Source organism: Micromonospora sp. NPDC023644 (assembly GCF_040640115.1).
Classification (GTDB): domain Bacteria; phylum Actinomycetota; class Actinomycetes; order Mycobacteriales; family Micromonosporaceae; genus Micromonospora.
The window spans coordinates 1-55,339 of the sequence record NZ_JBFABA010000028.1 but is presented as its reverse complement, the minus strand read 5'-3'; the positions used below and the strand labels follow the sequence as shown (position 1 = coordinate 55,339).

General features: G+C 75.4%; 53 protein-coding genes and 2 pseudogenes. 29 read left to right on the top strand and 26 right to left on the bottom strand.

The annotated features are described in order from the left end of the window. The first annotated feature begins 106 nt into the window (after positions 1-106). Complete coding sequence (locus AB0G08_RS19845; RefSeq protein ID WP_358089827.1) at positions 107-1,144, top strand: helix-turn-helix domain-containing protein; 1,038 nt, start codon at positions 107-109, stop codon at positions 1,142-1,144. Between the two features lie 148 nt (positions 1,145-1,292). Here the strand turns inward: AB0G08_RS19845 and AB0G08_RS19840 are convergent, their stop codons facing one another. From AB0G08_RS19840 to AB0G08_RS19805, 8 genes and pseudogenes are all read right to left on the bottom strand, one after another. Continuing rightward, the gene (locus tag AB0G08_RS19840; RefSeq protein WP_358089824.1) at positions 1,293-2,276 is read right to left on the bottom strand and encodes a DNA topoisomerase IB; all 984 of its coding nucleotides are present in this window, start codon (positions 2,274-2,276) and stop codon (positions 1,293-1,295) included. Next, positions 2,260-3,213: a glycosyltransferase family 9 protein gene (locus AB0G08_RS19835; protein WP_358089821.1), complete on the bottom strand. Its 954-nt coding sequence runs from the start codon at positions 3,211-3,213 to the stop codon at positions 2,260-2,262. Before AB0G08_RS19835 ends, AB0G08_RS19840 begins: the two co-directional genes overlap by 17 nt. Further along, positions 3,210-3,911 carry an SDR family oxidoreductase gene (locus tag AB0G08_RS19830; RefSeq protein ID WP_358089819.1) on the bottom strand — a complete coding sequence of 234 codons (702 nt, stop codon included), beginning with the start codon at positions 3,909-3,911 and terminating at the stop codon, positions 3,210-3,212. The genes AB0G08_RS19835 and AB0G08_RS19830 overlap by 4 nt, the downstream gene beginning before the upstream one ends. A 212-nt stretch (positions 3,912-4,123) precedes the next feature. Further along, positions 4,124-5,521, bottom strand: a pseudogene (locus tag AB0G08_RS19825) (PfkB family carbohydrate kinase); the annotation flags it as partial. A 13-nt stretch (positions 5,522-5,534) separates the two neighbouring features. Beyond that, complete coding sequence (locus AB0G08_RS19820) at positions 5,535-6,182, bottom strand: SIS domain-containing protein (RefSeq protein WP_358089865.1); 648 nt, start codon at positions 6,180-6,182, stop codon at positions 5,535-5,537. Next, the gene (locus AB0G08_RS19815) at positions 6,179-7,396 is read right to left on the bottom strand and encodes a glycosyltransferase (protein WP_358089816.1); all 1,218 of its coding nucleotides are present in this window, start codon (positions 7,394-7,396) and stop codon (positions 6,179-6,181) included. The genes AB0G08_RS19820 and AB0G08_RS19815 overlap by 4 nt, the downstream gene beginning before the upstream one ends. Beyond that, on the bottom strand, positions 7,381-8,358 hold the full coding sequence (locus AB0G08_RS19810; RefSeq protein ID WP_358089813.1) for a glycosyltransferase: 978 nt from the start codon (positions 8,356-8,358) through the stop codon (positions 7,381-7,383). Before AB0G08_RS19810 ends, AB0G08_RS19815 begins: the two co-directional genes overlap by 16 nt. Then, positions 8,358-9,986, bottom strand: coding sequence for an HAD-IIIA family hydrolase (locus tag AB0G08_RS19805; RefSeq protein WP_358089810.1), 1,629 nt, complete (start codon positions 9,984-9,986; stop codon positions 8,358-8,360). The genes AB0G08_RS19810 and AB0G08_RS19805 overlap by 1 nt, the downstream gene beginning before the upstream one ends. Positions 9,987-10,303: 317 nt before the next feature. Here AB0G08_RS19805 and AB0G08_RS19800 point away from each other — a divergent pair, with 317 nt between their 5' ends. The 3 genes from AB0G08_RS19800 to AB0G08_RS19790 all read left to right on the top strand — a co-directional run bounded on the left by AB0G08_RS19800 (position 10,304) and on the right by AB0G08_RS19790 (position 12,617). Further along, entirely contained in the window at positions 10,304-10,732 is a 429-nt protein-coding gene (locus tag AB0G08_RS19800; protein WP_358089807.1) for an SRPBCC family protein, read from the top strand. Further along, positions 10,729-11,730 carry an SDR family oxidoreductase gene (locus AB0G08_RS19795; RefSeq protein WP_358089805.1) on the top strand — a complete coding sequence of 334 codons (1,002 nt, stop codon included), beginning with the start codon at positions 10,729-10,731 and terminating at the stop codon, positions 11,728-11,730. Before AB0G08_RS19800 ends, AB0G08_RS19795 begins: the two co-directional genes overlap by 4 nt. 119 nt (positions 11,731-11,849) lie before the next feature. Next, positions 11,850-12,617 carry a polyprenol monophosphomannose synthase gene (locus AB0G08_RS19790; RefSeq protein WP_358089802.1) on the top strand — a complete coding sequence of 256 codons (768 nt, stop codon included), beginning with the start codon at positions 11,850-11,852 and terminating at the stop codon, positions 12,615-12,617. Between the two features lie 1,286 nt (positions 12,618-13,903). Here AB0G08_RS19790 and AB0G08_RS19785 read toward each other — a convergent pair. Further along, positions 13,904-15,508, bottom strand: a complete 1,605-nt coding sequence (locus AB0G08_RS19785; protein WP_358089799.1) for an NAD(P)/FAD-dependent oxidoreductase — start codon at positions 15,506-15,508, stop codon at positions 13,904-13,906. 70 nt (positions 15,509-15,578) lie between these two features. Here AB0G08_RS19785 and AB0G08_RS19780 point away from each other — a divergent pair, with 70 nt between their 5' ends. Then, entirely contained in the window at positions 15,579-17,012 is a 1,434-nt protein-coding gene (locus AB0G08_RS19780) for an aldehyde dehydrogenase family protein (protein WP_358089797.1), read from the top strand. A 60-nt stretch (positions 17,013-17,072) separates the two neighbouring features. Here AB0G08_RS19780 and AB0G08_RS19775 read toward each other — a convergent pair whose 3' ends face one another. Beyond that, positions 17,073-17,474 carry a ChaB family protein gene (locus AB0G08_RS19775; protein ID WP_091095813.1) on the bottom strand — a complete coding sequence of 134 codons (402 nt, stop codon included), beginning with the start codon at positions 17,472-17,474 and terminating at the stop codon, positions 17,073-17,075. Between the two features lie 165 nt (positions 17,475-17,639). On the opposite strand from AB0G08_RS19775, the gene AB0G08_RS19770 reads away from it, so the two are divergent. From AB0G08_RS19770 to AB0G08_RS19755, 4 genes are all read left to right on the top strand, one after another. After that, the gene (locus AB0G08_RS19770) at positions 17,640-18,620 is read left to right on the top strand and encodes a YihY/virulence factor BrkB family protein (protein WP_358089794.1); all 981 of its coding nucleotides are present in this window, start codon (positions 17,640-17,642) and stop codon (positions 18,618-18,620) included. A gap of 72 nt (positions 18,621-18,692) precedes the next feature. Continuing rightward, positions 18,693-19,109, top strand: coding sequence for a DUF2795 domain-containing protein (locus AB0G08_RS19765; RefSeq protein ID WP_358089791.1), 417 nt, complete (start codon positions 18,693-18,695; stop codon positions 19,107-19,109). A gap of 52 nt (positions 19,110-19,161) precedes the next feature. Continuing rightward, positions 19,162-19,623 carry an SRPBCC family protein gene (locus tag AB0G08_RS19760; protein ID WP_358089789.1) on the top strand — a complete coding sequence of 154 codons (462 nt, stop codon included), beginning with the start codon at positions 19,162-19,164 and terminating at the stop codon, positions 19,621-19,623. A gap of 95 nt (positions 19,624-19,718) precedes the next feature. Then, complete coding sequence (locus AB0G08_RS19755; RefSeq protein ID WP_357878327.1) at positions 19,719-19,979, top strand: hypothetical protein; 261 nt, start codon at positions 19,719-19,721, stop codon at positions 19,977-19,979. Between the two features lie 124 nt (positions 19,980-20,103). On the opposite strand, the gene AB0G08_RS19750 is transcribed toward AB0G08_RS19755, so the two are convergent. Continuing rightward, positions 20,104-21,312, bottom strand: a complete 1,209-nt coding sequence (locus tag AB0G08_RS19750; RefSeq protein ID WP_358089786.1) for an MFS transporter — start codon at positions 21,310-21,312, stop codon at positions 20,104-20,106. 154 nt (positions 21,313-21,466) lie between these two features. Here AB0G08_RS19750 and AB0G08_RS19745 point away from each other — a divergent pair, with 154 nt between their 5' ends. Next, entirely contained in the window at positions 21,467-21,679 is a 213-nt protein-coding gene (locus AB0G08_RS19745; protein WP_089001087.1) for a hypothetical protein, read from the top strand. A gap of 51 nt (positions 21,680-21,730) precedes the next feature. Here the strand turns inward: AB0G08_RS19745 and AB0G08_RS19740 are convergent, their stop codons facing one another. Continuing rightward, a complete protein-coding gene (locus AB0G08_RS19740) occupies positions 21,731-22,180 on the bottom strand; it encodes a hypothetical protein (protein WP_358089782.1) in 450 nt (149 codons plus the stop codon). A gap of 162 nt (positions 22,181-22,342) precedes the next feature. Here AB0G08_RS19740 and AB0G08_RS19735 point away from each other — a divergent pair, with 162 nt between their 5' ends. Then, positions 22,343-22,720 carry a DUF6401 family natural product biosynthesis protein gene (locus AB0G08_RS19735; RefSeq protein ID WP_357880610.1) on the top strand — a complete coding sequence of 126 codons (378 nt, stop codon included), beginning with the start codon at positions 22,343-22,345 and terminating at the stop codon, positions 22,718-22,720. 127 nt (positions 22,721-22,847) lie between these two features. Here the strand turns inward: AB0G08_RS19735 and AB0G08_RS19730 are convergent, their stop codons facing one another. Beyond that, positions 22,848-23,714: a hypothetical protein gene (locus tag AB0G08_RS19730; protein WP_358089780.1), complete on the bottom strand. Its 867-nt coding sequence runs from the start codon at positions 23,712-23,714 to the stop codon at positions 22,848-22,850. 189 nt (positions 23,715-23,903) lie between these two features. Here AB0G08_RS19730 and AB0G08_RS19725 point away from each other — a divergent pair, with 189 nt between their 5' ends. The 3 genes from AB0G08_RS19725 to AB0G08_RS19715 all read left to right on the top strand — a co-directional run bounded on the left by AB0G08_RS19725 (position 23,904) and on the right by AB0G08_RS19715 (position 28,147). Further along, a complete protein-coding gene (locus tag AB0G08_RS19725) occupies positions 23,904-26,030 on the top strand; it encodes a SpoIIE family protein phosphatase (protein WP_358089778.1) in 2,127 nt (708 codons plus the stop codon). A 41-nt stretch (positions 26,031-26,071) separates the two neighbouring features. Further along, positions 26,072-26,752, top strand: coding sequence for an HAD family hydrolase (locus tag AB0G08_RS19720; protein WP_358089776.1), 681 nt, complete (start codon positions 26,072-26,074; stop codon positions 26,750-26,752). 105 nt (positions 26,753-26,857) lie between these two features. Further along, positions 26,858-28,147: a cation:proton antiporter gene (locus tag AB0G08_RS19715; protein ID WP_358089773.1), complete on the top strand. Its 1,290-nt coding sequence runs from the start codon at positions 26,858-26,860 to the stop codon at positions 28,145-28,147. Positions 28,148-28,162: 15 nt separating this feature from the next. Here AB0G08_RS19715 and AB0G08_RS19710 read toward each other — a convergent pair whose 3' ends face one another. After that, complete coding sequence (locus tag AB0G08_RS19710) at positions 28,163-29,104, bottom strand: FAD-dependent oxidoreductase (protein ID WP_358089862.1); 942 nt, start codon at positions 29,102-29,104, stop codon at positions 28,163-28,165. 155 nt (positions 29,105-29,259) lie between these two features. On the opposite strand from AB0G08_RS19710, the gene AB0G08_RS19705 reads away from it, so the two are divergent. Further along, positions 29,260-29,475 (top strand): DUF3072 domain-containing protein, encoded by a 216-nt coding sequence (locus tag AB0G08_RS19705; protein WP_089001095.1) that lies wholly within the window; start codon positions 29,260-29,262, stop codon positions 29,473-29,475. Here the strand turns inward: AB0G08_RS19705 and AB0G08_RS19700 are convergent. Beyond that, complete coding sequence (locus AB0G08_RS19700) at positions 29,469-29,984, bottom strand: YfcE family phosphodiesterase (protein WP_358089771.1); 516 nt, start codon at positions 29,982-29,984, stop codon at positions 29,469-29,471. The genes AB0G08_RS19705 and AB0G08_RS19700 overlap by 7 nt on opposite strands. A gap of 164 nt (positions 29,985-30,148) precedes the next feature. Between AB0G08_RS19700 and AB0G08_RS19695 the strand changes: the two genes are divergently transcribed. From AB0G08_RS19695 to AB0G08_RS19680, 4 genes are all read left to right on the top strand, one after another. Beyond that, positions 30,149-31,546, top strand: a complete 1,398-nt coding sequence (locus AB0G08_RS19695; RefSeq protein ID WP_358089768.1) for a glycoside hydrolase family 6 protein — start codon at positions 30,149-30,151, stop codon at positions 31,544-31,546. Between the two features lie 217 nt (positions 31,547-31,763). Then, positions 31,764-32,348, top strand: coding sequence for a general stress protein (locus tag AB0G08_RS19690; RefSeq protein ID WP_358089765.1), 585 nt, complete (start codon positions 31,764-31,766; stop codon positions 32,346-32,348). 233 nt (positions 32,349-32,581) lie between these two features. Next, on the top strand, positions 32,582-33,064 hold the full coding sequence (locus AB0G08_RS19685; RefSeq protein WP_358089762.1) for a MarR family transcriptional regulator: 483 nt from the start codon (positions 32,582-32,584) through the stop codon (positions 33,062-33,064). 11 nt (positions 33,065-33,075) lie between these two features. Continuing rightward, positions 33,076-34,062, top strand: coding sequence for a pirin family protein (locus AB0G08_RS19680; RefSeq protein ID WP_358089760.1), 987 nt, complete (start codon positions 33,076-33,078; stop codon positions 34,060-34,062). Positions 34,063-34,129: 67 nt separating this feature from the next. Here the strand turns inward: AB0G08_RS19680 and AB0G08_RS19675 are convergent, their stop codons facing one another. Further along, positions 34,130-34,258, bottom strand: coding sequence for a hypothetical protein (locus AB0G08_RS19675; RefSeq protein ID WP_256442366.1), 129 nt, complete (start codon positions 34,256-34,258; stop codon positions 34,130-34,132). Positions 34,259-34,400: 142 nt separating this feature from the next. Between AB0G08_RS19675 and AB0G08_RS19670 the strand changes: the two genes are divergently transcribed. Further along, positions 34,401-35,990 carry a phospholipase D-like domain-containing protein gene (locus AB0G08_RS19670; RefSeq protein ID WP_358089757.1) on the top strand — a complete coding sequence of 530 codons (1,590 nt, stop codon included), beginning with the start codon at positions 34,401-34,403 and terminating at the stop codon, positions 35,988-35,990. A gap of 4 nt (positions 35,991-35,994) precedes the next feature. On the opposite strand, the gene AB0G08_RS19665 is transcribed toward AB0G08_RS19670, so the two are convergent. Continuing rightward, a complete protein-coding gene (locus tag AB0G08_RS19665; protein ID WP_358089754.1) occupies positions 35,995-36,747 on the bottom strand; it encodes a hypothetical protein in 753 nt (250 codons plus the stop codon). A gap of 355 nt (positions 36,748-37,102) precedes the next feature. Between AB0G08_RS19665 and AB0G08_RS19660 the strand changes: the two genes are divergently transcribed. Then, positions 37,103-37,930 (top strand): SigB/SigF/SigG family RNA polymerase sigma factor, encoded by an 828-nt coding sequence (locus AB0G08_RS19660; RefSeq protein ID WP_358089752.1) that lies wholly within the window; start codon positions 37,103-37,105, stop codon positions 37,928-37,930. Positions 37,931-38,107: 177 nt separating this feature from the next. Here AB0G08_RS19660 and AB0G08_RS19655 read toward each other — a convergent pair whose 3' ends face one another. From AB0G08_RS19655 to AB0G08_RS19645, 3 genes are read right to left on the bottom strand one after another with little or no spacing between them, the layout of a single operon-like run. Beyond that, positions 38,108-38,698: a GNAT family N-acetyltransferase gene (locus AB0G08_RS19655; RefSeq protein WP_358089750.1), complete on the bottom strand. Its 591-nt coding sequence runs from the start codon at positions 38,696-38,698 to the stop codon at positions 38,108-38,110. Beyond that, positions 38,695-40,221: an APC family permease gene (locus AB0G08_RS19650; RefSeq protein ID WP_358089747.1), complete on the bottom strand. Its 1,527-nt coding sequence runs from the start codon at positions 40,219-40,221 to the stop codon at positions 38,695-38,697. Before AB0G08_RS19650 ends, AB0G08_RS19655 begins: the two co-directional genes overlap by 4 nt. 47 nt (positions 40,222-40,268) lie before the next feature. Continuing rightward, positions 40,269-40,895 carry a GPP34 family phosphoprotein gene (locus AB0G08_RS19645; RefSeq protein ID WP_358089745.1) on the bottom strand — a complete coding sequence of 209 codons (627 nt, stop codon included), beginning with the start codon at positions 40,893-40,895 and terminating at the stop codon, positions 40,269-40,271. Between the two features lie 141 nt (positions 40,896-41,036). Between AB0G08_RS19645 and AB0G08_RS19640 the strand changes: the two genes are divergently transcribed. The 3 genes from AB0G08_RS19640 to AB0G08_RS19630 are packed head-to-tail and all read left to right on the top strand — an operon-like array spanning position 41,037 to position 44,810. Continuing rightward, positions 41,037-41,879: a helix-turn-helix transcriptional regulator gene (locus AB0G08_RS19640; RefSeq protein ID WP_358089742.1), complete on the top strand. Its 843-nt coding sequence runs from the start codon at positions 41,037-41,039 to the stop codon at positions 41,877-41,879. A 39-nt stretch (positions 41,880-41,918) separates the two neighbouring features. Further along, on the top strand, positions 41,919-42,119 hold the full coding sequence (locus tag AB0G08_RS19635) for a DUF397 domain-containing protein (RefSeq protein WP_358089740.1): 201 nt from the start codon (positions 41,919-41,921) through the stop codon (positions 42,117-42,119). Positions 42,120-42,149: 30 nt separating this feature from the next. After that, entirely contained in the window at positions 42,150-44,810 is a 2,661-nt protein-coding gene (locus AB0G08_RS19630) for an ATP-dependent helicase C-terminal domain-containing protein (protein ID WP_358089738.1), read from the top strand. A gap of 73 nt (positions 44,811-44,883) precedes the next feature. Here the strand turns inward: AB0G08_RS19630 and AB0G08_RS19625 are convergent, their stop codons facing one another. Continuing rightward, entirely contained in the window at positions 44,884-45,609 is a 726-nt protein-coding gene (locus AB0G08_RS19625) for a protein phosphatase 2C domain-containing protein (RefSeq protein ID WP_358089736.1), read from the bottom strand. A 228-nt stretch (positions 45,610-45,837) separates the two neighbouring features. Between AB0G08_RS19625 and AB0G08_RS19620 the strand changes: the two genes are divergently transcribed. The 4 genes from AB0G08_RS19620 to AB0G08_RS19605 all read left to right on the top strand — a co-directional run bounded on the left by AB0G08_RS19620 (position 45,838) and on the right by AB0G08_RS19605 (position 50,806). Continuing rightward, a complete protein-coding gene (locus AB0G08_RS19620; protein WP_358089734.1) occupies positions 45,838-48,450 on the top strand; it encodes a glycoside hydrolase family 9 protein in 2,613 nt (870 codons plus the stop codon). A gap of 152 nt (positions 48,451-48,602) precedes the next feature. Further along, positions 48,603-49,133, top strand: coding sequence for a hypothetical protein (locus AB0G08_RS19615; RefSeq protein ID WP_358089732.1), 531 nt, complete (start codon positions 48,603-48,605; stop codon positions 49,131-49,133). 52 nt (positions 49,134-49,185) lie between these two features. Then, a complete protein-coding gene (locus AB0G08_RS19610; RefSeq protein WP_358089729.1) occupies positions 49,186-50,106 on the top strand; it encodes a hypothetical protein in 921 nt (306 codons plus the stop codon). A 166-nt stretch (positions 50,107-50,272) separates the two neighbouring features. Then, positions 50,273-50,806 carry a GNAT family N-acetyltransferase gene (locus AB0G08_RS19605; protein WP_358089726.1) on the top strand — a complete coding sequence of 178 codons (534 nt, stop codon included), beginning with the start codon at positions 50,273-50,275 and terminating at the stop codon, positions 50,804-50,806. Between the two features lie 16 nt (positions 50,807-50,822). On the opposite strand, the gene AB0G08_RS19600 is transcribed toward AB0G08_RS19605, so the two are convergent. The 4 genes from AB0G08_RS19600 to AB0G08_RS19585 are packed head-to-tail and all read right to left on the bottom strand — an operon-like array spanning position 50,823 to position 54,409. Further along, on the bottom strand, positions 50,823-51,788 hold the full coding sequence (locus tag AB0G08_RS19600) for a TIGR03885 family FMN-dependent LLM class oxidoreductase (RefSeq protein ID WP_358089723.1): 966 nt from the start codon (positions 51,786-51,788) through the stop codon (positions 50,823-50,825). Positions 51,789-51,844: 56 nt separating this feature from the next. Next, on the bottom strand, positions 51,845-53,257 hold the full coding sequence (locus AB0G08_RS19595) for an NADP-dependent succinic semialdehyde dehydrogenase (RefSeq protein ID WP_358089721.1): 1,413 nt from the start codon (positions 53,255-53,257) through the stop codon (positions 51,845-51,847). A gap of 12 nt (positions 53,258-53,269) precedes the next feature. Beyond that, the gene (locus AB0G08_RS19590; protein ID WP_358089718.1) at positions 53,270-53,533 is read right to left on the bottom strand and encodes a DUF6343 family protein; all 264 of its coding nucleotides are present in this window, start codon (positions 53,531-53,533) and stop codon (positions 53,270-53,272) included. Positions 53,534-53,542: 9 nt separating this feature from the next. Continuing rightward, positions 53,543-54,409, bottom strand: coding sequence for an NAD(P)H-binding protein (locus AB0G08_RS19585; protein ID WP_358089715.1), 867 nt, complete (start codon positions 54,407-54,409; stop codon positions 53,543-53,545). Positions 54,410-54,605: 196 nt separating this feature from the next. On the opposite strand from AB0G08_RS19585, the gene AB0G08_RS19580 reads away from it, so the two are divergent. Beyond that, the gene (locus AB0G08_RS19580) at positions 54,606-55,217 is read left to right on the top strand and encodes an antibiotic biosynthesis monooxygenase (RefSeq protein ID WP_358089712.1); all 612 of its coding nucleotides are present in this window, start codon (positions 54,606-54,608) and stop codon (positions 55,215-55,217) included. Between the two features lie 32 nt (positions 55,218-55,249). Here AB0G08_RS19580 and AB0G08_RS19575 read toward each other — a convergent pair. Then, positions 55,250-55,339 (bottom strand): annotated as a pseudogene (locus AB0G08_RS19575) (spermine synthase); the annotation flags it as partial.

The following is a 55,339-nucleotide window of genomic DNA, read 5'->3' as shown; positions in this document are numbered from 1 at the left end:
CGGCGCGACCGGCGCCGCCGACCGGGGCACGGAAGGCGTCCCGGGCGGGCGGAGCGGCCACGGTGGACAATGGCCATCGGACCGGCGCGAGGACGGGGGGAAGCGAATGCTTCGGCGGACCACCGTCGACACCGAGCAGGTGCCGGCGGCCGACCGCTTCGAGATGTGGCTGGACGCGGTGGCGCGCGCGGCGGCGCCGCTGCGGATCCACAGCGAACACGCGCACGACTTCGCCGCCCGGGTGGAGATCGTGGAACTCGGCCCGATCCGGGTGATCAACTACCGGTACCCGTCGCTGGAGGGCGTCCGGACGCCCAAGCTGGCGCGCGAGTCGGCCCCCGAGATCTACACGCTCGCGCTCACCATCGACGGCGACGGCGCGGCCAGCCAGGCCGGCCGGAGCAGCGTGCTGGGGCCGAAGGAACTCATCTTCTACGACGGGTCGCGGCCGCACGGGGTCCGGCACCTCGGCGACGACGACGGCCGCGAGCCGGCCCGCTCCGTCGTGGCGATCATCCCGCACGCCGCGCTGCCGCTGCCGCCGGACCGGCTGGCGCCCCTGTTCGTCGGCCGGATGTCCGGCACCGAGGGGATCGGCGCGCTGCTGACCCAGTTCCTCCTCCAGATCGCCCGCCATCCGGAGCAGTACCACGCCGGCGACGCCGCCCGGCTCGGCGCCGTCGGGCTCGACCTGGCGTCCACCATGCTCGGCCGGCACCTGGCGGCCGAGGACGCCGTGCCGAACGAGGTCCGCCGGCGCGCCCTCGTCACCCAGGTGCGGGCGTACATCCAACGGCATCTCGGGGACGCGACGCTCAGCCCGCAGGTGGTGGCGGACGCGCACCACGTCTCGCTGCGTACCCTGCACCGGCTCTTCGAGGCCGAGGAGTCGACGGTCGCGTCGTACATCCGCGAGCTGCGGCTGGCGCGGTGCCGGCACGACCTCGCCGACCCGGGTCTGCGCGGCCAGCCGGTCCAGGCGATCGGGGCCCGCTGGGGCTTCCCCGACAAGGCGCACTTCAGCCGGGTCTTCCGCAAGGCGCACGGCGTCGGGCCGCAGGCCTGGCGGGCCGGGCAGCCGGAGGAAGCGGCACGGGAAGTCAACCCGGTGGCGTCCACGGTCAACCCGGCCGAGGCAGACTGACGTCCGAGGCAGCCGATCCCCCTGCCACGGCGCCGTGGGGTCGGACCGCCAACGGGGGCCGTGGCGAGGCGCCCGCCGCCCACGTGGGCGGCGGGCGGCCGCCCGGTGACCACCCGCCCCTCGCCGATGATGGACGAGCCGGGACGCCTCAGGCGTCCTCGAGCAGTTCGAGCACGATCCGCTCGGCCTTCTCGCGGGGCGTCGCGGGGTCGACCGGGGCCACCACGCCGTCGTGGAAGAGGTCGACCACGCGCGGGTCGACGTAGGACGTGCGTGCCACGGTGGCGGTGTTGCCGAGCAGCTCCGCGACGTCGCGCATCACCGCCGCGACCGCCCTCCTGCGGGCGGTGGTCGAGCGCGGCGTGCCCACCGTCGCCAGTTCGGTCGCCGCCAGCACCGTGGCATGCCAGGTGCGGAAGTCCTTCGCCGTCATCTCCCCGCCGCTGGCGTCGCGCAGGTACTCGTTGACCTCGTCGCTGCGCACGTCGCGCCAGTCCCCGCCGTCCCGGTAGCCGAACAGCCGGTCGGCCGTGCGCCGCCGGCGGCGCAGGTTGACCAGCACCCGGCACAGCTCCGGGTCCTCGATGCGGCGCACCTGCTCGATGCCGCCCTTCGCGGGGAACTCGAACACCACGCAGCCGCCCCGGGACCGGGCGTGCTCGGGGCGCAGGGTGGACACCCCGAACGTGGGGTCGTCGCCGGCCGCGTACTGGTCGCTGCCGACCCGGAACATCCCCATGTCGAGCAGCCGGGTCACCGTCGCCAGCACCCGGTCGCGGTGCAGCCCCCGGCCGGACAGGTCCCGCCCGACGCGCTCGCGCAGCACCGGCAGCCGCCGGGCCACCTCCAGCACGTGGTCGAACTTGGCCTCGTCGCGCTTCTCGCGCCACTTCGGGTGGTAGAGGTACTGCTTGCGCCCGGCCGCGTCGATGCCGGTGGCCTGGATGTGCCCGTTCGGGTACGGACAGATCCACACGTCGCGCCAGGCCGGTGGGATCACCAGCTCGCGCAGCCGGCCCAGCTGGTCGGGGTCGCGCACCGGCTGCCCGGAGGGGTCGAGGAAGAGCCAGCCCCGACCGCGCCGACGTCGCCCGTACCCCGGCCTGCCCGGATCACTACGCCGCAACCGCACCGGAGACCCGCACCGCCCGTTCCACCTCGGCCACGGCGGCCACCACCTCGTCGACTCCGATGGCCGCCAACGTCGGATGGCTTCCTACCCCGTTCCACCTGGGCCATTCCCCCGCGCCCGCCCACAGCGCACGGTGCCGGGGCCGGCCCGGCGGCGGCCCCCACCGGGCCGGGGAGACCGGGCCGAAGAGCACCACCGACGCGGTGCGGTAGCCGGTCGCCAGGTGCGCCACGCCCGTGTCCCCGCTGACCACCAGCCGGGCGTACGCCACCAGCGCCGCCAGCGCGCCCAGGTCCGTCCGGCCGGCCAGCACCGCGTCGGCGGGCAGCCCCGCGCCGTCCGCGATCCACTGCGCCGTCGCCCGCTCGTCGGGGCTGCCGGTCAGCACCACCCGGTGCCCCCGGGCGGCCAGTTCCCGGGCCAGCGCGGCGAACCGTCCGGGCGGCCACCGCTTCGCCGGGACCTTGGAGCCCGGGTGCAGCACGGTCACGCCGCTCGGCACGCCGCCGGGGGCCGGGCGCCGCAGGTCCAGGTCGGCGCGGTCGGCGGGGATGCCGTACCAGTCGAGGAGCCGGCACCAGCGGTCGACCTCGTGTTCGTCGGCGCGCCAGCCGGGGCCGTCGTGGTGACCGGCCTCCCGGTTGGCGTAGGCGAGCAGCCGGCCGGGGCGGGTGCCGGCGAGCATCCGGTGGGACTCGGGGCCACGCCCGTGCAGGTTGACCGCGAGGTGCGGCGTGCGCAGGGCCGGGTCGGGACGACCGAGCCCGTCCGTGGGCACCAGCCGGTCGACGCCGCCGACCAGGTCGACCAGCGGCGCCAGCCAGCCCGGTGCGGCGAGGACGAGCTCCCGGTCGGGATGGGCGGCGCGCAGGGCGCGCAGGGCCGGCGCGGCGGTGGCGAGGTCGCCGACGCCGAGGGCGCGCAGGGCGAGGATCACGGGTAGGAGGTTTCCCGGTCGGCGCAGACCACCATCTCGCGGACGGCGCAGCCGGCGGGCTGGGACAGCGCGAACATGACGGCGGCGGCGGTGTCGACGGGGTCGTTGAGGACGGCGTCGGCATCGGGCTTGTACGCGGCGTCGCGGTCGTCGAAGAAGGCCGTGCGCATGCCGCCGGGCACGAGGAGGGTGACGCCGACCCTGCCGGCGAGTTCGGCGGCGAGGGCCCGGGTGAAGCCGACGACCCCGAACTTCGCGGCGCAGTACGCGGTCGCGTCGGCGACGGCCTTGACCCCCAGCGTGGAGGCGACGGTGACGATGCTCCCCCGGGAGGTCTCCAGGAAGGGCAGGGCGGCCCGCACCACGGCCGCCGTGCCGAGCAGGTCCACGGCCACGATCCGGTCCCAGGTCTCGCCGGGCACGTCCGCCAGCTTCCCCGGCACGTCCATCCCCGCCGCCGTGACCACCGCGTCCAGCCCGCCCGACCGCTCGGCGAGCTGCCGGGTGGCGGCCTCGGCGGCGCGGGTGTCGGCCAGGTCGCACTCCACCCACGGCACCCCGTCGGCGGGCGCCTGCCGGTCCAGCACCAGCGGCCGTCCGCCGGCCCGGGCCACGGCCGCGACCACGGCGGCGCCCAGGCCGCTCGACCCGCCGGTGACCAGCACGGTCCGTCCCGCGCCGGGCGGCCCCCCGCTCATCGGGTGCCCTCCGCCCTGCTCCGCCGACCGAGGACGGGCCGGCCGGCCCGCGTCCGTTCCTGCTCGCCGCCGGGCCGCGGCGACGAACCGCCGGGCCGTGTCGACGAGCCGCCGGGGGCGGGGCCGGGTGGCGGCGCACAGGCCGGCGGCACGGAGTCGGTGAGCGACGGCCCGCCGAGCGGACGGGCCGCGCCGGCGGCGCCGGTCGACCGGGCGGCGGCGATCAGCCCGGTGGTGGAGCGGCCGTCCAGGTACGGCACCACGACGGCGTTGCCGCCCCACCGGCGCAGCACCTCCGCCTCGGGCAGTGCGGGCTCGCCACCGTCGCCGGCGTAGTCGCCGCCCTTCACCCAGACGTCCGGCCGCAGCCACGACAGCGCCGCGTGCGGGGTGGCCTCGTCGAAGATCATGACCGCGTCGACGCAACTCAGCGCCGCGAGCAGCCGGGCCCGGTCGCCCTGCGGAATCACCGGCCGGTCCGGGCCCTTCAGCCCCGACACGCTCGCGTCGGAGTTGAGGCAGACCACCAGGCAGTCGCCGAGCTGCCGGGCGGCCTGCAACGTCGCCACGTGCCCGGCGTGCAGCAGGTCGAAGCAGCCGCCGGTGGCCACCACCGTCCCGCCGGACGCGCGTACCGCCGACACCACGCCGGCCACGGCGGCCACCCCGACGCGCTCGCCGCCGGGACTGGAGACCGCCGGCGGCAGCGGACGCGCCGGGCGCGGCAGCGCCGTCGCCACTCCCCCGCCGGCCACGTACGCCGACGCCTCGGCGACCGCCTCCTGCACCGCCTCCGAGACCAGCGCGCCCCGCGCCAGGGCGAGGCTCGCGGTGGCCGCGAACCGGTCACCGGCGCCGCAGGTGTCCCCCTCGGCGGCGGCCGGGGCGGGCACCACCATCGGGGTCGCGCCGGCGTGGCAGAGCAGCGCGCCGTCCCCGCCCAGGGTCACCGCGACCGCGCCCGCGCGCCAGCGCTGGCGCAGCCCCTGCGCGCCCCGGGACGCCGCCGCCAGCCGGGTCGCCCCCGGCGCAACCGTGACCAGCTCCCGCACCTCGGACTCGTTGGGGGTCACGAGGTGCACCCCCGGCACGGCCGCCGGTCCCCGCGGGTGCGGGTCCCAGACCACCGGCGCCCGGGTGGCGGCGAGGGCCGCCCGCAGCGCGGGCTGCCGGGCGACGCCCCGCCCGTAGTCGCTGACCAGCACGGCGGAGGCGCGGGCGATCACCCGCAGCACCTCCTCGGACGGTTCCCCCGGCGTACCGGCCGCCCCGCCCCGGTCGTGGCGCAGCAGCACCCGGCCCCGGGCGCGCAGCCGGACCTTCTCCGGCGTGCCGCCGTGCAGCCCGAGGGGATACACCTGCACGCCGGCGTCGGTGAGCAGCGAGCTGAGCCGGGCGCCCCCCGCGTCGTCCGCCAACGCGGTCACCAGCACCACGTCGGCGCCCTGCGCGGCGGCGAAGACCGCGGCCAGCCCGGCGCCGCCGGGCCGGTCGACGTGCGCGGTCTCGTCCAGCACCGGCACCGGCGAGTCCGGGCAGAGCCGGTTCACCACCCCCTCGACGTCCCGGTCCAGCAGAGTGTCACCAACCACCACGACGGGTCCCCTCACGCTTCCCCCCTCATCACGCCTGGACCTGCTGACCTGCACCGCCGTCGAGCACCACCTCGACCCCGGTCCGTACGGGCGCGGCGGGCGCCACCGGCAGCGCCCGCTCGACGTACTCGCAGAGGAGGTGGCTGGTCACGAGGTGGAGTTCCTGGACGACCTGGCTGTCGGGCGAGCCGACGGCGAGGACGTCGTGGCACAGCTCCGCCAGGGGGTTGGGGGCGGGTCCGGTCAGGGCCCAGCAGGTGAGCCCGCTGTCGCGGCCGGCCCGGGCCGCGGCGAGCAGGTTGGCGCTGGTGCCGCTGGTCGACAGCAGCAGCAGGACGTCGCCGTCGCGGCCGTGGGCGCGCACCTGGCGGGCGAAGACCTCGTCGTAGCCGTAGTCGTTGCCGATGGCGGTCATCGCGGAGGTCTCCGCGTGCAGCGCGATGGCGGACAGGGGCTGGCGGTCGTCGCGCAGCTTCCCGACGAGTTCGGCGGTGAGGTGCTGGGCCTCGGCGGCGCTGCCGCCGTTGCCGGCCACCAGCAGCCGGCCGCCGTCGACCAGCCGACGCGCCAGGACCTGGCCCCACCGGGCCAGCAGCGGCTCGTGCCGCCGGAAGGGCACCAGCGCCGCCGCCAGGTTCGTCAGGTGCGCGTCCAGCGGCGTCGTCGCCGCCATCAGGCCACCACCCGGGTCGGCCGGCGGACCGCCGCCACGTCGCCGTAGACCTCCACCAGCCGCTCCGCGGTCGCTGCCCAGGAGTACCGCCGCCGGGCCCGCTCCCGCGCCGCCGTCGCGTACGCGAAGCGGCGGATCCGGTCGTCGAGCAGCCCCTGGATCGCGGCGCCCAGCGCACGCGGGTCCCGGGCCGGCACCAGGTCGCCGGTGACGCCCTCGACCACGGTGTCCTTGATCCCGCCGACGGCGGTGCCCACCACGGGCACGCCGCACGCCATCGCCTCCAGCGGGGTGAGCCCGAACGGCTCGTACCAGGGGGCGGCCACCAGGACGTCGGCCGAGCGGTACCAGCGGCCCATCTCCTCGCGGGGCACCGCGCCGACCAGCTTCACCCGGTCGGCCACCCCGCAGCTGACCGCGAGGGCGCGCAGCCGGCGGGCGTACGGGTCGGTCTCCAGCAGGCCGGCGGGCGGGCCGCCGACCACCACGCACTCGGCCTCCGGCACGTACGCCATGGCCCGCACGACGGTCTGGAAGCCCTTGCGCTCGACCAGGCGGCCGACGGTCAGGATCCGTGGCCGGTCGTCCTCCCGCTCGGCGGTCGGCCCGAGCGGGGCGAACGTGCCGAGGTTGACCCCGGACGGCACGACCGTCATCCGGGACCGGGGCACACCCATCCGGACCAGCTCGCCGACCTCGTCCCGGCACTGGGCGACGACCCGGTCGACGGACCGCCCCAGCTCCCGCTCGTAGCCGATCCGGCGGGCCGGGCTGGTGTCCTGCACGCCCTGGTGCCGCCGCTTGACCACCCCCAGGGCGTGGTACGTCTGCACGACCGGCACCCCGGTCTGCCGGCCGGCGGCCAGCGCGGCGAGGCCGCTCATCCAGAAGTGCGCGTGGATCACCTCGGGCGTCCAGTCGCCGCCCCGCCACCGGTCGACCAGCCAGCGGCTGAACTCCCTCATGTGCGGCAGCAGGGCGTCCTTGGCGACCGGCTCGGCCGGCCCCGCCGGGACGTGCACCACGTCGTAGCCGTCCGGGCTGCGTACGGTGACCGGCAGGTCCACCGCGTCGCGGCGCGTGTAGACCCGCACGTCGTGTCCGGCGGCCGCGAGGGCGGCGGAGAGCTCGGCGACATGCGTGTTCTGACCGCCGGCGTCCTCGCCGCCCAGGATGGCGAGCGGGCTGGCGTGCTCCGAGATCATCGCGATGCGCATACTTCCTCCTCCAGCAGCCGGTCCCAGTCGGCGAGGAAACGGTCGAGGCCGTAGCGGTCCCGGGCGGCGACGCGGGCCCGCGCCCCCGCCCGGCGCGCCTGCGCCGGCTCGTCGATGAACCGGCGGGCGGCGTCGAGCAGGGTGTCGAGCCGGGTGGACAGCGCGCCCGCCCCGGGTGGCACCGCCATCGCCGCCTCGGTGGCGGCCAGCGCGACCACCGGCATCCCGATGGACATCGCCTCGATCAGGCTCAGCCCCAGCGAGGTCCACCGGCACAGGTGCAGGTACGCCCGCCGCCGCCCCAACTCGGCGTGCATCCGGTGCTGGGGGACGTCGTCGTGGCTGGTCAGCCGGTCGGCCGGCAGGCCCAGGTGCTCGGCCAGCCCGGCCACCTTCATGCCGAAGACGTCCAGCGGGGCGATCTCCGCGAAGCGGGGCAGCAGGTCGGTGCCGGTGACCCGCCAGCGGCGTACCGGCTCGTTGATCACCACGGCGAGCCGGTCGAGTTCGCCCGTGTACTCCACGGCGGGAGCGACGATGCCGTGGTCGACCACCGTCGTGCGGGTGGCGCCGGTGTCCCAGAACAGCTCGTTGAACCCGGTGACGTGGGCGATGAGCAGGTCGTCGCGGTCGGCCATGGGGTGCCGGCTGTTGGGCACGTCGCCGTCCTTGGGCGTGTTGTGCTCGACGTAGACGGCGGGGACGTCGCGGCCGGGCCGCCGGCCCAGCCACTGCTCGGCGAGGTCGATCTCCTCGGGGCGTTGCAGGACGACCAGGTCGACGTCGGCGGTGCGCAACTGCTCGGGGGTCACCTCGACGGCCGTGTCGGGCCACGGGTAGGTGCGGGCGCGGCCGAGGCCGTAGGGGCCCCGGTCCGGGGTGACGGGCACCAGGTACCGGTGCTTGCCGTGCACGAACGACGTGGTCCAGGAGCCGTGCACGTGCCACAGGAGCAGGTTCATCAGCCGCTCCCGCCGGTGCTCGCCCCCGCCGGCACGCCGCTCCCCCGGCCGGCGACGGGCGGCGCCGGCCGGACCGGTGGGGCCACCCCGAGCAGCCGCAGCCCGTCGAGGACCTGCCCGGGTTCGACGCCGGCGAGGCAGGGATGTCCGGGCACCGGGCAACGCGCGGCCCGGGTGTCCCGGCAGGGAGCCTCCGCGTCGCCGAGCCGCACCGTGGGCACCCGCCACGGCCCCCACTGCCCGAACGGGACCGTGGGGGCGAACAGGCTGACCACCGGCACCTGATGGGCGGCGGCGAGGTGGGCGGGGCCGGTGTTGCCGACCACGACCGCGCCGGCGCCGGCGACCGTCGCGGCCAGCCCGGCGAGGGAGGTCCGCCCGCCCAGGTCGACGGCGACGTCGCCGGCCACCCGCGCGGTCAGCTCCCGCTCGTCGGGGCCGCCGGTGACCACCACCCGGTGGCCGGCGGCCGTCAGGGCCCGGGCGACCCGCTCGGCAAGCTCCGGCGGGCAGCCCCGGGCCTGCGCCGCCGAGCCTGGGTGCAGCACCACGTAGCCCGGCTCGCCGACCTCCGGCGGCGGCGCCGGCGCCGGGCGCAGGCGCAGGGCGGGTCCGTCGTGGTCGGCGAGGGCGAAGCCGGCGGCGGCGGCGAGCGAGAGCGCGCGTTCCGGTTCGGGTACGCCGGCCGGCACGCGGTGCCGGACGTCGAGCAGGCTGCCCGGGTAGTCGTCGCTGATGGCGCTGACGCGGCGGACCCCGGCCAGGCGCAGCAGCAGGGCCAGGGGCAGGGGCGACTGGTGGAAGCTGGTGAAGACGACCGCCTCGTCGGCGTTCACGGCGGCCAGCCGGTCGGCGAGCTGACGCATGTCGGCGGGGTCGACGGGGTCGGGCGCGGGGTCGATCCACGGCAGCCGGTGTTCGACGATCTCGTCGACGCCGGGCAGGAGTTCCGCAGCGGCGCGTCCCCGGGGCCCGCAGAGCAGCACCACCCGTTCGGCGGTGGCGGCGACGGCGCGGATGGCGGGCCCGGTGACGAGCACGTCCCCCGCCGAGTCGGCGCGTACCACCAGCACCGTCCCCACCCGCCGCCCACCGGCGGGCCGGTAGGTCGCCGGGTCGACCGCCGCCTGGCGGCGCAGGATCTCCGCCACCGCCGCCGGCAGGTCGGGGGCGAGCTGCGGCGCGGCGGCCACCTCCTGCGGGCGGGTCACCGGCGTGGGCACCAGGATCCCCGAGGCGCCCGCGGCCGACGCCGCGGTCATGTCCCGGCCGATGTCCCCGACCAGCACGCACCGCGACGGCACGGTGCCCAACTCCCGCGCCGCGGCGTGCACCAGCCCCGGCGCCGGCTTGCGGCACCCGCATCCGTCGCCGTCGTCGTGCGGACAGACCAGCCAGGCGTCGAACGGCCCCAGAAGCCGCTCGACCCGGGCGTGCACCGCCCGCATCTGCGCCTCGGTGAACAGCCCCCGGGCCAGGCCGGACTGGTTCGTCACCACCGCCAGCCGCAGGCCCGCCGCCCGCAACCGGTCCAGGGCGGCCCGTGCCCCCGGCACCGGCCGCACCTTGTCGGGATCGCCGTTGTACGGCACGTCCTCGATCAGCGTGCCGTCCCGGTCCAGCAGCACCGCGTCGAACAGGACGGGCCCGGACGCGCCCTCGCCAGCGCCGGCAAAAACCCGGGCTGACCTGCGCTGATCCGGCTCCACCTGGTCCTGTCGCACAGCCGGCGGGTTCCCGGCGCCCCGGCGAGTAAACGTCCTCTTGAAAGCGCTGGCCACGCCGTACGCCGGCGGCGTCGACACGCCGGCCCGCAGGTCCCGTTACCCGTCGCCCGGGAGAAGCTAACCACCGTGGGCCTCACCCCCGCGGAGGTCGACGCGCCGGGCACCGTTAGCCCCGACCGCAGTCGGGGTATGGGAGCGCAGTGGCGATTGTGGAGAAAGTGATCGAAGCTTCCCCGGAGCAGGTCTGGGCGGTGCTGGCGGACGGGTGGACGTACAGCGACTGGGTCGTCGGCACGGTGCACGTCCGCGACGTCGACGACGCCTGGCCCCGGGTGGGCAGCCAGCTGCACCACAAGGCCGGGCCGTGGCCGTTCTCCCTGCACGACTCCTCGACGGTGCTGACCTGCGAGCCGCCGCGCCGGCTGGTCATCCGCGCCGGCCTCTGGCCGGCCGGGGAGGCCCTGGTGGTGTTCACCCTCGAAGCGGTCGGCGCGGGCGCGACCCGCGTACGCATCGGCGAGGACTTCGCCGCCGGTCCGCTGCGCTGGGTGCGCAACAAGGTCAACGACCTGGTGCTGCACCAGCGCAACAAGGAGACCCTGACCCGGCTGGCCGACATCGCCGTGCGACAGAAGGCGGACGGATGACACAGACCGTGGTGGTGACCGGGGCGAGCGCCGGCGTGGGACGGGCGATCGCCCGCCGGTACGCGGAGCGCGGCGCCCGGCTCGCGCTGCTCGCCCGGGGCGAGGCCGGGCTGGCGGCCGCCGAGCGGGACTGCCGGGAGCGGGGCGCCTCGGACGTGCGCACCTACCGGGTGGACGTGGCGGACGCCGGGGCGGTGCAGCAGGCCGCCGACGACGTGGTGCACCGCTTCGGCGGCATCGACGTCTGGGTGAACAATGCGATGGTCTCGGTCTTCGCACCCGCGTGGGAGATCCCGGCCGCGGAGTTCCGGCGGGTCACCGAGGTCAACTACCTCGGCACCGTGCACGGCACCCTCGCGGCGCTGCGCCACATGCGGGCGCGGGGGCGGGGCGCGATCGTGCAGGTCGGCTCCGCGCTGGCCTACCGCGGGATCCCGTTGCAGTCGGCGTACTGCGCGAGCAAGCACGCCATCCAGGGCTTCAACGACTCGCTGCGGGCGGAGCTGCTGCACGACTGCCCCGGCGTGAAGCTGTCGATGGTGCAGCTGCCGGCGGTCAACACCCCGCAGTTCTCCTGGGTACGCACCCGGCTGCCCCGGCACCCCCAGCCGGTGCCGCCGATCTTCGCGCCCGAGGTGGCCGCGAAGGCGATCGTCTGGGCGGCCGACCACGGGCCGCGCGAGCTGAACGTGGGCGGACCGACCTGGCGCGCCCGGCTCGGCGACGTCCTCGCGCCCGGCCTGCTCGACCGCAAGCTGGCGCGCGACGGCTACGACAGCCAGCAGACCGAGACCCCGATCGACCCGGCCGCCTGGCGGGACAACCTGGACCGCCCCGGGGACGACGAACGGGACCGGGGCGCGGAGGGCGTGTTCACCGACCGGGCCCGCCGCCGCTCGGCCGCGCTGTGGATCGGTACGCACAAGCCGGCCGTCTCCGGCGTCGCCCTGGCCGGGCTGACGGTGGCCCTGACCGCGCTGGTCCGCCGCCTCCGCTGACCCCGCGTTCGTCCCTCGTCGGGGCGGAAGACGGGGCGGTAGGGGTGGCCTTTTCGACCCGGATGTGGCAACTGGCTACGCTCTCAGGGAGCCCTGTCCGCCGACCGAGGATGTCCGACATGATCGAACCCGTGCAGTTGCCCGTGCCGTGGCGGGACGCACGCCTGACCGTCGTGGTTCCCACCTACAACGAGGCGGGCAACCTCCCGGTGCTGGTCGAGCGGCTGCTGGCCCTGCCGCTGCCGGGCCTGAAGATCCTGGTCGCCGACGACAACTCGCCGGACGGCACGGGTGAGGTGGCGGACAAACTGGCCATCGAGCACCCCGACCATGTCGAGGTCGTGCACCGGGCTGGCAAGGAGGGCCTGGGCCGCGCCTACGTGGACGGCATCGGGCGCGCCCTCGACGGCGGCGCGGAGTACGTGGCGCAGATGGACGCCGACCTGTCGCACCCGCCGGAGGCGCTGCCGGGCATGCTCGGCGCGCTGCTCTCCACCCAGGCCGGCGTGGTGATCGGCTCCCGGTACGTCCCGGGCGGCGAGCTGGACGAGAACTGGCCGCTCTACCGGCGGGCACTCAGCGGCTGGGCCAACCTCTACGTGCACACCCTGCTGCGGGTCCGGATCCGTGACCTCACCGCCGGCTTCAAGATCTGGCGGGCGGACGCGCTGCGCGACATCGGCCTGGAGCGGGTGCAGTCCAACGGCTACAGCTTCCAGGTCGAGATGCACTACCTGGCCACCAAGCTGGGGCACACCATCCTGGAGGTGCCGATCCGCTTCGAGGAGCGGCGCGACGGCGCGTCCAAGATGACCACCGCGACCAAGATCGAGAGCGCGCTGATGCCGTTCAAGCTGCGCAGCAAGCACCGCAACATCGAACGCTGACCCGCCCGGCTCCGGGGCGCGGCTCCGGGGCGCCCGCCTGCCCTGCCTACTCGTCCCGCCTTCCTGCCTGCCCCGCCCGCCACGCACGCCTCGACTTCCCGATTACCGCCTTGCTCTGGCTCGTCCGCGTTCGGACGGACGGCTCGGGCGGCTCGGCCCGAGCGGGCGGCTCGGCCGATGAGGCGGGCGGGGCGGGTGGGTCGCGTGACCGGCGGGCAGGCGGTGAGGCGGGTCGGCTGGCGGGCGGTGAGGCGGGTCGGCTGGCGGGCGGTGAGGCAGGGCGGCGGGTCGGATAGCCGGCGGGCGGGCGGTGAGGCGGGGCGGGGCGGGTGGCCCGCGAGGCGGATCGGGCAGACGGGAGCAGGGCTCGCGGCGTGCACGGCTCGCCGGGGCGGCAGGTCGGAACGGCTGGTCGGAGCAGCTGGCCCGGGCGGCCTCAGTGCACCACTCCCGCGACCATCCGGTCACCTCATCTCACGGCTACCGAGTGTTAGCTCACTCAGAGTCACCCTGCGCCCGAGTCCGAGCCACCCCCGTCGGCCCCTTTGCTCTGCAGCCACGGACGCACCAGCTCTCCTACCTGGAGTTTTCGAAGAGGCGGCATGGCCACCAAGCCAGCCCACGGCTACCCATAGCTACCGTTGCGTATATGGCTGCAGAGCAAAGGGCGAAGCAAGGGATCCCTCCCGCTCGCAGCGTCCTCACGGTGGGTAGCTAATGCGTCGACGGCACCGGGCAGCCGCCGGGAGGGCTCGGTCAGCCCTCCTGCCCGCCGGCAGGCTTCCGGCCAGGGCCGGGTGGCGCCGTCGCCCGGGGCCGGCGGCCGGGGCCCGGTGGCACCGTCGGCCGAGGGCCGGGGCCGGTGGCACCCTCGGCCGGGGCAGGGGCCCGGGGCACCGTCGGCCGGAGGGCCGGGTGGCGCCGTCGCCTGTGACCACCTCGGCCAGGGGCAGACCCGGCCGTTCGCCATCGGCAACACCCTGACCCGGGCGGCCCGCAGGACCATGGGCGGACGAGCCAGCCAACCGGTTCGATTCGTCGGCGGAGCTCGGGGGAACATCGCTCGGTCAGCCCGGCGGCGGCACTCCCGCACATCGGTTGGCCGGTGCCGAGACGTCCGCACGTCGGTTGGCTCGCGCCGAGACGTCCGTACAAAGATCGGCCGGGGCCGAGAGGTCCGCACACGGACCGGCTGGCCAGGCTCGGGGAGGCCGGCACACCCGGCCCGTCCCGGCGGCGTGCCGGTCGGGGCGGCGGAGCGAGGACCCGGCACGCCGCCGGCGGTGTCAGCGGTAGACGGCGCGGTGCGCGGCGTCGATCCCGGCCGCGTACAGCGGGCCCGTGAGGGCGCGGTCGCGGGCCAGGGCGGCGCGGGCGGCGTTCGCGCCGGGGGCGCCGTGCACCCCGCCGCCCGGGTGCGCCGACGCGCTGGCCAGGAACAGCCGGTCCACCGGGGTGTCCGCGCGGCCCAGGCCGGGAATCGGGCGCAGGAACAGCTGCTGGTACGCGGCAGCGGTGCCGCCGCCGAGCGCGCCGCCGACCAGGCTCGGGTCGCCCGCCTCCAGGTCGGCCGGTCCGGCCACGTGCCGCCCCACGATCAGGCTGCGGAAGCCCGGCGCGGCCTCCTCCAGCACCTGCTCCATCCGCTCGACGTGCGCGGCGATCTCCTCGGCCCGCCACTGCCGGCGGAACGGCAGGTGGGTGTACGACCAGAGCGACTCCGTGCCCGGCGGCGAGTGGCTGGGGTCGGCCACCGACATCTGGCCCAGCAGCAGGAACGGGTCGCGCGGCACCTCCTGACGGGCCAACGCGGCGGCGTAGCTGGTCAGCGCGTTCAGGTCCGCGCCCAGGTGCACCGTGCCGGCGGTGGCGACCGCCCGGTTGGTCCACGGCACGGGGGCCGACAGCGCCCAGTCCACCTTGAGCGTCGAGCCGTCCCAACGGAAGTGCGCCAGGTCCTCCACCAGCCGGGGCGGCAGCGCCGCCGCGCCGACCAGGTCCAGGTAGAGGGCGGGCGCGGGGACGTCGGCGAGCACCGCCCGGCGGGCCCGCCAGAGGGAGCCGCCGACGGTACGCACGCCCATCGCCCGGCCGCGCGCCGTCAGCACCCGGTCGACGTGTGCGCCGTAGAGGATCCGGCCGCCGCGCTCGGTCAGCCGGGCCACCAGCGCGTCGGTGATCTTCTGTGCGCCGCCGTCGGGCACCGGCCAGCCGACCTGCTGGCCGAGCATGGCGAGCAGCCAGCCGTACACGCCCGAACCGGCCTCCTCGGGCGACAGGTCGGTGTGCAGGGCACAGCCGGCCAGCAACGCCGGGCCTCCCTCGCCCTCGAAGAGTTCGTCGCCGAGCTTGCGTACCGGCACCACCAGGCGCCGGGCCAGCCGCAGCGCCCCGGACACCCGCAGCCGGCGCAGCAGGGTCAGGCCCCCGCGCACCGGCGGGAACGGCGTGGTGATGGTCTCCAGCATCGGCTCGGCCACCTGACGCCAGTCGTCGTACGCGTGCAGCCAGCGCTTGCCGTCGCCCGGCGCGAACGCCTCCAGCGAGGCCGCGGTGGCCTCCGGGTCGCGGTTGAGCACCGCCGCCCGTCCGTCGGGCATCAGGTGGGCCAGCACGTCCGGGGAGTGCCGCCACCGCAATCCGTAACGGTCGAGCCCCAGCCCGCGCAGCACCGGGGAGGCGTAGCCGAGGGGGTAGAAGGAGCTGTAGAGGTCGCTCAGGTAGCCGGGGGCGGTCACCTCGGCGGACCGCACCGCCCCGCCGGGGGTGGCCGTGGCCTCCAGCACCAGCACGTCCCAGCCGGCGTCGGCCAGCAGGTTGGCGGCGACCAGGCCGTTGTGGCCGGCTCCTACGACGACGGCGTCCGCGCTCTCCGCGCCGGGGGAACTCATCCGATCCGCCTACCCGGCCGACAACCGGGCGAAACGCGTTTGTCGCGCCGGGGCCGGGGCATGCACTGCCATGTACACGGTTGCGCAGCTCATAGGCGGAGTGTGGGGCGCGGGCGGCGAGGGTGGCGAGCTGGTCGTACACGATCCGGCCGACGGCTCCCCGGTCACCTCGGCGCCGGTGGCGACGGCCGACGAGGTCGGCAAGGCGGTGGAGGCGACGCGCGGCGTCGCGGCGGAGTGGGCGGCGACCGCCCCGGCGGAACGGGCGGCGGCCCTGCACCGGGCGGCGGACGCTGTGGCGGCGGCGGCCGACGACCTGGCCCGCGCGACGACGGCCGAGATGGGCAAGCCCCTGTCGGACGCCAGGGGCGGCGTGGAGGCGGGGATCGGCACGCTGCGACAGTACGCGGAGCTGGCCCCGGTGCGCGGCGGGCGGACCCTGCACGGCGGCACCCACGCACTCGACTTCATGACGCCGCAGCCGCGCGGGGTGGTCGCCGCGATCACCCCGTGGAACGACCCGGTGGCGGTCTCCTGCGGCCTGCTCGGCGCGGCCCTGGTCACCGGCAACGTGGTGCTGCACAAGCCGAGCGAGCGCGCCCCGGCGACCGGCTGGCTGCTGGCGAAGGCGCTCGACTCGGCGCTGCCGCCCGGGGTGCTGTCGCTGCTGACCGGGGGCCCGGAGGTCGGCGCCGCGCTGGCCGCGCAGGAGGTGGACGTCGTCGCCCACGTGGGCTCCACCGCCACCGGGCGGGCCATCGCGGCCGCGGCGGCGCGGACCGGGGCGAAGGTGCTGCTGGAGAACGGCGGCAGCGACCCGCTCGTCGTGGACGGCGACGTCGACCCGGTGTGGGCGGCCGGGCAGGCGGCCCTCGGTGCGTTCGCCAACGCGGGGCAGATCTGCGTCGCGGTGGAGCGGATCTACGTGCACCGCGACGTCGCGGAGGACTTCACGCAGGCGCTGGTGGAGCGGGCCGCGCAGCTGCGGGTGGGCCCGGGCGGCGACCCGCGCACCGAGCTGGGGCCGCTGGTGGACCGGCGGCACCGCGACCACGTGCACGGGCAGGTGACCGCGGCGGTCGCGGAGGGCGCGCGGATCCGCGCCGGCGGCACGCTGCCCGACGGGCCGGGGGCGTTCTATCCGGCGACCGTGCTCACCGACTGCCGGCACGACATGACGGTGGTACGCGAGGAGACGTTCGGGCCGGTCGCCGCGATCGTCGCCGTCGATTCGTTCTCCGAGGCGCTGCGGTGCGCCGCGGACTCCCCGTACGGGCTGGCCGCGACGGTGCTGACCGGATCGATGAGCCACGCCCAGCGCGCCTGGCGGGAGCTGCCGGTGGGCACCGTGAAGGTCAACGCGGTGTTCGGCGGGGCGCCGGGCGGCGCCGCGCACCCGCGCCGGGGCAGCGGAAACGGCTACGGCTACGGGCCGGAACTGCTCGACGAGTTCACCGCGACGAAGGCGGTGCACATCGAGGCGCCCGGCGGCGGCCACTGGTGACGCACGCGCAGAGGCTGTCCGCGCACGGACAGCCTCTGCGTGGCGTACCCGATGACGGCCTCAGCGGCCGCGGGCCTTGGCGGTCTGGCGGTTGTTCGCCTTCTCGATCGCCTTGACCAGTTCCGGCTTGGTCATGCTCGACCGGCCGGGCACGTCCAGCTTGCGCGCCACCTTCATCAGGTGGTCCTTGGTGGCGTTGGCGTCCACCCCGCCGGCGGTGGGCGCCCGGCGCTCCGGTCCGCCGCCGGCCGCCTGGCGGTCGCTCGGGCCCTTGCGGCCCTTGGGCTCCCAGTGGTCGCCCACCTTCTCGAACTCGTGCTTCACGGCGGCGAAGGCGGTGCGGTGCGCCCGCTCCCCCTCGCCGTACGTCTCCACGGCCGAGTCGTGCGTCTTCTCCCAGGTGCGCTGCGCCTTCTTCGGGGAGCGTCGCAGCGTGCTGGGCAGTACCTCGCGCCCGGGCATCTCGTCCTCCTCCGCGTCGATGGGTTCTCGTTGACCGTTCCCCCGGGCCCCGCAGGCAAACCGGGAGGCCGGGTTTGTCGATTTCCGGCCAGGGGTACCGGCGGGGCCAGGCGAAGCCGGATGCACCGGGTCATCCGGCGGCCGGCGGGGCACAGGGAGCGGGCCATGACGACGACGGAACCCGGCGCGGCGCTGAGCGGGGAGCGGCGACTGCGGCTCCCCCGCCGGGTACGCCAGCTGAGCTGGCGGACGTGGCGCGGGGTGCTGGTGCGCAGCGTGCGCAACTTCGTCAAGGACAACTGCGCGGACTGGGCCGCGGCGCTGACCTACTACGGGGTGCTCGCGCTCTTCCCCTCCACGATCGTGGTGGTCGCCCTGGTCGGGCTGGTGTCCAACGGCGAGCAGACCGTCGACACCGTGCTGGACCTGGCCCGGGACATGGGCGCCGGCTCCGTGGTGGCGAACGAGGGCTTCGTCGGCGTGGTTCGGGGCGTGGTCGACCAGAACGACTCGGCCAGCGTGCTGCTCAGCTTCGGTCTGCTCGGTGCGCTCTGGTCGGCCTCCGGCTTCATCGGGGCGTTCACCCGCGCCTCCAACGCCGTCTACGGGGTCGAGGAGGGGCGGCCGGTCTGGAAGCTGCGGCCGATGCAGATCGGCCTGGCGGCGCTCTCGCTGGTGCTGCTGGCGGTCGTCGCCACCGGGCTGATCGTCAGCGGGCCGGTCACCGACGCGGTGGGCGACCTGATCAACGCCGGCGGGCTGGCGCGTACGGCGTGGAGCGTCGCCAAGTGGCCGGTGCTCGCGCTGATCATGATGGTGCTGCTGAGCCTGCTGTTCTGGATCGCGCCGAACGTCCGGCAGCCGCGGTTCCGCTGGCTCACCCCGGGCGGCGCGGTCGCCCTGCTCGCCTGGGCCCTCGCCTCCTTCGGCTTCGGCCTCTACGTGGCCAACTTCGGCTCGTACGACGCCACCTACGGCAGCCTCGGGGCGGTGATCGCGTTCCTGGTCTGGCTCTACCTGTCCAACTCGGCGCTGATGCTCGGCGTGCAGATCAACGCGGAACTCCAGCGCGGCCGGGTGCTCCAGGCCGGCGAGCCGGACGCCGACGAGCCCGTCCTGCCCCCGAAGACGCCCGCCGCCACCTGACCCGCGCGGGTTTACCGGCCGCGCCGCCGGCCCGCCCGTTTACCGCCGGTGCCACCGGGTAGCGCAGAAGGCATGGAACGTGGCAGCAGCAAGCACGGACCGAGGGTCGACGAGCAGATGAGCCGGGAGGTCAGCGGCCTCGTGCAGGGGCCGGGGACCGGCGGCTCGCGGGTCGACGAGTCCCGTGTGCCGGAACCGGCGGGTGAGGACCAGCCGGAGCCGACCACGGCCCCGGCCGGCGAACTGCGTACGGGCGCGCCCAAGGGGATGAGCTCCGAGGACGTCGAGCGACGCAGCCGACTCGGCCGGTTCATCACGATGGCCGCCCTGCCCGGTGACCGGGAGGCGCTGATCGCCAACGCGCGCGACAACGAGGCGCCGGCGGACATCGTCGCCGAACTGGAGCGGCTGCCCGAGGGCACCCGCTACCAGACCATCTCCGAGGTGTGGGCGGCGCTCGGCCACAAGAACGAGACGACCCGTTGGTGACCGGATCCCCGCACGATCCGGCCCGTCACCGGCGGACGAAGGAGGATGCCTGATGAGTGGCGTTACCGAACACGTGGACGTCTCCGTCCCGATCCGCACCGCGTACGACCAGTGGACCCAGTTCGAGGACTTCCCCCAGTTCATGGAGGGGGTGCAGGAGGTCCGGCAGCTGACGGACACGATGACCCACTGGACCGTGGAGATCGCCGGGGTCAAGCGGGAGTTCGACGCCGAGATCACCGAGCAGCTCCCCGACGAGCGGGTCGCCTGGCGCTCGACGGGCGGCACCCAGCAGGCCGGCGTGGTGACCTTCCACCGGCTGGACGAGGACACCACCCGGGTCACGCTCCAGCTCGAGTTCGAACCGCACGGCGTGGTCGAGCAGGCCGGCGACAAGCTCGGCATCGTCGACCGGCGCGCGAAGGGCGACCTGGAGCGGTTCAAGCAGTTCATCGAGCGGCGCGGTCAGGAGACCGGCGCCTGGCGCGGCAAGGTCGACCGTCCGCAGCCCTGATCTCCCGCCCCTCCGGATGTGAACCTCCGATGGCCGCCGGTTTCCCCGGCGGCCATCGTCGTTTGCCGGCATCGGGCCGGGGTACCGCGAGGGGTATGACGGACGACGACAAGGTGTGGCGGGACGAGGAACGGACTCCACTGCGGGAACTGGACCGGGCCGTCGCGCGTTCGACGCTGGACGGCCAGGCCGACGACGTGACGGGGAACGACGCCGGCGAGGAGGCGGCCTTCGGGCACGGCCCGGAGGCAGTGGACCGGGGCGGGCAGGCCGCCGGGGCGGGCCGCGAGCCGACCGACCCCGACCGCGCGTACCGACCCTCCACGACCGGCCGGACCGGGCCCGACTCGATGTGAGGCGCGCGGCGCGCGGGCCCGGCACGGAACCGCGCGCCGCGCCGCGCAAACCGCGCTCCGGGCCGCCCCGCGGGCCGCTGGCCCACTCGGGCCGGCCGCACGGGCTGCCGGCGCGCCGGGGCGCTCAGCGGGGCGTCGAGGCCGGCCGGCGGGTGGTGGCGGCGTGCAGGGCGATCAGGCCCAGCGCGAGCACGACCAGCGCCGGCCCGAGCAGCTCCACCGAGGTGTTGCCGAGCAGTACCCCGATCCCGGCCGGAACCAGCGCGGCTCCCAACCCGGCCGCGCCGATCTGGAGCCCGATGGTCCGGTCCGCGTGCACCGCACCGACCCGGTCGGCGGTGGTGAGGGTGAGCAGCGGAAAGACCGGAGCGGCGGCGAAGCCGACGACGAACAGCCCGGCCACGGCCACCCAGGCCGGCGCGGGCAGCGCGATCAGGACGGCGCCGGCCGCCATCGCCACGAGGCTGCCGCGCAGCACCGCGGCAGCGCTCAGCCGCTCGGAGACGACACCCTGCACGACGCGCCCGACGAACAGGCTCCCCCAGTAGCCCGAGACGCAGACGCCGGCGACGGCCGCGCCGAGGCCGCGTCCCTCGGTCAGCAGCAGGAACGCCCAGAGCCCGGCGGCCACCTCGATGGCCACGTAGACGACGAAGGCGGACGCGCCCAGCCAGACCGCCGGCAGACGGAGCGTCTCGCGTACCGGCACAGCGGTCGGCGGGGCGACGGTGGCCGCATCCTGCGCGGACCCGGCGGGCCCACGGGCCGGGCCGCGGTCCCGCCACGCGCGGACGGTCAGCGCGAACGCGGCGGCCAGCGCGAGCTGGGCCCCCGCCACCAGGCCGTAGCCCCAGCGCCAGGAGAGCCCGGCGCTGAGCGCACCGGTCATGATCAGCGGCCCGAGCGCCACGCCGAGACCGAAGAACGCGTGCATCCAGTTCATGTGCCGGGCCCCGAAGGCGCCCGCCGCGTACGCGTTCAGGCCGGAGTCGATCGCCCCGGAGCCCAGGCCGAGCACCAGCGCGCAGCCCACCATCAGGGCGAGCCCGGGGGTCAGCGCGTAGCCGGTGAGCGCGAGGCTGGCCAGCAGCGTGCTGCCGGCGAGCAGCCAGCCGACGCCGAGCCGGGCCAGCGTGAAGCCGGCGAGCACGCTGGAGGTCAGGTAGCCGGCGGTGCCCGCGGTGAGCACGAGGCCGACGGCCTCGGTGGGCACGCCGAAGTCGGCCCGGATCGAGGGCCAGCCCACCCCGATCAGGCCGTCGGGCAGGCCGAGACTGACGAAGGCGAGGTAGGCCAGCAGGAGCAGCGAGGCGCGGGGCGGGGCGGTGGACACGGAGGACCATCCTGCCCCCCGTCGACGGTGGCGCCACCCGGCCTCCCCCGGTGGGACGAAGATTACGGTCCGGACGGGCAGGGAAACGGACAGCTCATCCAGAATCGGCCGTTCGGCTGACGGCAAGCCCCGGCTCGCGCGCAAGACTTTCGGGATGCATCAGGGCTCCGGCATCCTCTCCACGCGTCAGCGCCGCCTGGCATGGCTCGGCTTCCTCCTCGCCGCGCTCCAGGCTCCCGTCTCCGCCAAGCTGGTCTCGGACGACTCCTGGTTGTTCAGCCTCTGCGTCGCGCTGATGGTGGCGACCGTGATCATCGCCGACGACGCGGCCCGGCGCCGCCCGGCGGACGCCCGCCCGACGGACTGACGCGGCAGCCGGCGCCGCCGCCCTCGCCGCCCCGCGGAGGGCGCGGGGCACCTAGCCCTCGCCGTCGGGGCGTGCCTCGTGCCCGGGGCGGCCCCGGCTACGCCGCCGCTCCTTCATCTCCGCCTCGTAGAGGTGCCGGCGACCGCCGACCAGCTCGTCCCGGGCGGCCCGGTCCAGGTCCCGGAAGAGGGCGTAGTAGTTGTCGTCGAAGTCCTCGACGATCTGGAACGTCCACCGCCCGGCGATGACGTTGCGGCCCAGCAGGTCGGTGTCGATGCGGTCGGCGATCCCGTCGTGCCCGGCGGCGCGGAACATCTCCACGGCGTCGTCGAGCATCAGGTCGGCGTGCCCCACCAGCTGGTGCAGCGAGTAGAGGTGGCCGCGCACCCGCTCGACGCACTCCAGCGCCTCGCTGAGCTTGCCGAGCGCCGCCACCGTCTCGTCGCTGACCCCGGCCGGCCTGCGGTGCCGCTCGTCCGGCCCGTCCCCGTGTCGTCCCATCCGTTCCTCCAGATGTCGGCTGTGCCCGTCCGGGCGGTTCTCCTCCTGCCCCGCCCGCGTCGGGTCAATCCCCGCGCCGCCCGCTGACCGTTCGGAGGAGGGTCAAAAACCCGCCGACCGGCCGAGGTCGACCCTGGTCACGGCCGGATAGCCTCGGTCACCATGCGTGTGCCGTTCACCCGGGTCGAGGCCCGTTCCGCCGCCAGCTCGGCGCGGGCCACCCTCGCCCTCCTGTCCGCCTCCGTCGGCGCCGAGGGGCTGGCCGCCGCCGCCGCGCGGCCGGGCCTGCTCGCCCTGGTCGACCAGCACGCCGCGGCGGTACGGGAGAGCCTGGACGGCGACCGCCGGCCGCTGAGCGCCGCAGCGCTCGCCGGCTACGCGGAGGGCGTCCGCGCCGCCGCGCTGGAGCACGGCTGGCAGCCGCCGGCGGCGCCGGTGGACTGGTCCGCACCGGACTGGCTGCTCACCCGGCTGCTCGCGGTCTGCGCGCTGACCCGCTCGCTCGGGGCCCCTGCGACCGCCCCGCTCCCGCTGGTCTGACCGGCGGTTGCGCCGGGCGCACCGCCACGCCGGAGCCCGGCGCGCGAGGCGGCGAACCTCCGCCGGACACGCCGGAGGGGCGCCCGCACGTGCGCGGACACCCCTCCCGTCCTGGCTCACGGCCCGGTCAACGGCGGAACTGCTGGGTCTCGTCGCCCACGTTCCCCGACTGGTAGGTGCCGCGTCCGCCGGCCGTCGTCGCCCCCTGCCCGCGGGGCATGACCTCGGTGCGCTCGGCCGCCGTCCGGTCGGCCATCTGCCGGCCGACGTCGCTCTGGCCGGCGTCCCGGGCCCGGCGGTGCTCCTGCACCGCCCGCGACTCCTCGGCCATCCGGTTCAGCCAGCCTTCCCAGCGGTTCTGCATCGGCCTCACCAGGCCACCGCCGACACCGATGATCAGGATGCCGGCCACGGTGGCGAGCACCGCGATCAGCACCGGCGTCGTCACCGTGGTGGCGATGCCCACCTGGTTCAGCGCGGCGATCACACCCAGCGCGAGGATGAAGACCGCCACCAGGTCGGCGAGGACCTTGCCGTACGCGAGCCCGCCCAGCGCCCCGGTGACCAGATCCCGCACGGCGTTGGCGATCGCGGCGGCCACGACGACGATGACGATCGCCACGAAGGCGCGTGGCAGCCAGGCGACCACGCCGCTGATCAGGTCACTGATCGCGTTGGGTCCCCACACCCCGAAGGCGAACTGCAGGGTGAACAGCAGCACGGCGTAGTACGCCAGCTTCGCCAGGATGTCGCTGGCGTCGTACTTGGTGCGTTCCAGCGCGCGCTTGATGCCGCCCCGTTCCACCGCCCTGTCGAAGCCGACCCGTTCCAGCGCCGCGTCGACGATCTTGAGCACGGCTCTGGCGATGAGCCATCCGACCACGAGGATCGCGATGAACGCGATGGCCCGCGGTATGAACAGCAGCACCGACCTCCACATGTCGGCCACGGCGTCGCCGATGTCGACCTGCCTGACCGCGAGGCTTTCCGGCATGATGTCCCTCCTGTCGCATGGACTGCGCCGCGCGCTTACCCGGTCACCGAGGCGGCACGCCGTCGGAGTCCCCGAACTTTTCCCGACATGTCGCCACATAACCGACCTGAACTGCCCGAACGTTCGGCCTCGGCGACGCGCGGGGCATGATCGGAAACAGGCGACGGGGCCTCCCGCTAGGCTGCGGTCATGCCAGGAACGGTCGGACGGGTCCCGAACCCACCAGCCCCGGTCTCGGGTACCCCCTCCGCGTCGGGCATGGCGGCCACCGTCCTGCGTCACGACTGGGGCGGCACCCCGCTCGGCCCGTGGCCGGCGTGGGATCCGGCGGTGCGGGCCACCACCGAGCTGCTCCTCGCCTCGCCCGTGCCGATGGCCCTGACCCTGGGCGACGACCACCTGCTCGTCTACAACGACGCGTACGCGGAGCTGATCGGCGACCGGCACCCCGACGCGGTGGGCCGGCCGGCGGCCGAGGTGTTCGCGGAGTCCTGGCCGCTGCCCGGCGTCGGCGACGCCATCGAGCACACCTACCGCTCCGGCGAGCCCTTCCTGGAGAAGGAGACAACCCTCCCGCTGCACCGCCGTCCCGGCCTGGTCGAGCAGTCGGTCTTCACCCGGGGCTACTCCCCCGTGCGCGACGGCGCCGGGCGGATCGTCGGCGTGCTGACCGTGGCCGCGGAGACCACCCAGGTCACCCAGCAGCTGCAAAGTCTCAGCGACTTCGCCGCGGCGCTCGCCGGCACCCTCACCCTGGACGACGTGGCCCGGGTCGCCCTGCGCTACGCGATCACCGCGTTCGACGCCGACCGGGTCTCGTTCGCCGTCGACGAGGGCGGCGGCGGCTGGCGGATGGTCCGGCGCATCCGCGGCGAGCTGATGGACGAGGCCGACGAGCGCCTCCCCCCGCTGTGGCGGCGCATCCCGCCGGACTGGCAGGGGCCGGTGGTGACCGCCGCCCGCAGCGGCGTGCCGCACTTCGTCGACGACGGCCAGCCGCTGCGGGACATCGCGGTGGACCGGCACGACCAGAAGGTCCGCGCGCTCGCGGCGGTGCCGCTGCGGGCCTCGGTGGTGCGCGGCGGCCTGACGGTCGGCTACCAGGTCCCGCACGTCTGGTCGGCCGCCCGGCGCGCGCTGCTGGCCGCCTCGGCCGAGCTGGTCGGTCAGGCCGCCGAGCGGGCCCGCCGGTTCGAGACGCAGCACGGCACGGCGCAGCTGCTGCAACGCAGCATGCTGCCGGAGCACCTGCCCGACCTGCCCCGGATGCGGATCGCCGCCCGCTACGACCCGGGCGTCGACGGCAACGCCGCCGGCGGGGACTTCTACGACGCCTTCCTGCTGCCCGACGGCGGCCTGGGCATCGTGCTCGGCGACGTCGCCGGCCACGACGTGCAGGCCGCGGCCCGGATGGGTCAGGTCCGCGCCGCGCTGCGGGCGCTGGCGCTGACCGACCCCCGCCCGGACGCGGTGCTGGCCGGGCTCGACCGGCTGGTCACCAGCCTGGGCGCCGAGGGCGACACGCACGAGCTCTTCGTGACGGTGGTCTTCGGCGTCGTCGACGCCGACCGGCAGCGGCTCACCCTGGCCAGCGCCGGTCACCCCGCCCCGCTGATCCGCCGGTGCGCCCCGGACGCCGACCCGGTCGCCGAGTACCTCGACGTGCCCGCGGGCGCCCCGCTGGGCCTGGGCTGCCGACCGCCCACCGTCACGGTGCGCTTCGCCCCCGGCGACACCCTGCTGCTGTTCAGCGACGGCGTGGTGGAACGGCGCTGGCAGGACCTGACGGCCGGCCTGGACGCCCTCGCCGCCGCCGTCGCCGGGGCGGGCAGCGGCGACCCCCGCGCGCTGTGCGCGGTGGCCACCGCGGCGGTGCCCGGCGCCACCGAGGACGACGTCGCGGTGCTGGCGGTGGAGCACGCGCTGCGCCCGTCCCGGTCGACGGGCATGGAGGTGCCGGCCGAGCCGACCGCGCCGAGCCGGGTGCGGCACTGGATGACCGCGCAGCTCACCGAGTGGCAGGTGCCCGAGTCGATCATCGGCGCGGCGGTGCTCTGCACCAGCGAGCTGACCACCAACGCCCTGCTGCACGCCGGCACCGCCGCCCGGGTGGAGATCGACCTCAGCCCGGAGCGGCTGCTGGTGTCGGTGGCCGACTCGGGCACCCGGGGCACGGTGACCCGCGCGCAGACCGACACGCTCAGCAGCCGGGGTCGGGGGCTCGGGCTGATCGAGGAGCTGAGCGACGCCTGGGGGACGGACCCGACCGTACGCGGCTCGACGGTCTGGTTCGAGATCCTGATCCCGCAGGGATGAGCGGGAGCGTCAGCCCGGGCGGGACGGGGTAGGAGGACGACATGCCCACAGACAAGCCCGTTGGTGTCCTCTTCGACGTGGACGGCACCCTGGTCGACACCACCTACCTGCACACCGTGAGCTGGTGGGAGGCGCTGCGCCAGACCGACCGGCCCGTGCCCATGGCGACGATCCACCGCGCCATCGGGATGGGCTCGGACAAGCTGCTCGACCACCTGCTCGGCCCGGAGCGCGACCGCAGCGCCGACCAGCAGCTGCGCGACGCCCACGACACCCTGTTCGCCGAGTACTGGGAGCGGCTGGTTCCGCTGCCCCGCGCCGCCGACCTGCTGCGGGCCTGCGCCGAGCGCGGGCTGCGGGTGGTGCTGGCCACCTCCGCCGCCGAGCACGAGGTGGCCGCGCTGCGCCGGGCGCTGGCCGCCGACGACGTGGTCCACACCGTCACCTGCTCGGCGGACGCGCGGGAGAGCAAGCCGGCGCCGGACATCCTGATCGCCGCGCTGGAGCAGTCCGGGCTGGCCGCCGAACGCGTCGTCTTCGTCGGCGACTCGGTGTGGGACGTCGCCGCCGCCGGCGAGCTGGACATCCCCTGCGTCGGGCTGACCTGCGGCGGCACCAGCCGGGGCGAGCTGGCCGGGGCCGGCGCGGTGGCCGTCTACGAGGACCCCGCCGCGCTGCTCGCCACCCTCGACGACTCGCCGGTCACCACCCGGGTGAGGTGACCGGCGCCGGTTCCGTCGCCCGGGACAGGAATACGAGAAGTCTTCCGGGGGCAAGGACTTGCACCACCTGCCCGCACGCCGTGGGCGAGGCGGAGAGGTGGGGTCGTGGAGCCGGTAGACGTGGCGTTCGCGGTGGTCGGTCTGGGCGCGCTGCTGGCGGGGATCCTGCCCCGGGTGCTCGAACGCCGGCCGCTGTCCATGCCGATCGCCTTCCTCGGGCTGGGGATGCTGGTCTTCCTCCTCCCCGTCGGGCTGCCGAACCCTGATCCGCTCGCCTACCCGGAGGTCGCCACCCACCTCACCGAGATCGGTGTCATCGTCGCGCTGATGGGCGCGGGGCTGAAGATCGACCGGCCGTTGAGCTGGGCCCGCTGGTCGTCGACCTGGCGGCTGCTGGCCATCGCCATGCCGCTGTGCATCGCGGCGGTGGCGCTGCTCGGGTGGTGGTGGGCCGGGCTGGTGCCGGCCGCCGCGCTGCTGCTGGGGGCGGCCCTCGCCCCGACCGATCCGGTGCTTGCCGCCGACGTGCAGGTCGGCGAGCCCACCGACGTCGAGGACTCCGAGGACGAGGTCCGCTTCGCCCTCACCTCCGAGGCCGGGCTGAACGACGGGCTGGCCTTCCCCTTCGTGTACGCGGCCATCGCCATCGCCACCACCAGCCTGGCCCCCGGCGACTGGCTGGGCCGCTGGCTCGGCGTGGACGTGCTCTGGAAGGTCGCGGCCGGGGTGGCGGGCGGGTGGGCGATCGGGTGGCTGCTCGGCAAGCTCTTCTTCCGGGCCCCGGACAAGCTGCGGCTGGCCCGGCACTCCGAGGGCTTCCTCGCGCTGGCCGCGACCTTCCTGGCGTACGGGCTGGTGGAGCTCGTCAGCGGGTACGGCTTCCTGGCGGTCTTCGTGGCCGCGCGGGCGATCCGGGCCGCCGAACGCACCCACGAGTTCCACTCCGTGTTGCACGGCTTCGCCGAGCAGGTCGAGCGGCTGCTCACCGTGCTGTTGCTGCTGCTCTTCGGCGGCGCCGTGGTCGGCGGCCTGCTGGGACCGCTGACCTGGCCGGCCGCCGCGGTCGGGCTGGCGCTGGTCTTCGTGGTCCGCCCGCTGGTCGGCTGGCTGTCGCTGCGGGGGGCGCCCGGGCGGCCGGCGGAGCACTGGGTGATCGCCCTGTTCGGCATCCGGGGCGTCGGCTCGTTCTTCTACGTCGCGTACGCGACCGCGAAGACCGACTTTCCCCAGGCGGATCTGATCTGGGCGACCGTCGGCCTCGTGGTGATCGTCTCGGTGGTGGTGCACGGCATCGCGGCGACCCCGGTGATGCAGTTGCTGGACCGGGCGGGGGAACGCACCTCCGACCCGTCCGAACGCCGCCGCGCCGGCGAGCCGGTCACCGCCGGGGGCTGACCGCCCGGCCCTTTCTCACCCCCGGTCGAGGCGGGTGACGAGGGCACGGCCGAGGTCGCGGCCGGAGCGCCAGGCGCTCTGCACCCGGGGCTTGCCGAAGGCGTCGCCGGCCAGCCCGACACCGTCGGCGTCGAGGTGGTACGTCCCGTCCGGGCCGGCGGTCGGCTTCGCGTAGGTCCAGCGGTGCACGTGCACGTGTTCCGCCGGCTCGGGCAGCCCCAGCAGGTCCCGGACGGCCTCCTCGATCGCCGGACCGGCGCCGGTGGGCTGGGCCAGGTGGCCGGCGGCGAACTCGGGCGTGGTGTGGGCGACCAGCACCGGCGCGTCGTCGCCGCGGCGGTCGCCGTCGTCGCAGACGAGGTTCAGCAGCGGATGGTCGTTGACGAACGCGCCCCGGAAGGTGGCCCACCGGCGGGCCGGGAAGCGCAGCACCCCGGCCAGGGACGGCGACCAGCGTTGGGCCTGCGTGGCCCGGGTGGCGGCGGCCAGGGCCGGGTCGAGCAGCAGGGCCGCCTGCGGCCCCGGCATGGCGAGCGCCACCGCCTCGCAGGGGCGCCCGTCCACCACGGGCCCCGGCTCGACGCCGAGCACGAGCCGGTCCACGGTCACCGGCAGCTCCCGGGCCAGGTGCTCCACCAGCGACCGCAGCCCCCGGGGCGCCGCCCAGCGCATCGGGCCGGGCACCGCGCGCCGGCCGTCGGCGCCGTACGCGACGAAGGTGTCGGTCCACTCGCGGGCCAGGCCGGCCGACCGCCACCCCTCGGCGACCTCGGCGAAGTCGGGATCGCTGACCGTGAAGTACGCGGCGCCGGTGTCGGCCGGCCGGCCGTCGAAGCGGCGGCTGGCCATCCGGCCGCCGGGCACCCAGGCGCGCTCCCGGATCTCCACCGGGATGCCGGCGCGGGCCAGTTCCGTCGCGCACGCCACCCCGGCGATGCCCGCGCCGACCACCACCACACCCGCCCGCTCCTGCGCACTCACCCGGTGATCGTATGCGCGCCCGCGTCGCCCGGACGGCGCAGACGCGCGCGGCGCGCACGACGCGCCGGAGAGGCGCATGGATCGGCGCCGGGCGGGGTATTGGCACGTCTGTTCGAAGGAAGGTGGAGACCATGACGGACCGCACCAGCAGCCAGGCCAACCCGCAGGGCGCCATCAAGGACCCGGACGAGTGGGTCACCGGCGAGGAGCCGCCGACCGCCGCCCAGGAGTCCTACCTGGCGACCCTGGCCCGGGAGGCCGGCGAGGAGCCGCCGGAGGGCCTGACCAAGGCGGAGGCCTCGAAGCGGATCGACCAGCTCCAGGAGGAGACCGGCCGCGGTCAGTGACCGGTCGGGCGGCGCGGCGGCAGGCGGTGCAGCTCGACCTCGTCGAGCCGCCCCGCCGCCACCCGCGCCGTCAGGTACGTGGCGTGCGGCTGGGCCCGGCGGTCGGTGGGCGAGCCCGGGTTGAGCAGCCGCAGGCCGCCCGGGGCGACGGTGTCCCAGGGGATGTGCGAGTGGCCGAAGACCAGCACGTCGGCGTCGGGGAAGCGGGCCGCACAGCGGCTCTCCCGCCCGGCCTTCGGGCCGGTCTCGTGCACGACGGCGACCCGCAGCCCGTCGAGTTCCACGCGGGCGACCTCCGGCAGCCGGGCGCGCAGCGCCGGCCCGTCGTTGTTGCCGTACACCCCGACGAGGCGGCGGGCCCGGGCGGCCAGGGCGTCCAGCAACGCCTCGTCGACCCAGTCCCCCGCGTGCAGCACGACGTCGGCGGCGTCGACCGCCGCCCAGAGCGGCTCCGGCAGGTCCCTGGCCCGCTTCGGCACGTGGGTGTCGGCGGTGATCACCAGGCGCATCCCGCCATTCTCCCCGCAGACCGCAGACCGCGCCCCGCGGCCGGCGCGCCGGGCCGGAAAGTCGCGGGTCGCGACGGGGGCCCTTCACATCGTCGCCGTCAGCACGTAGTTTGACGGCGCATGGGAGCGCTTCCAGCGGCGCTCCTCGATGAATGGGAGATCCCGTGAGAAGCAGACCCGCACTCGCCGCGGCGGGCGCCGCCGCAGCGGCGCTCACCGTCGCCGCCACCGTCGCCGTCGGCATCGTCCGAGCTCCCGCCGCCGTCGCCGCCGACTCGGCGTTCTACGTCGACCCGGCCACGGCCGCCGCGGCGTGGGTCGCCGCCAACCCCGGCGACCCCCGGGCCGCCGTCATCTCCGAGCGCATCGCGCGCGTCCCCCAGGGCCGCTGGTTCACCCGGACCAACACCTCGACGGTACGGTCCGAGGTCGACGCCCTCGTCGGCGCGGCGGCGGCCGCCGGCAAGGTGCCGATCCTGGTCGTCTACAACATCCCGAACCGCGACTGCAGCGGGGCGAGCGGCGGCGGCGCGCCCGACCACGCCACCTACCGGCAGTGGGTCGACCAGGTCGCGGCCGGCCTGGCCGGGCGGCCCGCGACCATCGTCCTGGAACCGGACGTGCTGCCGCTGATGACCAGCTGCCAGAACGCCGCCCAGCAGGCCGAGACGAAGGCCTCCATGGCGTACGCCGGCAAGAAGCTGAAGGCGGGCTCGGCCGCCGCGAAGGTCTACTTCGACACCGGGCACTCCGCGTGGCTCTCCCCCGCCGAGGCCGCCTCCCGGCTGCTCGGCGCGGACATCGCCAACAGCGCCGACGGCATCTCGCTCAACGTCTCCAACTACCGGCGCACCGCCGACGAGGTCGCCTACGCCAAGGCCGTGATCGCGGCGACCGGGGTGTCCCGGCTCAAGGCGGTCGTCGACACCAGCCGCAACGGCAACGGGCCGGCCGGCTCCGAGTGGTGCGACCCCGCCGGGCGCGCCATCGGCACCCCGAGCACCACCGCCACCGGCGACCCGGCGATCGACGCGTACCTCTGGGTGAAGCTGCCCGGCGAGGCCGACGGCTGCATCGCGCCGGCCGGCCAGTTCGTGCCGCAGCGGGCGTACGACCTGGCCCTGGCCGCCGGCCCGGCGCCCACCACCGCGCCGCCGACCACCGCCCCGCCCACGACGGCCCCGCCGACCACGGCGCCGCCGACCACCGCCCCGCCCACGACACCCCCGGCCACCACTCCCCCGCCGACCGGCGGCTGCGCGGTGTCGTACACCCCGAACTCGTGGTCCGGCGGCTTCACCGCCGAACTGCGGGTGACCAACCACGGCGCCGCGCTCACCGGCTGGACCATCACGTTCGCCCCCGGCGCCGGTGTCCGGCTCACCAACGGCTGGAACGGCGACTGGACCCAGTCCGGCGACCGGATCACGGTCCGCAACGCCACGTGGAACGCCAGCCTGCCCACGGGCGGCACGGTCTCGCTCGGCTTCCAGGGCACCTGGCCGGGCGGCCCCCTGCCCACCCCGACCGCCTTCACCCTCAACGCCACCGCCTGCTCCTGACCCCCCGCGCCTCCCCCGCCCCCCGCCCCCGACGCGTCGATCATGCAGTTGTGGTGCCCGGTGTGACCGCATGAGCGGCTTATGCGGACCACCACAACTGCATGATCGGCCGTGGTGGGGGTGGGGAGGGGGAGGGAAGGGAGGGGTGTTCGCCCGCGGGGGTGGCGTTATCGGGCGACGGCGACGGGAACGCGGGGGGTTGACGAAGGAGGAACTCATGACCACACCGTCGAGTCCCACCTCGGCATGGCGGCCCGGGATGCCGGGCGGCGACACCCTGCCGTCCGGTCCCGCCGGCCGGCCGACCGCCCCCGGCCACGACGGGCACGGCCCGGAGACCGGTCCGCCCACCGTGACGATCGGGTCGTACCCGGACTATCCGTCCGCCCAGCGGGTCGTCGACCACCTGGCCGACAACCGGTTCCCGGTCGAGCACAGCGCCATCGTCGGCACGAACCTCACGCTGGTGGAGACCGTGCTCGGGCGGATGACGACCGGGCGGGCGGCCCTGGCGGGCGCCGGCACGGGCGCCTGGTTCGGACTCTTCATCGGGCTGCTGTTCGGCATCTTCACCGCCGGCAACTGGATCGCGGTGATCCTGGTCGGGCTGCTCGTCGGCGCGATCTGGGGGGCGGTGTTCGGCGCGGTCGCGCACGCGATGACCGGCGGCCGGCGCGACTTCACCTCGGCCAGCTCACTGCGCGCGGGCCAGTACGCGGTGATCGTCGACGCGCAGTTCGCCGAGCAGGCCCGTCAGCTGCTCGGCCGGATGCACATGACGGCCTCGCCGGCCGCCCGCTGAGGGCCCGCCGGGGCGCCCGCCGGCCGGATCCGCCCGGACCCCGTCGGCCGGCAGCCGGCCGGCAAGCGGCGGGTGTCCGCGCCGGCGGGTCGACCATCGACGGCGGGTCGGCCGTCGACGGCGGGCGGTCGCGCCCACGGGCGTCATTCAAAGCTGTACGACTGCCTCGCGGGCGCGGGTGACCGCGCTCACGGGGCAGTTGTTAAATTTTGAAGGAGTGCTACTGTCGTGGCGTGACCGAGAGCCTGGACAGTGCCCGCCTCGCCGCCTGGCGCGCCTACATTGAGGCGAGCCAGCGGCTCTACACGCGGCTCGAGGACGACCTGCGCGCCGACAGCGCGCTCACCTTCGCCGACTACCACGTGCTCGTCCTGCTCTCCGAGGCGCCGGGCCAGCGGCTGCGGATGGGCGAGCTGGCGAGCCGCCTGGTCTTCTCGCCGAGCCGGCTGACGTACCAGATCACCACGATGCAGCGGCGCGGCCTGGTGGCCCGGGAGTCCTGTCCGGACGACCGCCGCGGCAGCGAGGCCGTGCTCACCGCCGCCGGGCTGCTGGCCCTGCGCGAGGCCGCCCCCCACCATCTGCGTTCGGTGCGCGCCCACCTGATGGACGACCTCGACGACGCCGAGGTCGCCTGCCTCACCCGGATCTTCGAGCGGCTCGGCCGGCGCCTGCGCGCGGACCGCGACGCGTCGACCGCCCACCCCCACAACTGAGGAGTACCCCGATGCCCGCCATCACCGTCGACAACGTGCTCGTCCTGCCCCGCCTGCCCCGGCTCGACGAGTCCACCGCGTTCCGCCCGGTCCGCCGCCTGACCACCGCGCCCAGCGGCTACGAGGGCGAGGGCTTCCCGGTCCGCCGGGCGTTCGCCGGCGTGCCGGTGACCGAGCTGGACCCGTTCATCCACCTGGACCAGATGGGCGAGGTGGACTACGCCCCGGGCGAGCCGAGGGGCACGGCCTGGCACCCACACCGCGGCTTCGAGACGGTGACGTACATGATCGACGGGATCATGGACCACCAGGACTCGCAGGGCGGCGGCGGCACGATCACCAACGGCGACACCCAGTGGATGACGGCCGCGAGCGGCCTGCTGCACATCGAGGCGCCGCCGGAGCACCTCGTCGTGAGTGGCGGGCTGTTCCACGGCACCCAGCTCTGGGTCAACCTGCCCCGGGCGGCGAAGATGAACCCGCCCCGCTACCAGGACATCCGCGGCCGGGAGGCGGCCCTGCTGACCACGCCCGACGGCGGCGCCCTGATCCGGGTGATCGCTGGCGAGATCGCCGGGCACCGGGGGCCGGGCTCCACCCACACCCCGATCACCATCACCCACGTGACCGTGCAGCCGGGCGCCCGCGTCGACCTGCCGTGGCGGCCGGACTTCAACGCCCTGGTCTACGTGCTGGGTGGGCGGGGCACGGTGGGCACCGACGGGCGGCCGGTGCACACCGGTCAGCTCGCCGTGCACGGCCCGGGCGACGCGCTGACCTTCGCCGCGGACGCGAGCCAGGACGGCCACACCCCGGCGCTGGACCTCTACATCATGGGCGGCGAGCCGATCCGGGAGCCGGTGGCGCACTACGGCCCGTTCGTCATGAACACCCGCGACGAGCTGCTCCAGGCGTTCGAGGACTTCAAGGCCGGCCGGCTCGGTGTCGTGCCCGCCGAGCGGCTGCCGCACACCGACGGCCAGGCCCCCAGGCCCTGAGCCCACGCGCGGACGGTGGGCGCCCCGGCACTGCCGGCGGCGCCCACCGGCGCGTCGGGATGCGGCGTCAGGAGACGGCGAAGATGCCCGCCACGCCCAGGATCACCATGAGCAACACCGTCACCAGCGCACCCCGCTCACTTTCGACCGCCTGCTCGCGGTACTCGGTCACGGAGTTCGTCTTCTCGCCGGGCATGGTGTTGCCTCCTCGGTGTTCGCGTCGTGATCGGGCGGGTGTCGGGGGTCGTCCGACCGGGTCACCGGGGTGCCGGTCGGGATGCGGACCCGCGACGTGGGTCCTACCGTGAGGACGTTGTCGACCTCGGGGGGCTGGAACGGTGGCACCACGCAACTGGTTCCTGAGCGCAGCCGAACGCGCCAACCCGGTGTCAGAGTTACCCGTTTGGACCAGCGGAAACCTTGCCGAGCCGTTAATTCACGGTGCCGCGTACTTCGACCGGCTGGTGGACGAGGTGGAGGCCCTGGAGGCCGGCGACCACCTCTTCTTCACCGACTGGCGGGGCGACCCGGACCAGCGGTTGCGGCCGGACGGGCCGACCGTGGCGCAGGTCTTCGCGCGCGCCGCGCAGCGGGGCGTGGTGGTCAAGGGCCTGATCTGGCGCTCCCACCTCGACCTGCTGGCCTACAGCGAGGCGGAGAACCGCAACCTGAGCGAGACGGTCTCCGCCGCCGGCGGCGAGGTGCTGCTCGACCAGCGGGTCCGCCGGGGCGGCTCGCACCACCAGAAGCTGGTGGTGCTGCGCCACCTCCGGGCGCCGGAACGGGACGTCGCCTTCGCCGGCGGGATCGACCTGTGCCACAGCCGGCGCGACGACGCCGCGCACCGGGGCGACCCGCAGGCGGTGCAGATGTCCACCCGCTACGGGGACCACCCGCCCTGGCACGACGTGCAGCTGGCGGTACGGGGGCCGGTGGTGGGCGCGCTGGACACCACCTTCCGGGAGCGGTGGAGCGACCCGATGCCGCTGGACTCGGAGAACCCCCTCGCGTACCTCCGGGACCGGCTGCGCCACGCGGACCTGCGGCCCGACCCGCTGCCGCCGCAGCCCGCCGACCCGCCGCCCTGCGGCCCGCACCACGTCCAGGTGCTGCGCACCTACCCGGCGGTCCGGCCCCGCTACTCCTTCGCCCCCGACGGCGAGCGCACGGTGGCCCGCGGCTACACCAAGGCGGTGCGGCGGGCCCGGCGGCTGATCTACCTGGAGGACCAGTACCTCTGGTCCACGGAGGTGGCCGACCTGTTCGCGCGGGCGCTGCGGGACAACCCCGACCTGCACCTGGTCGCCGTGGTCCCCCGCTATCCGGACGTGGACGGCCGGCTGGCGCTGCCGCCGAACACGGTCGGCCGCGAGCAGGCGCTGTCGCTCTGCGAGCGGGCGGCCCCGGAGCGGGTGCACGTGCTCGACGTGGAGAACCACGCCGGCACCCCGGTGTACGTGCACGCCAAGGTCTGCGTGGTCGACGACGTGTGGGCCAGCGTGGGCAGCGACAACTTCAACCGCCGGTCCTGGACGCACGACAGCGAGCTGTCCTGCGCGGTGCTGGACGACACCCGCGACGAGCGGGCGCCGACCGACCCGGCGGGCCTCGGCGACGGCGCCCGGGTCTTCGCCCGGGAGCTGCGGCTGCGGCTGTGGCGCGAACACCTGGACCGCGACCCCCACGGCGGCGAGGACGCCGACCTGATCGACCCGGCCGACGCCGTGGCGGCGATCACCGCCGCCGCCGACGCGCTGCAACGGTGGTACGACGGCGGGCAGAACGGCCCCCGACCGCCGGGCCGGCTGCGGCCGCACCGGGCGGAGCGGCTGCCCTGGTACACGCGGGCCTGGGCGCTGCCGGCGTACCGGCTGGTCTACGACCCCGACGGCCGGCCGCTGCGGGCCCGTCGGGCCGGCACCTGGTGAGCGTTCAGGCGGGCACGAAGAGGGCGTCGGCCCGGGTGGGCGCGTCCCCGGCGGTATCGGCCTCCCCGGCGTGGACCGTCAGCCCGCCGGGGTAGGCGAACGAGGCGCGCGGGGAGTAGAAGCCGAAGCCGATCGTCAGCGGGTTCTCCGGGCGGAGCGCGTAGATCGGGTGCGTCGGCTCCAGGAACTCCACCGACTCGATCACGAACGGGTCGACCGGTTCGGCGACGTACGGGTAGACGGAGCTGAGCAGCTGCCCGTCCCGGGACGTGAAGTAGCGGTGGTGCCCGCTGCTGATCGCCCGGCCCGTCTCGCCCACCTGGCAGTGGGCGCGGATCACCGGCACGCCGTCGATGTCCGTCTCGGCGACGATGTCCCCGTCGCGGCGCTCGATGCGGGTGCGGCCGACGACGGCGGGCGCGCCCCGCGCGGCGGCGTAGGCGCGGACCCGTTCGCTACTGGTCACGTAGTGCGTCCACCAGCCGCCGGGGTTGGTGCCGCCCGGCGCGTCCACCCCGGCCAGCGCCACCCCGAGGTAGGTCAGCGAGTACGCGCCGAAGCCGGAGGTCTGGCTCTCGTCGTCGACCACGTACTGGTTCATGAAGACCAGCCGGTCGGCCGACGGGCGCAGCCCGGCCGGGACCAGCGCCGCGACCGCGTCCGGGTCCGCCGGCAGCCAGCCGAAGAAGAGCGTGCGGCTGTCGACGACGAGATGGGGGGCGGCGGGGTCGAGCACGGCACCTCCGGAGCGGGGCATGTTATCCGCACGCTACGGCCCGTCCCGTTGACGGGACAACGACGGAAAGCCGACATTCGACGCCGGTCATTGGGGGAACCGTAACCGCTCGGCCGGCCCGTCGGGGCTGCTCGGATGCGGCACCGTCGATGTCCGGTGGGGGCGGCTGGCCGTACGCCCGAGGTAAGTCGGCTCACAATCCGAGGCGGCTTAGTCCCATTCGCGTCCTTCGTGGCGGAAAATTACTTAAGTACATCGTACTTTCGGCTAGATTTCGTCAGACCGATCGGGCTAAGGTGACTTCCGAACGGACATCTGAACTTAAACGTAAGCGTCACGTCTTTCATCCGCGGACGAGGTGCAGGGAGGACCACCCATGACCGCGCCAACGATCAGCGAACCGGCGACCACAACAGCGCCGAGCGCCACCCCGAAGCTCGACCCGCGCGCGCTCACCGACAGCGCCGCCGATCTGCTCAACGCGATGGCCGCGCTGCCGGCCGGCCACCCGTCCCGCGCCGCCCTGCGCGACCGGGCGATCGAGGCCTGGCTGCCGCTCGCCAACCACCTCGCCCACCGCTACAGCGGCCGGGGCGAGCCCACCGACGACCTGGCCCAGACCGCCGCCGTCGGCCTGATCAAGGCGATCGACAAGTTCGACCCGTCCCGCGGTGTCGACTTCGCCGGCTACGCGATCCCCACCATCATCGGTGAGCTCAAGCGGCACTTCCGCGACCGCACCTGGGACATCCGGGTCCCGCGCCGGCTGCAGGAGCTGCGGCTGGCCATCTCCGACGCCAACAGCTCGCTGTTGCAGACCCTCGGCCGTTCGCCGACGGTCGCCGACATCGCCGCCCACCTCAAGCTCACCGAGGAAGAGGTGCTGGAGGGCCTGGAGGGCGCCCGCGCCTACAACGCGGTCTCGCTCTCCACCCCGACCGGCGACGGCGACCGCGCGACCGAGCTGGGCGACATGCTCGGCGGCGAGGACGGCGAGTTCGAGCTGGCCGAGCTGCGGGTCGCCCTCGGCCCGGCGCTGGCCACGCTCGACGAGCGGGAGCAGAAGATCCTCACGCTGCGGTTCTACGGCAACCTGACGCAGTCGCAGATCGCCGAGCAGATCGGCGTCTCGCAGATGCACGTCTCCCGGCTGCTGGCCCGCGCGCTGACCAAGCTGCGGGGGCAACTCGACGGCACGTACTAGGAGTCGTTGGACGATGGCCGGGCCGGCGGGCCCGGCCATCGCCGTGTCCGGCGCGGGCACGTCAGCATCGCCGTGTCCGGCGCGGGCACGTCAGCATCGCCGTGTCCGGCGCGGACGTCGACCACTGGAGGACGAGCGCCCGGGCCACCTCGCGCGGGGTGGCCCGGGGGCGTCGTTTCAGCGTGCGGGTTCCCGCCACATCGGCCAGAACGGCGTGCCGTCGGGCAGGTGGAACGGCTCGGCGACGCGGTAGCCGTGCCGCGCGTACAGGTCGCGGCCGGTCTCGCTGGCCGCCTCCAGGTAACCGGGCATCCCCTCGGCGTCCAGGACGGCGTGGTGGTGCCGCAGCAGCGCGCTGCCCAACCCCTGCCCCTGCCGCTCCGGTGCGACGGCGAGGAACGCCAGGTGGTGGTGGTCCGCGTGCGGGTGGTGGGCCTCGAAGAGCTTGTCCAGGTGCGCGAACCGGTCGGTCCACTCCCCGCACGCGGCGGCCAGCCGGGCGTCGTAGTCCTCCGGCGGCGGGGCCGGGTCGCCCACCGTCGGGAACCAGACCGCCACCCCCGCCCGGTCCGCGGTCGCGTGGACGAGGCCGTGCCGCATCGCGTGGTCCACCAGGATCGCGAAGTTGCCGGCCAGCACGGACTGCCGCCGCCCGGCGTCGGGGACCAGCCAGCGGGGAGCGTCGAGGGCCATGAACGCCTCGGCGATCCGCCCGGCCACCAACGACGTCTCCCGCGGCCCGAGCCGCTCGACGCGTACCCCGCTCACCGGCGCGCCCCCGTCGCGCTCGGGACGGGCCCGCCCACACGCCCGGTCGCCGGCACCGTCGTCGCCACGCTCTCCGCGCCCAGACCGATCCGGGCGTACGTGTCGGGGCGGTTGCCGCGCAGCACCAGCGCCCACAGCAGGCCGAGCAGCGCGGCCACCGGGTAGACCGCCGGGACCGCCCAGCGCAGGGGCGAGTCCGGCGCCACCCCGAGCAGGTCGGCGAAGTTGACCACCGCCAGCACGACGATCACGGCCAGGGCCATGGCGGCGAGGCCGGGGGCGACCGCGCCACGCCACAGCGTCTCGTCCACCCGGCCCCGGGCGAAGAACGCGATCACCGCGACCGAGGTGGTGGCGATCAGCAGCAGCACCCCGAAGCCGCCGGCCGTGCCGACCCAGTAGAACAGCTGCACCACCGGGTCCCAGCCGTTGAGCGCGTAGAGCACGATCACCACCAGCCCGAGCGCGCTCTGCGCGAGGGAGGCCGCCCGGGGCGACCCGGTGCGCGGCGAGGTCTGCCCGAACACGGCCGGCAGCACCCGCTCCCGGCCGAGCGCGAAGGCGTACCGGGCGGTGGTGTTGTGGAATGAGATCATCGCGGCGAGCACCGAGGTCAGGAAGAGCGCCTGGCCGATGGTGACGGCGGTGCCCCCGAGGTGCGCCTCGGCCAGGTTGAAGATCAGCCCGATGCTCTGCTCGCCCGCCTCGGCGGCGATCCGGTCCGGCCCGACGGCGACGGTCATGCTCCACGAGGACAGCGCGTAGATCCCCGCGATGATGGCGATGGAGAGAAAGGTGGCCAGCCGCACCGTCCGCCGCGGGTCCTTGCTCTCCTCGCTGAACACCACGGCGGACTCGAAGCCCACGAAGCCCAGGATGGCCAGCACCAGCACCGCGCCGGCGCCGGGTACGAGGAGGTTCTCCGGTGCCAGGGCGGCGAAGCTGACCTCCCCGCCGGCCGGATGGGTCAGCTGCCCGAGGTCGAAGACGACGATCACCACCATCTCGGCGACCAGCAGCGCCGCCAGCACCAGGCCGTTCAGGTCGACCCGGAGCAGACCGAGCACCCCGACCGTCGCCCAGGCGACCAGCGCCACCAGCCACCACGCCGGGGCCACCCCGAACAGGCGGCCCAGCACCGGTTCCGCGGCGGCGCCGATGGTGCCGTAGAGCCCCACCTGGAGGGCGTTGTAGGCGATCAGCGCCACCCAGGCGGCGCCGACGCCCGCCGGGCGGCCCAGCCCCCGGGCGATGTAGGCGTAGAACGCGCCGGCGTTGGTCATCCGCCGGGCCACCGCCACGTACCCGATGGAGAAGAGGGCGAGCACCGCCGCCACCGTCAGGAAGGCCACCGGGATGCCGAGCACCCCGACGACCCCGTAGCCGGTGGTGACGACGCCGGCCACCACGGTCAGCGGGGCCGCGGCGGAGAGGACGAAGAAGATCACCGACGGGACGCCGAGCCGGCCGCGGGCCAGGGCCTCGGAGACGTTGCTCGGTCGGCCGAGCGTGGGTGTCGACATGCGCGTACTCCGGATCGAGGGGGTGGGAGGGGTGGGAGGGGGCCCGGTCAGCCGACGCCGCGCAGCACGGCGGCGCCGACCGCGGCCTCGGTGTGCGCCACGAGCTCCCGCAGCGGCTCGGGCAGCGCCGGGATGAGCACGCCCAGCCGGTGGTGCGCCCGGGGGCCGGCGCTCCACAGCACCTCGCGGCTGAGCCCGGCGGCGACGACCAGACCCAGCAGCGTCGCGTCGGGCACGCCCGGCGGTTCCGGCCGGTCGAGCAGGGCGCGCAGCCGGGTGGCCGGCCAGGCCACCGCGTTGAGGTCGTTCGGCAGGTAGCTGACGGTGGTGCGGAGCAGCCGCCGGCTCTCCTGCCGGCGCAGCACACCCGCCCTGACCAGGCGCTCCCCCACCGAGGTGGTGGCGGTCTGGGCCAGGAAGCTCAGCCAGGTGCGCACCGGGTGCTGCTGCGTCTCGCCGACCACCTGGTCGAGCACGGTGTGCGCCAGCGCGTCCGTCGGCGGGCGACGGTCGAGCACCGTGACGAGCCCGGCGGAGACGGTGACGTGGCCACGCAGGACCAGTTCACCGAGCAGCCCTCCGGCGAGGCCGAGGCCGGTCGCCGCCGGGTGCAGCTTCGCCTTGCCCCGACTGTCGTTGTGGGTGATCAGGAAGAACTCGTCGGCGATGAGCAACCGGTCCTCCCGCGCGGGTTGTCCACAGTGATCGCAACCGGGCAAGGATGCACCGGCCGTGACTGCAACGCAACTCCCGTATGTGGAAGTTGCACTCCGTGCTGGGGCGACCTGCGGATCTTGTCGTGACAGACTCGGAGGGTGACCGCGAGCCCCACCGTCCGCCGGCGCCGCATCGCCCGGGAACTCCGCCAGTTGCGCGAGCGCGCGGGCATGACCCTGGACGTCGCCGCCCGGCAACTGGACATGTCCAAGAGCAACCTGTCCCGCATCGAGAACGCCCAGATCGGCATCAAGCCGCGCGACGTGCGGGCCGCGCTGGCGCTGTACGAGGTGACCGGGGCCGACGCCGAGGCGCTGATCGAGATCGCCCGCGGGGCGCAGCAGCGCGGCTGGTGGCAGAGCTACAGCGACGTGCTGCCGGAGTGGTTCGAGTTCTACGTCGGGCTGGAGGCGGAGGCGGCGACCCTGCGCACGTACGAGGTCGAGGCGGTGCCCGGGCTGCTGCAGACCGAGGCGTACGCGCGGGAGGTCTTCCGGCGCACGGCGGGCGAGGACGGGATCGAGCGCAAGGTCGCCGCGCGGCTGCACCGGCAGAACGTGCTGCACCGCGAAAATCCGGTCGAGTTGTCCGTGGTGCTCAACGAGGCGGTGCTCTGCCGCCCGGTCGGCGGCAACGCCGTGATGGCCGACCAGATGGCCCATCTCGCGAAGGTCTCTCAGTTACCGAACGTCACTCTCCAGGTACTTCCGTTCTCGGCCGGCGGGCACCCGGCGATGAACGCGCCGTACGTCGTGCTGACGTTCGCCGATGCCGCCGACGCGACCGTGGTTTACCTGGAAAACCTCACGATGGGACTGGCTCTGGAGGAGGCCGGCCAGGTGCGCGGGTATAGCCTTGTGCACGAGGAGCTGTGCCGGATGGCACTCGGTCCGGACGCGTCCTTGACCCGCCTGACGGAAGCTTCTCGTCACTTTGCGTGACCGCTGACGCGGCACGCCGGCACAGACGGGGGTACCGCGATGACCGCGCTCGACCTGACCCGGGCCCAGTGGCGCACCAGCACCCGCAGCGTGGGCAACGGCAACTGCGTGGAGGTCGCCGCCGCCGGGGACCGGGTCGCCGTCCGGGACAGCAAGGACCGGCCCGGTCCCGTGCTGGCCTTCCCGGCGTCGGCCTGGCGCGCCTTCGTCACCGGCGTCGACGGGGTACGCCCCGACTGAGCCGCTCCCCCGGCGGTGCGAGACTGGGCCGTGCTCTCGGACGTGCCCCTCGACCTGCCCGTACGGCCGGTGCTGCCGGAGCTGGTCGCCGCGCTGCGCGCAACCGGCGCCGGGGTGCTGGTCGCCCCGCCCGGGACCGGCAAGACGACCCTCGCCCCGCTGGCCGTGGCCGACGAGGTCGCCGGTCGCGTGCTGGTCGCCCAGCCGCGCCGGGTGGCCGCCCGCGCGGCGGCGCGCCGGATGGCCGCGCTGCTCGGCGAGCCGCTCGGCGAGCGGATCGGGTACGCCGTGCGCGGCGAGCGCCGCAGCGGGCCGCGAACCCGCGTCGAGGTGGTCACCACCGGGCTGCTGGTCCGGCGGCTGCACCGCGATCCCGAGCTGGCCGGCACCGGCGCCGTGCTGCTCGACGAGTGCCACGAGCGACAGCTCGACGCCGACCTGGCGCTCGCGTTCACCGTGGAGGCCCGGGCCGCGCTGCGCCCCGACCTCTGGCTGCTGGCGATGTCGGCCACCCCCGAGGCGGACCGGTTCGCCGCGCTGCTCGGCGGCGCGGAGGCTCCCGCGCCGATCGTCCGGGCGTCCTCGGCCCTGCACCCGGTGACCCGGATCTGGGCGCCGCCGCCCCGGCCGGTGGCCGCGCCCGGGGCCGGCCCGGTCGACCGGGGCCTGCTCGACCACGTCGCGGCCACCGTGCGCCGGGCGCTGCGCGAGCGCGACGGGGACGTGCTGGTCTTCCTGCCCGGGGCCGGCGAGATCGGCGCCGTCGCCGGCCGGCTGGCCGACCTGCGCGACGCGGTCGCCGTCCTGCCGCTGCACGGCCGGCAGCGCGGCGCCGACCAGGACGCGGCGCTGCGCCCGGCCGACCGGCGGCGGGTGGTGCTGGCGACGGCGGTGGCGGAGAGCAGCCTGACCGTGCCGGGCGTCCGGGTGGTGGTGGACGCCGGGCTGTCCCGGGTCGCCCGGATGGACCTGGCCCGCGGGCTGGGCGCGCTGGTCACCGTCGGAGTCTCCCGGGCGGCGGCCACCCAGCGGGCCGGCCGCGCGGGCCGGGAGGCCCCCGGGCACGTCTACCGCTGCTGGTCGGCGGCCATCCACGAGCGGCTGGCGGCGCAACCGGAGCCGGAGATCGCCACCGCCGACCTGACCGGCTTCGCCCTGGAGCTGGCCGCCTGGGGGTCGCCCGACGGCACCGGGCTGGCCCTGCCCGATCCGCCCCCGGCGGCGTCGATGGCGGTGGCCCGCGACACCCTCACCACCCTCGGCGCGCTCGACGCGGACGGCCGGATCACCGACCGGGGCCGGGCTATCGCCGCCGTCGGGGCGCATCCCCGCCTGGCCCGGGCGCTGCTCGACGGGGCCGGCCGGGTGGGGGTGGACCGGGCGGCGGAGGTCGTGGCGGTGCTCGCCGAGGACACCGTTGCCGGGCCGGGCGACGACCTGACCGCCGCCTGGCGCCGGCTCCGCGCGGGCGCGGACCCGGGTGCCACCGCCCGCTGGCGCGCGGAGGTACGCCGGCTGCGCGCCGCCCTGCCCGACGCCCCCGCGCATCGGCCCGACCGGGCGCGCCCGCCCCACGGCTCCGGTGCGGCGACGGCGGGCGGCACCGGCCGGACGCGGCCGACCCGGCACCCGGCCGGGGACCCGCCCGCCGTGCACCCGCTGGGGCACGGCCACCCGGCCCCCGCCGGGGACGCGGGCCGGGGCCGGCTGACCGACGACCTGGCCGCCGGGCTGTTGGTCGGGCTCGCCCACCCGGAGCGGCTCGCCCGGGTGCGCCGGCCGGGCGGCTCGGCGTACCTGATGAGCGGCGGGACCGCGGCGGAACTGGCGCCCGGGTCGGGGCTGGTGGGCGCCGACTGGCTGGCCGTCGCGGTGGCGGACCGCTCCCCCGGCGCCCCGACCGCCCGGGTGCGGCTGGCCACCCCGCTCGACGAGGCGACCGCCCGGGAGGCGGGCGGGCCGCTGCTGCGCACCGAGCGGGAGGTCGGCTGGGCCGGCGAGGACGTGGTGGCCCGGGAGGTGGTGCGGCTGGGCGCGATCGAGCTGGTCGAGCGGCCCATCACCCGGCCCGACCCGGCGGAGGTGGCGCAGGCGCTGCTGACCGGCCTGCGGCGTACCGGCCTCGGGTTGCTGACCTGGACCCCGGCGGCGCGGGCCCTGCGCGAGCGGCTGGCGTTCTGCCGGCACGCGCTCGGCGGCGACTGGCCCGACGTGGGCGACGAGGCGCTGCTGGCCGACGCGCCCGCCTGGCTGGGCCCGGAGCTGGCCCGCGCCCGCCGCCGCGCCGACCTGGCCCGGGTCGACGTGGCCGGGGCGCTGCGCCGCCTGCTGCCGTGGGCGCTGGCGGCCCGGCTGGACGAGGTGGCGCCGGAGCGGATCACCGTGCCGAGCGGGTCGCGGATCCGGCTCGACTACGCCGACCCGGCGGCGCCGGTGCTCGCGGTGAAGCTCCAGGAGACCTTCGGCTGGCGGGACGCGCCGCGGGTCGGCGACGGCCGGGTGCCGGTGCTGCTGCACCTGCTCTCGCCGGCCGGGCGACCGGTGGCGGTCACCGCCGACCTGGCCTCCTTCTGGCGCACCGGCTACCCGCAGGTGCGGGGGGAGCTGCGCGGGCGCTACCCGCGCCACCCGTGGCCGGAGGACCCGAGCACGGCCCCGCCCACCCGGCACGCCGCCCCGCGCCGACGCTGAGCGGGCTCAGGCCGTCACCGCGCGGGCGGCGACGCCGTGCGGCTCGCGGCGCCGAACTGCCCGGTCCGCCCGCTCACTCCTCCACGACGTCGGCGACGACCACCGTGACGTTGTCCGGCCCGCCGGCGCGCAGCGCCAGGTCGATCAGCCGGCGGGCGCAGTCCGTGCGGTCCGGGTGCGCGGCGAGCACCTCGGCGAGGGTGTCCGGGCGGACGACGTTGGACAGCCCGTCGCTGCACAGCAACCAGCGGTCCCCGGGCCACGGCACCATCGTCGCGTACGCCGGGGAGACCTCCTCGCCCTGCAACGCCTGGGTGACCACGGCCCGGCGGGGGTGGCTGCTGGCCTGGTCGGCGGTGATCACCCCCTGGTCGACGAGCATCTGCACGAACGTGTCGTCCCGGGTGATCTGCTTGAGCACGCCTTCGCGGAACAGGTAGGCGCGGGAGTCGCCGACGTGGGCGAGGGCCAGGCAGCTGCCCGTCCGGGCGAAGAGCAGGGCGGTCAGGGTGGTGCCCATGCCCTGCCGCTCCGGATCCTCGGCGACCGCCTGGTGGATCCGCGCGGTGGCCAGCTCGATGCCGCTCTGCAGCGCGGCCACCAGCGCGTGCTCCGGTGTCTCCACGTCGAGCGGAGCGACCGCCTCGATGGCGATCGCGCTGGCCAGGTCGCCGGCCGCCATCCCGCCCATGCCGTCGGCGACGGCGACGAGCCAGGTGCCGGCGTGCAGTGCGTCCTGGTTCCCACTGCGGATCAGCCCACGGTCGCTCGTTCCCACGGAACGCAGCTTCAGGGTCATGGGTGGCAGCCTGCCAGGCGAAGGGCTCAGTTGTCTCTAGGAGATCGAGACCTCGGCGCGTCGCGCGGCGAATCTCACTGTCCCGGGCCCCGCCGGGCGATTCGGATCCATCCAGTCGGATCGATTGACAGGGTGCCGGGGGCACTGGAACCATCAACGCATCTGGGAGCGCTCCCAGTCTGCCACCACCAGCCCCCGTCCCCCCGCAGTCGTCCGGAAGGAACACCCGTGACGCCACCCCGACGCCGCCTCGCGCTGCTCGCGGCCGCGACCACCCTCGCCCTGACCGGAACCACCGCCGGCACGGCCCACGCCGAACCGCCCCCCGACGCCCCCGAGCAGATCGACAACGGCGACTTCAGCGCCGGCGTGTCCCCCTGGTTCTCCTACGGCACCGGCGCGCTCGCGGTCACCGACGGCCGGCTCTGCACGACGGTGCCCGGCGGCCTGGCCAACCCCTGGGACGCCGGCATCGGCCAGGACGGCGTGCCGCTGGTCGCCGGGGCCGAGTACACCCTCGGCTTCGACGTCTCCGCCACCCCCGGCACCGCCGTCAAGGCCGTCCTGCAACTGGGCAGCGCCCCCTACACCACGTACGCCAGCGTCGACGCCACCGCCGGCGGCACCGCCCAGCGGGCCGAGAAGACGTTCACGGTCGCCGAGGGCAACCCGGCCGCCCAGCTGATCTTCCAGGTCGGCGGCAACGCGGCCGAACAGACCGTCTGCCTGGACGACGTCTCGCTGCGCGGCGGCGACCCGCCCGAGCCGTACGTGCCGGACACGGGGCCACGGGTGCGGGTCAACCAGGTCGGCTACCTGCCCGGCGGGCCGAAGAACGCCACCGTGGTGACCGCGGCGACCGAGGCCCTGCCCTGGCAGCTCCGCTCCGCCGCCGGCGCGGTCCTGGCCAGCGGCACCACCACCCCGCGCGGCGTCGACGCCGCCTCCGGGCAGAACGTGCAGACGCTCGACTTCTCGTCGTACCGGACCCCGGGGGCGGGGCTGACGCTGGTCGTCGACGGCGAGACCAGCCACCCCTTCGACATCTCGGGCACCCTCTACGACCGGCTGCGCGCCGACTCCCTCCAGTTCTTCTACGCCCAGCGCAGCGGCATCGCCATCGACGGCGACCTGATCGGCGCCGAGTACGCCCGGCCGGCCGGGCACCTCGACGTCGCGCCCAACAAGGGCGACACCTCCGTGCCCTGCCAGCCGGGCGTCTGCGACTACTCCCTCGACGTGCGCGGCGGCTGGTACGACGCCGGCGACCACGGCAAGTACGTGGTCAACGGCGGCATCGCCACCTACCAGCTGCTGAACACCTTCGAGCGGACCCGCACGGCCGCCACCGCCGGGCACGGCGCGGCCCTCGGCGACAACACGCTGCGGGTGCCCGAGCGCGGCAACGGCGTGCCGGACGTCCTCGACGAGGCCCGCTGGGAGCTGGAGTTCCTGCTGCGCATGCAGGTGCCCGCCGGCAAGCCGCTCGCCGGGATGGCCCACCACAAGATCCACGACCGGAACTGGACCGGGCTGCCGCTCGCCCCGCACGACGACCCCGAGCAGCGCGAACTGCACCCGCCGTCCACCGCCGCCACCCTCAACCTGGCCGCCGTCGCCGCCCAGTGCGCGCGGCTGTTCGCCCCCTACGACGCGGCCTTCGCGACGCGCTGCGGCACGGCGGCGAAGACGGCCTACGCCGCCGCCAGGGCCAACCCGACGCGGTACGCCAGCCCGACCGACAGCACCGGCGGCGGCGCGTACGACGACACGAACGTCACCGACGAGTTCTACTGGGCCGCCGTCGAGCTCTACCTGACCACCGGGGAACAGCCGTACCTGGCGGACCTGACCGCGTCGCCGCACCACACCGGGGACGTGTTCGACCCGCGCGGCTTCGGCTGGCAGGGCGTCGCCGCGCTGGGCCGGCTCGACCTGGCCACGGTGCCGAACGGGCTGCCGGCCGCCGACCTGGCCCGCGTACGCGCCTCGGTCACCTCCGCCGCCGACGCGCACCTCGCCGAGGCGGGCCGGCAGGCGTACGGGCTGCCGATGCCCGGGGACGCGGGCAGCTACTTCTGGGGCGGCAACAGCAACGTCATCAACAACGCGATCGTGCTCGCCACCGCCTTCGACCTGACCCGGGACGCGAAGTACCGGGACGGCGCGGTGCAGGCGATGGACTACGTCCTCGGCCGCAACGCGCTGAACATCTCGTACGTGACCGGCTGGGGCGAGCACGCGGCCGAGAACCAGCACAGCCGGATCTTCGGCCACCAGCTCGACCCGGACCTGCCGAAGCCGCCCGCCGGCTCCCTGGCCGGCGGCCCGAACGCCGCCCTCCAGGATCCGTTCGCCGCCAAGCTGCTCGCCGGCTGCAAGCCGATGTTCTGCTACGTCGACGACATCAACTCGTACGCGACCAACGAGGTGGCCATCAACTGGAACTCGGCGCTCGCCTGGATCGCCTCGTTCCTGGCCGACCAGGGTGACTCGGCGGCGGTGCCGGCACCCACCTGCTCCGCCACGTACACCAACTACGGCGCCTGGCAGGGCGGCACCGGGTTCACCGCCCAGGTGGCCATCCGCAACACCGGCACCAGCGCCATCGACGGCTGGACGGCCCGCTTCGCCTTCACCGGCGACCAGAAGGTGCGCGAGGCCTGGCTGGCGAAGGCGACGCAGGCCGGGGCCACGGTCACCGCGAAGAACGAGTCGTACAACGCCCGGATCGCCCCGGGCGGCACGGTCACCTTCGGCTTCAACGCGGTGACCGGCGGCGGCGCCAACCCGGCGCCCGGCCTGATCACCGTCAACGGCGCGGCCTGCACGCTCTCCTGAGCGCGGCGCCCGGCCGGGGTGAGCCGCGCCGCCGCCGCAACGTGGTGGCCTCCGCACCAGGGAGGCCACCACGTTGTGGACGGCGGGGACACCCGACCCCCACCGGGTAAAGAGCTCGCCGGAGGCCTCGGGGCGGCCCTACGGTACGGCGCATGCCCGCTCACCCCCGACCCGACGTGCACCGGCCCGTGTGGCTGCTGGACGTCGACGGCGTCGTCAATGCCGACCGGCCCGGCTGGGGTGGACCGCCGCGCCGCACCATGGTGTGGTCGGACACCGACCGGGTGTCGTACCGGATCCGGTGGGCGCCCGCTCTGCTCGACCGGATCCGGTGCCTGCACCTCGGCGGCGCGGTCGAGGTGCGCTGGTGCAGCACCTGGTGCCCGGACGCGCACCGGCTGGAACAGCTGTGGCGGCTGCCGCCGCTGGTGTCCGCGCTCGACGCCGACCCGATGCCGCGCGGCGCGGACTGTTGGCCGCTGAAGCGCGCCGCCGCTGCCCGGGTGCTCGCCGAGGGGCGGCGCCTGGTCTGGACCGATGACGAGGCGATCCCGGGACCCGGGGCGGCACGCGACAGGCTGACCCGGGGTGGCCGCGCGCTGCTGATCGCGCCGCGCTTCCGGCAGGGCCTCCAGCCCGCCGACCTCGATCTGATCGAGTCCTTCGCCGATGCCACGGCCTGACGCCGTCGATATCGCTGGACCAGCGCGCGGGGCGTACGACAGGGTGGCCGGCATGGACGACGCGGAGCGGCGGGTGTGGGAGCGGCTGCCGGACGGCACCCGCGCCGCCCTGGCCGGCCTGGCCCCGGCGGACCTGCGCACGCTGCTGCTGACGGTGGCGCGCGACCGGGCGGCGGCGGTGCGTCCGGTGGACCTGGTCCGCCGCTGGCGCACGGACCGCTTCACCCGACCGGCGGCGGCCGACCCGCGGGTGCTGTCCCAGGTCGAGGCCCGCCTGTGGCAGCTGCTGCCCGCCGAGTTCACCGGCGTCGACCTCTCCCCCGTCGCCCCACTCGGCACCTGCTCGGCGGTCGCGCCGGTCAGCCAGAACCGGATCGTCACCACCCTGCGCGCCACCGAGGTGCTCAGCGACCCCACCAACGCCCTCGCGGTCGAGGCCGCGGTACGCCGCCGCGAGCAGCCGACCGACGGCGCGGTGCACCTGGCCGCCTGCCACCGGGTGCTGCGGGCGCAGGACTTCGGGCCGGGCTCGTCGGCGCACTTCCGGCTCTTCACGCTGGTCTCCAGTGCCCGCGACGGCGGCTCTGGGCGCACCGAGGCGCGACTGCTCACCCTGCACCTGGCGTACTGGCGCGCGGTGCTCGCCACCCTGCTGCCGCGGTCGGCGGGGGCGCGGGTGCGCCTGACCGTGCTCGACAGCCCCGTCGTCGCGGAGCGGATCGCCGACACCGTCCGGCCGGCGCTCGGCCCGTCGGGCCCACTGCTGGTGGACGAGCCGGAGCGCCGGCGCGGCCGGGGCTACTACGTCGACGCGGCGCTGCGGATCACCGCCGGGCGGGACGCGGACGAGGTAGAGCTCGGCGACGGCGGCTTCACGGACTGGACCGCCAGGATGACCAGCGACGGCAAGGAACGCTGCCTGACGTCCTGCCTGGCCACGGAGCGCCTGACCACCCTCACCCCCACCCCCTGACCCGTAACCCCACCCCGCCCTGCCCCGCCCCGCCTCCCAGCGCGGTCGATCATGCAGTTGTGGTGGGCGACACGCCCCGGATCGCACCTTTTGCGGGGCACCACAACTGCATGATCGACGCGGTGGGGGCGGGCGGGGCGGGGACGGGTGTAGGAGCATGGCCGTCATGAGCGATCAGCGGAGCCCGGGCCTGCGTCCCGGTGGGTTGACGGACGCGCCCGCCGTGCTGCGGCTGCTCGACGACGCCACCGCCTGGCTGGTGGCGCGGGGTCGCACCGGCCAGTGGGGCACCGAACCCGCCTCGACCGACCCGCGACGGATCGCGCAGGCCGAGGCCTGGGCGGCCGGCGGCGGGCTGTGGCTGGCGACGCTCGCCGAGCGGCCGGTCGGCGCGCTGGTGGTGGGGGCGGCCACGGAGTACGTGCCACCCGCCACCGAGCCCGAGCTGTACGTGAACCTCCTGGTCACCGACCGGGCGCACGCCGGATCGGGCATCGGCGGCCGGCTGCTGGCGCACGCCGCGCAGCTGGCCCGGGAGCGCGGGCTCGGCCTGCTACGGGTGGACTGCTACGCGGGCGACGACGGCGCGCTGGTCCGGTGGTACGAGCGACAGGGCTTCACCGCCACCGACCCGTTCACGGTCGAGCGCCCGGGCCGCGACCCGTGGCCCGGGCAGGTGCTCGTCCGCCGCCTGTCCTGACCCGCACCGCCGCCGCTCAGCCGGCGCTGCGCAGCTTCGGCAGCACCTCGGCGCCGAACGCGTCGATGAAGTCCCGCTGCTCCTGCCCGACGTGGTGCAGGGCGATCTGGTCGAAGCCGAGCTCCAGGTACTCCTCCAGCCAGCCGACGTGCCGGCCGAGGTCGGCGGAGACGTTCACGGTCGAGGTGACCTTCTCCATCGGCACGTCCTGCGAGACCACGTCGAAGTGCTCCGGCATCTCCAGGTCCCAGCAGACCGGTGGGGCGAAGACGTTGCTGCGCCACTGGTCGTACGCGAGCCGCTCGGCCTCGGCCTGCTCCGGCGCCCAGCTCACGTGCACCTGCAGGTGCAGCGGCCCACGCCCGCCGGCGTCCCGGTACGCGTCGATCATCTGCCGCAGGTGCGCGGTCGGTGCGTTCACGGTGATCAGCCCGTCCGCCCACTCGGCACACCAGCGGGCGGTGGCCACGCTGACCGCCGCCCCGATCAGCGCCGGCGGCTGCTCCGGGTGGGTCCACAGCTTCGCCCGGTCCACCCGTACCAGGCCGTCGTGGCTGACCTCCTCGCCGGCCAGCAGCGCACGGATCACGTCCACGCACTCGCGCAGCCGGGCGTTGCGGAGGTCCTTGCGCGGCCAGGGGTCGCCGGTGATGTGCTCGTTGCTCGCCTCGCCGGTGCCGAGGGCGGCCCAGAACCGGCCCGGGTACATCGCACCGAGGGTGCCGATCGCCTGGGCGATGATCGCCGGGTGGTAGCGCTGCCCGGGGGCGTTGACCACCCCGAAGGGCAGGTCGGTGGCCTGGAGCGCGGCCCCCAGCCAGGACCAGGCGAAGCCGGACTGGCCCTGCCGCTCGCTCCAGGGCGCGAAGTGGTCCGAGGACATGGCGGCGTCGAAACCGGCCCGCTCGGCGTGGATCACCGCCTCCAGCAGGGCGCGGGGATGGATCTGCTCGTGGGACGCGTGGAAGCCGAACACCGTCATGGCCTTACTTCGTACCCATGACGGCGTCCGGCTACGCCGACGAACCCGGAGGTGGGCTATTCCGCGTGCGCGCCGGCGCCGGTCGAGGCGGCCCCCTCGCCCACCCAGACGGTCTTGGTGTTGCAGAACTCCCGCATGCCGAGCGCGGAGAGCTCGCGGCCGTAGCCGGAGTTCTTCACCCCACCGAAGGGCAGTTCCGGGTAGGACGTGGTCATCCCGTTGACGAAGACGTTCCCGGCGTCGAGGTCGGTGGCGAAGCGTTCCTGCTCCTGCGGGTCGCGGGTCCAGGCGTTGGCACCCAGGCCGAAGGAGGTGCCGTTGGCCACCTCGATCGCCTCGTCGTACGACGACACCCGGTAGAGGCCCGCGACGGGCCCGAAGACCTCCTCGGACCACATCCGCATCTCCGGCCTCAGGTCGGTGACCACGGTCGGCGGGTAGAACCAGCCGGGGCCGGCGGGCGGCTCGCCGCCGCAGAGCACGGTGGCGCCCTTGTCGACCGCGTCCCGCACCTGGGCGTGGATCTCGTCGCGGCCGCCCTCGCTGGCCAGCGGGCCGACGTCGGTGTCGGGGTCCATCGGGTCGCCGACCCGCAGGGCCGACATGTTCGCGGCGAACCTCTCGGCGAAGGCGTCGAAGACGTCGGCGTGCACGATGAACCGCTTGGCCGCGATGCAGGACTGGCCGTTGTTCTGGCAGCGGGCGGTGGTCGCGACCTCGGCGGCCCGCTCCACGTCCGCCGACGGCATCACCACGAACGGGTCGCTGCCGCCGAGCTCCAGCACGGTCTTCTTCAGCTCCCGGCCGGCGATCTGGGCGATCGACCGCCCCGCGCCCTCGCTGCCGGTCAGCGTCGCCGCGCGCACCCGGGGATCGCTGAGCACCCGGTCGACCTCGGCCGAGCCGACCAGCAGGGTGGTGAACGCCCCCTCCGGGAAACCGGCGCGGCGGAACAGGTCCTCCAGCAGCAGCGCGGTCTGCGGCACGTTGGAGGCGTGCTTGAGCAGGCCGGTGTTGCCGGCCATCAGGGCCGGCGCGGCGAAGCGCAGCACCTGCCACAGCGGGAAGTTCCACGGCATCACCGCGAGCACCGGCCCGATCGGCTGGTAGCGGACGAAGGCCCGGGTGGCCTTGACGGCCCCCGCGTCGGCGGGCTCGTCGGCGAGGAAGTCGGCCGCCTTCGCCGCGTAGAAGCGGCAGGCGGCGGCGCACTTGGTGACCTCGGCCCTGGCGGAGGCGTACGTCTTGCCCATCTCGGTGGTCATCAGCCGGGCGATCTCGTCGCGCTCGGCCTCCAGCAGGTCGGCCGCCGCGTTCAGCCAGCGCCCACGCTGCTCGACGGTGGTGCCGCGCAGCTGTCGGTACGCCAGGTCGGCCCGCTCGATTGCGGCGTCGATCTGCTCCGCCGACATCGGGTCGTAGGTCTTGAGCGTCTGTCCGGTGGCGGGGTTGGTGGTCGCGATGGGCATCTCGTACTCCTGTCACTCGAAGAGTGAGTGGCGGGCGCCCGGCTCCTCCCGGCGGCGGGCGGCACGGCGGCGCTGGATGATGATCAGATCGACCACGGCCACCACCGCGAAGACCACGCAGAGGACCCCCAGCCACACCAGGTCGGCGTTGAACGCCAGCACCGCGAAGACGGTCATGGTCACCAGCCCGAACCCGGCGAGCAGGAGCCGCAGGTTGAGCGCGCTGTAGGCGTGGCCGACCGTGCCACGGGCGCGCCGGGGCTGCGATCTCGTCATTGCACGGACCTACCCCCGATCGCCCCGCTTAACCCGCCCCGGCCGGTCGGCTGACCCGGAAGCCCCGTCGGTGCGCCAGGCGCCCCGGGCGGCCGCGTCGGCGGCGTAGGCCGTGAAGTCCTTCGGCGCCCGCCCCGTGACCTGCCGGACGGTGTCGGTCGGCTCGGCGTCGCCGAGCTCCCGCAGCGCGGCGAAGGCGGCGATCTCCGCCTCGATCTGCGCGGGCGGCAGGCCCAGCGGGGTCATCGCGGCCCGGTAGTCCTCGGCGGCGCCGAGATGGCGGACCGGGCGCCCGGCGGCCCGGGCGATGACGTCGGCCGCCTCGCCGAAGGAGAGCGCGCGGGGGCCGGTGATCTCGTGGACCCGGCCGTGGTGACCCTCGCCGGTGAGCGCCGCCACGGCCACCGCCGCGATGTCGTCGGCGTCGACGAAGCCCTGGCGGGCGTCGCCCACGGGCACGGCCACGGTGCCGGCGAGCACGGCGTCGCGGAAGAAGCCCTCGTCGAAGTTCTGGTTGAACCAGTCCGGCCGCAGGATCGTCCACTCGACGCCGCAGTCGCGCACCAGCTTCTCGGCGGCCAGCAGCCGCTCGTCACGCATCGCCCGGCTGGACAGCAGCACGACGCGCCGCACGCCACGCTCGACGGCCAGCCGGACGAACGCCGGATCCACCGGCACGTCGTGCGGGGCCATCAGGTAGAGGCGGGACGCGCCGGCCACGGCCGGCTCCCAGGTCGCCGGCGCGGCCCAGTCGAAGCGGACGGCGCCACGACGCGACGCGGCCCGGACCGGCAGGCCCGCGTCCGACAGCCGGTGCGCCACCCGCCGGCCGGTCGAGCCGGTGGCGCCGAGCACGAGGATGTCGTCTGCACTCATGGGCCCAGTCGACCACCGACCTCCGACAAGTTCCCGGCGCCAGGGGCCGGCGGGCCGCGTCACGCCGACCGCCCGGCCGCGTCGTCCTGGCGGCGGGTCGCCCTGCCGGTGGGCCGCGTCACCCCGCCGGTGGGGTGCGTTACACCGGCGGCCCGTGAGCCTGTCGAACGGGCTCCGGCCGGAGAAGATGGCCGGTATGACGATGACCCACGCGCTGCCGGTGACCGTCGCCGTCGCCCGGCGCACCGACCCCGCCCGGACCAGCGAGATGGTGGCCTGGATGCGGGCCGGCACCGCGCTGGCCGAGGCGTTCCCGGGGTTCCTCGGGTCCGGCTGGGTGCGCAGCGCGCCCGGCTCCGGCGAGTGGCACGTCATCTACCGCTTCGCCGACCCCGAGACGCTGCGCCGCTGGGAGGAGTCCCCGCAGCGGCACTGGTGGCTCTCCTCCGCGCAGGGCATCGTCGAGCACACCCGGGTCGAGCGGCGGACCGGCATCGAGGGCTGGTTCGACCCGCAGCGGGAGCACGCGGTGGAGACCGTGCCGGTCGGCGCCGAGCCGACGGTGCCGCCGCCGTCCCCACCGCGCTGGAAGCAGGCGGTCACCATCTGGCTGGCGTTCTTCCCGCTCAGCCTGACCGCGACACTGCTCACCAGCCGGTACCTCCCCGACGTGCCGCTGGCCGCCCGGGTGCTGATGATGACCCTCACGCTGACCCCGCTGATGACCTACCTGGTGCTGCCCCGGATCACCCGGACCCTGCACTGGTGGCTGCACGGCCAACGCGCGCCCTGGCGCCCGGCCGGCTGACCCGCGCCCGGCTCAGCTGACCCGCGCCCGGCGGCGTACTCCACCGAGGTCAGGTGGGCCGGCGTGCGGGCACCGGCGAAGACGTCGGCGACCACGATGTCGTAGCTGGCGTCCCGTCTGGC

Excerpts from the sequence above, each read along its gene's own strand:
- AB0G08_RS19845 (WP_358089827.1), top strand. The coding sequence starts at position 107 with ATGCTTCGGCGGACCACCGTCGACACCGAGCAGGTGCCGGCGGCCGAC.
- AB0G08_RS19830 (WP_358089819.1), bottom strand. The coding sequence starts at position 3,911 with ATGAGCGGGGGGCCGCCCGGCGCGGGACGGACCGTGCTGGTCACCGGC.
- AB0G08_RS19815 (WP_358089816.1), bottom strand. The coding sequence starts at position 7,396 with ATGCGCATCGCGATGATCTCGGAGCACGCCAGCCCGCTCGCCATCCTG.
- AB0G08_RS19810 (WP_358089813.1), bottom strand. The coding sequence starts at position 8,358 with ATGAACCTGCTCCTGTGGCACGTGCACGGCTCCTGGACCACGTCGTTC.
- AB0G08_RS19795 (WP_358089805.1), top strand. The coding sequence starts at position 10,729 with ATGACACAGACCGTGGTGGTGACCGGGGCGAGCGCCGGCGTGGGACGG.
- AB0G08_RS19790 (WP_358089802.1), top strand. The coding sequence starts at position 11,850 with ATGATCGAACCCGTGCAGTTGCCCGTGCCGTGGCGGGACGCACGCCTG.
- AB0G08_RS19785 (WP_358089799.1), bottom strand. The coding sequence starts at position 15,508 with ATGAGTTCCCCCGGCGCGGAGAGCGCGGACGCCGTCGTCGTAGGAGCC.
- AB0G08_RS19780 (WP_358089797.1), top strand. The coding sequence starts at position 15,579 with ATGTACACGGTTGCGCAGCTCATAGGCGGAGTGTGGGGCGCGGGCGGC.
- AB0G08_RS19775 (WP_091095813.1), bottom strand. The coding sequence starts at position 17,474 with ATGCCCGGGCGCGAGGTACTGCCCAGCACGCTGCGACGCTCCCCGAAG.
- AB0G08_RS19770 (WP_358089794.1), top strand. The coding sequence starts at position 17,640 with ATGACGACGACGGAACCCGGCGCGGCGCTGAGCGGGGAGCGGCGACTG.
- AB0G08_RS19765 (WP_358089791.1), top strand. The coding sequence starts at position 18,693 with ATGGAACGTGGCAGCAGCAAGCACGGACCGAGGGTCGACGAGCAGATG.
- AB0G08_RS19760 (WP_358089789.1), top strand. The coding sequence starts at position 19,162 with ATGAGTGGCGTTACCGAACACGTGGACGTCTCCGTCCCGATCCGCACC.
- AB0G08_RS19755 (WP_357878327.1), top strand. The coding sequence starts at position 19,719 with ATGACGGACGACGACAAGGTGTGGCGGGACGAGGAACGGACTCCACTG.
- AB0G08_RS19745 (WP_089001087.1), top strand. The coding sequence starts at position 21,467 with ATGCATCAGGGCTCCGGCATCCTCTCCACGCGTCAGCGCCGCCTGGCA.
- AB0G08_RS19740 (WP_358089782.1), bottom strand. The coding sequence starts at position 22,180 with ATGGGACGACACGGGGACGGGCCGGACGAGCGGCACCGCAGGCCGGCC.
- AB0G08_RS19735 (WP_357880610.1), top strand. The coding sequence starts at position 22,343 with ATGCGTGTGCCGTTCACCCGGGTCGAGGCCCGTTCCGCCGCCAGCTCG.
- AB0G08_RS19730 (WP_358089780.1), bottom strand. The coding sequence starts at position 23,714 with ATGCCGGAAAGCCTCGCGGTCAGGCAGGTCGACATCGGCGACGCCGTG.
- AB0G08_RS19725 (WP_358089778.1), top strand. The coding sequence starts at position 23,904 with ATGCCAGGAACGGTCGGACGGGTCCCGAACCCACCAGCCCCGGTCTCG.
- AB0G08_RS19720 (WP_358089776.1), top strand. The coding sequence starts at position 26,072 with ATGCCCACAGACAAGCCCGTTGGTGTCCTCTTCGACGTGGACGGCACC.
- AB0G08_RS19705 (WP_089001095.1), top strand. The coding sequence starts at position 29,260 with ATGACGGACCGCACCAGCAGCCAGGCCAACCCGCAGGGCGCCATCAAG.
- AB0G08_RS19700 (WP_358089771.1), bottom strand. The coding sequence starts at position 29,984 with ATGCGCCTGGTGATCACCGCCGACACCCACGTGCCGAAGCGGGCCAGG.
- AB0G08_RS19690 (WP_358089765.1), top strand. The coding sequence starts at position 31,764 with ATGACCACACCGTCGAGTCCCACCTCGGCATGGCGGCCCGGGATGCCG.
- AB0G08_RS19680 (WP_358089760.1), top strand. The coding sequence starts at position 33,076 with ATGCCCGCCATCACCGTCGACAACGTGCTCGTCCTGCCCCGCCTGCCC.
- AB0G08_RS19675 (WP_256442366.1), bottom strand. The coding sequence starts at position 34,258 with ATGCCCGGCGAGAAGACGAACTCCGTGACCGAGTACCGCGAGCAGGCG.
- AB0G08_RS19665 (WP_358089754.1), bottom strand. The coding sequence starts at position 36,747 with ATGCCCCGCTCCGGAGGTGCCGTGCTCGACCCCGCCGCCCCCCATCTC.
- AB0G08_RS19660 (WP_358089752.1), top strand. The coding sequence starts at position 37,103 with ATGACCGCGCCAACGATCAGCGAACCGGCGACCACAACAGCGCCGAGC.
- AB0G08_RS19650 (WP_358089747.1), bottom strand. The coding sequence starts at position 40,221 with ATGTCGACACCCACGCTCGGCCGACCGAGCAACGTCTCCGAGGCCCTG.
- AB0G08_RS19635 (WP_358089740.1), top strand. The coding sequence starts at position 41,919 with ATGACCGCGCTCGACCTGACCCGGGCCCAGTGGCGCACCAGCACCCGC.
- AB0G08_RS19625 (WP_358089736.1), bottom strand. The coding sequence starts at position 45,609 with ATGACCCTGAAGCTGCGTTCCGTGGGAACGAGCGACCGTGGGCTGATC.
- AB0G08_RS19615 (WP_358089732.1), top strand. The coding sequence starts at position 48,603 with ATGCCCGCTCACCCCCGACCCGACGTGCACCGGCCCGTGTGGCTGCTG.
- AB0G08_RS19610 (WP_358089729.1), top strand. The coding sequence starts at position 49,186 with ATGGACGACGCGGAGCGGCGGGTGTGGGAGCGGCTGCCGGACGGCACC.
- AB0G08_RS19605 (WP_358089726.1), top strand. The coding sequence starts at position 50,273 with ATGAGCGATCAGCGGAGCCCGGGCCTGCGTCCCGGTGGGTTGACGGAC.
- AB0G08_RS19600 (WP_358089723.1), bottom strand. The coding sequence starts at position 51,788 with ATGACGGTGTTCGGCTTCCACGCGTCCCACGAGCAGATCCATCCCCGC.
- AB0G08_RS19595 (WP_358089721.1), bottom strand. The coding sequence starts at position 53,257 with ATGCCCATCGCGACCACCAACCCCGCCACCGGACAGACGCTCAAGACC.
- AB0G08_RS19590 (WP_358089718.1), bottom strand. The coding sequence starts at position 53,533 with ATGACGAGATCGCAGCCCCGGCGCGCCCGTGGCACGGTCGGCCACGCC.
- AB0G08_RS19585 (WP_358089715.1), bottom strand. The coding sequence starts at position 54,409 with ATGAGTGCAGACGACATCCTCGTGCTCGGCGCCACCGGCTCGACCGGC.
- AB0G08_RS19580 (WP_358089712.1), top strand. The coding sequence starts at position 54,606 with ATGACGATGACCCACGCGCTGCCGGTGACCGTCGCCGTCGCCCGGCGC.